Origin of the sequence: Halalkalibacterium ligniniphilum (genome assembly GCF_000334155.1) — a bacterium.
Lineage (GTDB): Bacteria > Bacillota > Bacilli > Bacillales > Bacillaceae_D > Halalkalibacterium > Halalkalibacterium ligniniphilum.
This window is the reverse complement of sequence record NZ_ANNK01000162.1, coordinates 1-44,531: the sequence shown is the minus strand read 5'-3', so window position 1 is coordinate 44,531 and position 44,531 is coordinate 1. Positions and strand designations below refer to the sequence as shown.

Sequence of the window (44,531 nt, the reverse complement as noted above, 5' to 3'; positions counted from 1 at the left end):
GAGTCGCATGTTCGGGAAAATACCAGCTAAGTGGATGGTGGTTGTCTCTGTCCTGCTTGGATCTTTCACAATGATTTTAAATAACAGCATGCTAAATCCTGCTGTGCCTCAGTTGATGAAAGTGTTTGAGGCGGATGCTATCGCAATAGGATGGGTTGTCACCATTTTTATGGTAACAATGGGAATGACGATGCCATTAACAGGCTTTCTAGGAGATCGTTTCGGAAAAAAACGTGTCTATTTAATTGGTTTAGCGCTTTTTATTGCTGGATCGGTTCTCGGATCTCTTTCATGGAATTTGAGCTCCTTGATTGCTTTTCGTGCTTTGCAAGGCATTGGTGGCGGAATCATGATGCCCCTTTCAATGGCGCTGATTTTTGAAGCTTTTCCTCGACAAGAGCGTGGGCTTGCTACAGGTATTTGGGGGGTGGCGGCGATGGTGGCCCCTGCTATTGGACCCACGCTTGGAGGGTTTATCATTGAAACGACAAGCTGGCACTATTTGTTTTGGTGCAATGTTCCGGTAGGGTTGGCAGGGTTAATTATTGCCTATTTTTACCTTCCGAAGACGATGATAAATAACCAAATTAAGCTGGACCGGTGGGGCTTTCTATTTGTTACGCTTGGCGTTGGTGCTATCTTATTAACATTTGGTCGGATGTCAGAATTGAGCCATCTTGTTGCATTGCCAAATCTTCTCTTATTTGCCTTCGGTAGCTTTTGTCTGTATGTCTTTGTCCAAATTGAAAAGCGGGTGGAACAGCCCCTTCTTGATCTAACCCTGTTTCGCGTGCCTGCTTATACATTAAGCATTTGGGTATCAGGGGTTGCGTCAATCGGCTTATTTGCAGGTGTTTTTCTTATTCCTCTTTTAATCCAGCAAGTTTTTCATTATGGGGCGATTATGACAGGCCTCGTGTTTTTACCGTCGGCGCTCCTTTCAGGGATTTTCATGTCAATTGGTGGTCGAACCTTAGACAGACGAGGGGTGAGTGGTGTTCTTACATCTGGAATGGTGATTGCTGCAGCCGGGACGCTCGCATTAGGGTTGATGAATTTGGAGACAACCCTCTTTTTCATATTTGCCATGATGGCGATACGTGGGATAGGTATAGGTTTTACTATGATGCCGGCTACGACGGTTGGAATGAACGCGATACCGGAACCAACCATTTCAAGAGGATCTGCATTAACGAATGTCTTGAGGCAAATGAGCTCGGCGTTAGGCATTGTCTTTATCTCCATATATTATGAAGTTCGGCGCGGGCAAGTATCGGCTGCAACAGGTTCTTTAGAAGCTGCAAGCTTGCAAGCAATCAATGAAGGATTTTTAATCATTGGCGTGTTAACAGCTCTCACTATACCTGCAGCATATTTGTTAGAGAAGAAATCAAAAATCGATGAAGCGAGTGGAATCAAAAAAGCATCCGGCCATTAGAAATTGGCTTGGATGTTTTTTCATGCTTTTCTCCTGAGGGGGTTGATTTTATCTTTTAGGATAGATTAAGCAATGGGAGAAAAATCTGCAACTATTACGAGCTTGTTCGATCCTAAACTTGGTATCAAAGGATGCGATTATTTAATATTGTGAAGTTTGTCACAAAGTCTACAAAATGCTGCCACGTTTCTGACAAAATGAATAGGGGTAAAGAGAGGATAGTCGTGATATCTTGTTGAATAAGGATACTTACACATGCATGTACGGTAAATTTCATTTTGTGAATATATGAGCAATATTAATTTGATCGAGAGTGGCGATGTTAGTTCCTTTCTTTTGCAGGGCAAGCCTATTACAAAGTGTAACCGGAGCTAGTGTGATGACTTTTATATTTTATGATGACCGTAAAAGAGGTGAACAGCTATGTTTGAATATGATCCGGTGATCTATAGCCGTATATTAACAGGTTTAACGCTTGGCTTTCACGTGATTTTTGCGACGATTGGTGTTGGGATTCCACTTATGATTGCTTTGGCGGAGTGGATCGGGATCAAAAGAAATGATGAGCATTATCGCCTGCTTGCAAGAAGGTGGGCACGGGGCTTTGTGATTACCGTAGCAATTGGTGTAGTAACGGGTACAGCGATTGGTCTCCAGCTTAGCTTATTGTGGCCAAGCTTTATGCAAGTGGCCGGGCATGCGATCAGCTTGCCAATGTTTATGGAAACCTTCGCCTTTTTCTTTGAAGCCATTTTTCTTGGTATTTATTTATATACATGGGACCGTTTTAAGAAAAAAATCTATCACTTTCTGCTCCTTATTCCTGTTGTGATTGGAGCGGCCGCTTCTGGCTTTTTTATTTCAACGGTCAATGCGTTTATGAATGCACCGACTGGTTTTGAAATCGTAGACGGGTTTGTTGCCAATATTAATCCGTTGGCAGCCATGTTCAATCCAGCAACGCCTACAAAAGTGGCGCACGTTTTATCGTCAGCCTATTTAACGTCAGCGTTCATCTTAGCAGCGATTGCAGCAATTGCCTTACTGAGAGGGGAAAATCACGTCTATCATAAAAAAGCATTGAATTTGACGATGACAGTAGCCGCAGTCTTTGCGATTGCTACTGCGCTTATTGGAGACTTGTCAGGAAAATACCTTGCAGAATATCAGCCTGAAAAACTTGCTGCAGCTGAATGGCATTTTGAAACATCGACAGAGGCTCCTCTCATTTTAGGTGGAGTGCTACGAGAGGACAATCAAGTCGAGTACGCTTTAGAAATTCCATATGCGTTAAGTATTCTTGCTCATGGCTCACCAGGTGCAGAGGTGATTGGGTTAGAAGAATTCCCAGAAGAAGACCTACCACCGCTCATTGTCCATTATTTCTTTGATGCAATGGTTGGTATTGGAATGTATTTAGCGGTTGTTTCTATTGTTTATGTCCTCATGTCAAGAAAACGGAGCTGGAATGAGCTTAACAAGCCACTTCTATGGGCGATTTTTGCTGGTGGACCACTTGCTATGATCGCCATTGAAATGGGATGGTTTTTTACAGAAATTGGACGCCAGCCATGGATTTTAGTCGGGTATATGCGTACGGCTGAAGGAGCGACGACGGCCAACCATGTGGACATCATGCTTTATTTGTTCATCGCTTTATATACGATTCTCGCTGTTACGTGCATCACTGTACTGCGAAAAATGTTTAAATCAAATCCAGTTGAAAAAGAACTGAAGGATCGTGGAATGGAATAGGAAACGTAGTTTTAATAGAAAGGATGGGGGTTATGGATTATGAGATCATAGGAATTACCGTACTGTGGACATTTCTTTATGGGTATTTAATTGTGGCGTCGATTGACTTTGGCGCCGGCTTCTTTAGCTATTACTCGTCCATTACAGGTAAACACCATATTATCAATAAGGTCATTGATCGGTATTTGTCACCCGTTTGGGAAGTGACCAATGTGTTTCTCGTTTTTTTCTTTATTGGTATTGTTGGTTTTTTTCCTTCAACCGCATATTATTACGGGACAGCGCTGTTGATTCCTGGGAGTATTGCGATCATACTCCTTGCGATCCGTGGCTCCTACTATGCGTTTCATAATTACGGAGCAAAGGGAAAGTCCTTCTATCAATTTTTGTATGGTGCAACCGGCTTGTTAATTCCCGCTTCGTTATCGGTTGTCTTGACGATTTCAGAAGGAGGATTTATCATCCTGCAAGGAGAGCAAGTTTTCCTTGATTACTATGCATTATTTACGAACTTTTATTCATGGGCTGTTGTGTTGCTAGCGATTGTGAGTGTTCTCTACATTTCTGCTTGCTTCCTGACGTTTTATGCAAAAAAGGCTAAGGATGAAAAGGCCTTTCATGTTTTAAGAGGGTATGCGTTGTTTTGGAGCTTTCCGACCATTTTAGCAAGTGTGCTCGTCTTTTTTGCTCTTAGTCAACATAACCCAGTTCATTTTGCAAATATGCTCGACATTGCTTGGATGTTTAGCTTATCGTTTCTCTTTTTCTTAGGTGCAGTTTATCTCATTTGGAAAAAGAAACGGCTTGGTTTAGCCTTTATTTTTGTGATGCTCCAGTTCGCAACAGCGTTTTTTGGCTACGGCGCGTCACATTTGCCTTACTTGCTTTACCCGTATTTGACAATTTACGACGGGTTTACGAATGAAGCAATGGCGATCGCATTAATCGTAGCCTTTATTGCAGGGTTTTTCTTATTGATTCCATCTCTTTATTTATTGATGCGTCTGTTTCTATTTGATAGCCAATATGCACAAGGAAAGAAATAGGAGGTGTAGACCTGCATGGATTTCTTTTTAATTATGATTGCACCTATATTGATCGTGGTATTTGCAATTCTCCTCCTTTTTTGGTGGGGCGCAAAAGGAAAAGAATTATATAAGGATGAACCGAAAGGAAGCCGTCAAGAGTGATGGCTTCCTTTTTTTACAACTAAATCGATTCTAACCATTAGGTGATTTGAATGAATACTCAAATTGGTTTGGTGCGTTGATTCAAGCAATGTGTATATTTTACAGCCTAGCTTTTAGCTTATAGATAAGGGGTACGGGAGAAACCAATGTTAAAAAGAAGGGAAAACGTTGGTTTGTGTCGAATTATAGGCATTGATTGCTTTATAATAAGTTACTATTAGTTAATTTAATCGGTAAATCATCTATTTACAAATCATCATATGTAACTTCTAGAAGCTGCATCCATCTAAGGATTATAGTAGTCAATCTAACAGCTAGAGCATGTCAAAAACAGTTAACTTCAGAACGGAATCATCCTTATCTCTTACCACCTGGAGGCAAAGATCATGTACTTTCATCCAAGAGACCGATTTTATTATAAAACCCTTAGCGAGACAGCGGATCATATTCTTCAAATAATGAGTGAGTATATAGGGGTCAACACGCTATTTATAACGTTAAATGATAGAAAGGATACATTTTTTGTCAAAGTTTTTAACCGGAAGTATGAGTTACTAAAGGAAGGAGCGGCCGTACCCTATTCAAGTGCATTATGCAGGTTTGCAGTGGAGGATGAGCATGCATCCTTTGTCGTGTCTGATCTTTCAGATCATCCATTAACGAAGGATCACTCTGTTACTTTGGGAATGAACGGCAACGGTTGCATTCTTGCCATTCCTCTCACGTATCCACATGGAGAAGTGATTGGTACAATATGTGCATTTGACAATCAGCCCTATCAGTTTAGCGATTCGCAAGTGCGGATGGTTGAACTATTCGCCAAATTAATTGCTCAGACGATCTTTCTAGATAGTTTAACAATACGTGACGAATTAACAGGTCTATATAATCGCAATTTTGTTAATGCCTTTCTTGAGCATCACATGCAAGAGAAAGATACAAAATTGGCGATTCTTTATTTGGATTTAAACCGCTTCAAGTTTATAAATGATACGTATGGTCATGTGACAGGCGATGAACTACTTAAGCTGACAGGAGACCGATTAAAAAATTTTATTGGTGAGCAGGGCATTGTTTGCCGGATGGGTGGAGATGAATTTTTAATCATCGTGCCAATTGTGGAGGACGACTTGATCCAGCAGCAAATTGAGCAGGTTGCATTTGAAATTGAGCAGGTTATTTCTACCCCTGCATTTGTTGAAGAACAAGAATTTCATCTTTCAGCAAGCATGGGAATCAGTCTCTATCCAGATCACGGAACGGATATGACATCACTATTCAAAAGTGCCGATACAGCGATGTACCGGGCGAAGAAGCTAGATATTTGTTTAGCATGGTATGAAGAAAACCATGGGAGTGAAATGACGAGACGCTCAATCATTGAAAGCGGCTTGCGAAAAGCGATTGAACGTGAGGAATTGATCGTGTATTATCAGCAGCAATATGATTTAAAAACCGAGCAGTTAATGGGGATGGAAGCACTATTACGGTGGAAGCATCCAACGCTAGGCTGGATTGCACCGAGTGAGTTTATTCCAGTGGCTGAAGAAACAGGTTTAATCGTTCCGATTGGGAAATGGGTATTAGAGGAAGTTTGCAAAAGAGCAAATCAGTGGATGGCAAACGGACATGATCCCGTTTGCTTTTCGGTGAACATTTCACTTAAACAAATAAGTTCAACTGGGTTTGTTGAAACTGTCGAACAGATGCTTAGAGAATCTGGTATAAATCCACAGCATCTCATGCTTGAAATGACGGAAACCATTTTCATGCAAGACATGGAACGAGGCATGAATGTCATACAGCAATTAAAAAGCTTAGGAGTCCAAATCGCGATTGATGATTTTGGTACAGGCTACTCATCCTTAGGTTATTTAAGCCAATTGCCGATTGATAGCTTGAAAATTGATCGAAGCTTTATTAAGGAAATTAAGCACAACCAAGGCCATCGTGCCATTGTGAAAGCAATCATCACCCTAGCAAAAGAGCTGGGAATCAAGGTTGTAGCAGAAGGAATTGAGGAAAAAGCTCAAATCGAGTATTTAAACGAAATAGGTTGTCAAATTGGACAAGGCTTTTATTACCATATGCCTGCACCTTTTGAGATGGTTTCGTAATCTGAATGAAGCAGGCTGCGTTTACAGCAGAGAGCAAGAAGGTCCTGATAGGATAGGTATAATCCAAAACTATTGAGGCCTTCTTATTTTTTGAGCAGTATGAAAAATGCAAGGTCAAGGTGAAATAACTAGTGTTTTGAGCTAAAAAAGAGTGATAAGTGGTGAAATGATGTCTATCTGTACAATGAAACAACTGAAAAAAGGAGCCTACAATGAATATAAGAGTCGTAGTCACGGAATTGATGCAGCATTTTCTCTATTACAGGGAGTGATGGAATTAGAAACTGCACTGAAACAGGGAGATAAGCTTTTAAAGGAAGCGACAGAAAGCATTGCTCGTGTCATTCATCTTACAAGGGAATATGGACATTCTAAAAGGGGCTCCAAATTTTTACAGGAGCTCTTTTTTCTGTGAAAAGGGTTAGAGATCGTGTACTAGATGAGAGAGGAAGCACCTTGGCACATCCCCCTTTAACTACATGTTGTTTAGATTTAACGTACATTGATTTCGTTCCAATCCATAAGCATTCGTGGGAAGTATTCCACATCTGACAGTCTTTCTAGAAATTCGCGAAATAATCAGTCTAAATGTACCATTTGCCGAATAAAGTTGAATGTATGAATATTTAAAAGAGGGGGCTGAGCAGGGTGTTTACGCAAAGGAAGTATTACCGGCCGTATGTTAGCCCATTTGACCCTTGTCGGAGTATTGAAGTAAAAGCCTATGAAACACCACCTAATCTTTATATGGGGTATCAACCGCACGGATTACCACAGTATAAACCGCTTGAAGCGCTTCATCGGGGAACATTATGGCCTGCTCTTTATTCGCCGTACGAAAGCCACTACCGGCAAAGGGGAGGGGATGAGGACTCATGAGCCAAAAAGTTTTACCAAAAGAGTTTTATCCATTAATGGAGCAATTGCAAGCCGTTGATTTTGTCTTAGTGGAGCTCACGCTTTATTTGGACACACATCCATATGATACGGAGGCAATTCAACAATTTAATGAGATGGCTCAGTATCGACAGCAGGTGAAGCAACAAGTGGAAAATTATTATGGACCGCTGCAACAGTATGGAAATAGCTACAGTGGGTATCCTTGGAACTGGCGCAATTCACCTTGGCCGTGGCAGCTATAAACACAAGAGGAGGCAAAAACTCATGTGGATTTATGAAAAAAAGTTGCAGTATCCAGTTAAGGTAAGCACATGTAATCCGACCCTAGCTAAATATTTAATTGAACAATACGGAGGAGCGGATGGAGAACTTTCGGCTGCACTCCGTTATCTTAACCAGCGTTACACCATTCCCGATCAAGTCATCGGGCTGTTAACAGATATCGGCACAGAAGAATTTGCACATTTGGAAATGATTGCGACGATGGTTTATAAGTTAACGAAGGATGCAACTCCCGAACAATTAAAGGAGGCAGGTCTTGGAGAGCATTATGTCAATCATGATCATGCGCTCTACTATCACAATGCTGCAGGAGTGCCATGGACTGCTTCTTATATTGCTGCAAAAGGGGACCCCATAGCTGATTTATATGAGGATATTGCGGCTGAGGAAAAAGCAAGAGCTACGTATCAATGGATCATTGATATGTCCGATGATCCGGATTTAAATGATGGCCTCAAATTTTTACGTGAGCGCGAAGTTGTGCATTCACAACGATTTCGAGAAGCGGTCGAAATGCTAAAAGAAGAACGAGACCGAAAGAAGGTTTTTTAATAAAGATAAGCATAACATGACAAAGCGGTCTAGCTTCAGGCGACAGCTTTTCGAGGTCTCTTTTCTTATGCAAGAGTCCAGTATCCAAGGTGAAAATAAAAAGTTTAATGATCAATTCAACAGGCTAAAGCTTACTATACGTAGCTTTGGTCTTTTTAGATCTATGTACAAGGGAAAAAATAAAACAAAATAAAACAAAATCCTTTACATACTTAAGGGGGGTATAGTAAAATGTGTATAGAAAGAGATGAAAGATAGCATGATATTGCATAGGAGGTTTTCAAATGGAACAGCAACAATTAAACGTTAAAGGAATGTCTTGTGGACATTGCGTCAATGCTATAGAAGGTAGCGTTGGTAAGCTGGAAGGGGTACAATCTGTAAAGGTTGATTTAAATAAGGGTCTTGTTGATGTATCCTTTGAAGCAGAGAAAGTCTCGCTTGCTCAAATTAAAGAGACCATTGAAGAACAAGGCTACGATGTTCAATAAGACGAAAGGTCGTGAATCTGACAGGTCACGACCTTTTCTTCACAAAAACTTAATACCCTATAAGGGTATTAAGTATAAGGAGGAAAAAAGATGAGTGAAAAAAAGGAAGTAACGCTCCAGATAAAAGGAATGACGTGTGCCGCTTGTGCCACTCGGATAGAGAAAGGATTACAGCGGTTAGAGGGGGTAGAGGAAGCGAATGTCAATCTTGCCCTTGAACGCTCAACCGTCAAATATAATCCTGGAGAGACAAACACAAGGGCAATGGTGGATAAGGTACAACAGTTAGGCTATGACGTCGCACTAGAGAAAGCGGAGTTTGACGTCATTGGTATGACATGTGCTGCCTGCTCCACACGAGTAGAGAAAAAGCTGAACCAACTCGATGGTGTCAAAAAAGCAACGGTCAACCTTGCTCTTGAAACAGCGACAGTTGAATATGAGCCAAATAGTGTTGCAGTTGACGATATGGAAGAAGCCATTGATAAAATCGGCTATACCTTAAAACGAAAACAAGACGGAAATGCAGAACGAGTTGATCATAGAGAAGAAGAAATTAAAAAGCAGCGGAATCGATTTATTCTCTCCGCGATATTATCATTACCCTTATTGTGGTCCATGGTCACCCACTTTGAATTCACTTCATTCATTTGGATGCCTCATTTCCTTATGGACCCATGGGTACAGCTTGCTCTTGCGACACCAGTTCAATTTTATATTGGAGCGCCATTTTACGTCGGAGCATACAAGGCATTACGAAATAAAAGCGCCAATATGGATGTCCTTGTGGCACTCGGGACATCAGCTGCCTATTTTTACAGTATCTACTTAGGCTATGAATGGTTATACGGAACAAGTGAAGCGATGATGCCTGAATTATACTTTGAGACAGCAGCGATTATCATTACCTTAATTGTCCTCGGAAAGTTTTTTGAAGCACGGGCAAAAGGAAGAACGAGTGAAGCGATTAAAAAGCTGCTAAGCCTGCAAGCAAAAACAGCACGAGTCCTTCGAAACGGCGAAGAAATTGATCTTCCCATCGAAGAAGTCGTCGTTGGTGACAACTTGCTTATTAAGCCCGGAGAAAAAATACCAGTAGATGGTATCATTCTTGAAGGGAGATCAGCCGTGGATGAATCCATGATCACAGGTGAGAGTATTCCTGTTGATAAACAAGCAGGCGATCCAGTCATTGGCGCCACAATTAATAAAAATGGTGCCATTACAGTCGAAGCAAATCGAATTGGCAAAGATACCGCTCTTGCTCAAATTGTCAAAGTGGTTGAGGAAGCGCAAGGGTCAAAGGCGAACATTCAGCGTATGGCGGATAAAGTTTCAGGGGTTTTTGTCCCGATTGTCATTGGGATTGCCATTGTCACGTTTTTCATATGGTATTTTATTGTTACACCAGGTGACCTTGGTAGTGCGTTAATTCCGACGATCTCAATTCTAGTCATTGCTTGTCCGTGTGCCTTAGGCTTAGCAACACCAACGTCGATTATGGCAGGATCTGGTCGAGCAGCTGAAATGGGAGTCCTTTATAAGGGTGGAGAGCATCTAGAAAATACCCAGTCGATTACCACCGTTGTATTGGATAAAACAGGGACGATTACAAAGGGGCAGCCATCCTTAACGGATGTCTACACCGCAGATGGCATTTCAGAAAAAACGCTGTTAACCTATGTCGGGTCTGCAGAGAAGCGTTCAGAACACCCACTTGCGATTGCATTAGTTGAGGGAGTAAAGGAAAAAGGATATGCATTATCTGACCCTGAAGAGTTTGAAGCAATACCTGGTTATGGTGTAACATCAAAAGTACAAAACACGAGTGTATTGGTAGGAACGAAGCGGCTCATGGATAGCCATTCAATTGATGTAAAAAGCGCAACCGATGTCGTCTTATCATTAGAGAATGAAGGAAAAACAGCGATGTATGTTGCCATTGATGGTCAATATGCAGGGGTTGTTGCTGTTGCCGATACGGTAAAAGAGTCCTCGAAATCGGCGATTGAGCGATTAAAGGGACTTGGTCTTGAAGTCTATATGCTGACAGGTGATAACCAGCGAACAGCTGAAGCGATTGCTAAAGAGGTTGGCATTGACAATGTAATCGCAGAGGTATTACCTGAGGAAAAAGGGGAGCAAATCAAACGTCTACAACAGCAAGGTAAAAAGGTGGCGATGGTCGGCGATGGGATTAATGATGCCCCTGCCCTTGCCATTGCCGATATCGGAATGGCCATTGGTACAGGTACCGACATTGCGATTGAGGCTGCAGACATTACCCTCATGCGTGGGGACTTAAATAGTGTTGCCGATGCTGTTATGATGAGCAAGAAGACCATGCGAAACATTAAACAAAACTTGTTTTTCGCTTTTGTTTACAATACTTCAGGGATTCCGATTGCGGCCGTTGGTCTCTTAGCGCCTTGGGTTGCAGGGGCAGCGATGGCATTTAGCTCCGTATCGGTTGTCTTAAATGCCTTGAGACTTCAACGAATCTCATTAAAAAATAACAAGTAGTGCATTTTGCAAAGAAAGGGGGAAGGTCTAATGGAGCATCATAAAACAGAAAAAACACTTGCTCACCCAAGAAGTGAAAAGGAAAAAGAGCAAATGGTAAACCGCCTCAAGCGAATTGAAGGTCAAGTGCGTGGCATCCAAAAAATGATCGAGGATGATCGCTACTGTGTCGATATTCTCGTGCAAATGTCCGCGATTGATGCAGCTTTAAAAAAGGTCAGTTTGAATCTATTAAAACGTCATACGAGCCATTGTGTCGTGGACGCTGTAAATAATGGGAAAAGCGAAGAGGCTGTCGATGAATTAATGGATGTCTTTGAGCGTTTCTCGAAGATTTAATGAAACGTTTGTTTAAATGAAAAAGGGGAAGGACTGAATACTATTGACCTTCCCCTTTTTATTATTTTTTACTTATCGTCTTTTTTGATTTGTTTGCCCATTCTATAAAACCGAACAGCAATCATCAGGTCAACGGCTGCAAGTCCGATAAAGAGATAGGTCCAAAAATTCCATCCTGCAAGATTGACGTTTTGAATCGCTAAGTAAACAAATAGGAACGAAATCAACACATAGACGACCGCCATAAAAACAGGAGATGTCCTCATAACAAGCCTCCAATAAACATGGACATTGACATTTCTTCAAGCTGTCGCTGCAGATTCATCAAATCATCGTAGAAAACAACATTGACGAGGGCCACGAACAGGTTCAGTGCTACATGGGCAACAATCGGTACAAGGATTCGCTTTGTTTTTACATATAAGAACGCAAACACAAAGCCCATTGCGGTATAAATCAACAAATGAGTAAAGTCAAAATGAACAGCGGCAAAAATAAGAGAACTTACAAAGCCGGCAATCCAAAAATTAAAACGCTTATATAAGGCACCAAAGATCACTAAACGGAAAATAATTTCCTCTAAAATCGGTCCAAGAACAGAAATGACAATGATAAAGCTTGGAACGGCCCGTGCAAATTCAACAATCGTTTCTGTGTTTTCAGAGCCTGGTTCAATACCAAACAAAGTCATTTCTAAAAAAGCAGCAATATATTGAGCCGCAAACACCATAAAAACACCAATAATCGACCAGCGAATGGCTTCTCCACGTGAGGAACGATCCCTTGTAAGATGGCGGTTACGCATATCCGGTATAAGAAGTAGTAAAACAATTGTTAAGCCGATGCTGAAGCTAATCATACTCCAAATTCCAGGAATCCGATCTTGGGAAACACCCATATTACGTAAAAGAATCATACCTGGGAAAGCAGAGAGCTGAATGAGCGCGTATGTAATTAAAATCCACCAATATCGTTTATTCAATACACTGTCTCCTTTTCATTCTTCGTCCACTTTTTGTATTTTATCATAGTTATTCAAGAAATTCAGAAGGAATGCACGCTTCATGTGACGAAAAAGAGAAAGCGAATAAAGAAGACAAGCAATGGAGATAGTAGAAAATGTTGTCGATTTTCGTCTACTTTTAAAAAAATATGCGAAGGGCTTGCAAAATTTCCTGGATGTGATTATTATAATAATTGTGTTAGCACTCAAACTTAACGAGTGCTAATAAGGAAAATTTTAAAAGCTCTAAAGGAGGGTGTTTTCCTTGTTAAAGCCATTAGGTGATCGTGTCATTATTGAGCAAGTGGAAAGTGAAGAGAAAACGGCGAGTGGGATTGTTCTGCCGGATTCTGCAAAAGAAAAGCCACAAGAAGGGAAAATCGTTGCTGTTGGTACAGGACGTGTCACAGACAACGGTGAGCGCATTGCTCTTGAAGTAAAAGAGGGTGACTCAATCATTTTCTCAAAGTATGCTGGTACAGAAGTAAAGTATGATGGTAAAGAATATTTAATCCTTCGTGAAAGCGATATTTTAGCGATTATCGGTTAATTTACGTAGGGTGATAAACCTACATAGTACACAATATTAGGAGGTAGAAATCATGGCAAAGGACATTAAGTTTAGCGAAGACGCACGCCGTGCAATGCTCCGTGGTGTGGACGCACTTGCGAACGCTGTTAAAGTGACGCTTGGACCAAAAGGACGTAACGTTGTTCTTGAAAAGAAATTTGGTTCTCCACTTATTACAAATGATGGTGTGACCATTGCAAAAGAAATCGAGCTTGAGGATGCATTCGAAAACATGGGTGCGAAGCTTGTTGCTGAAGTAGCGAGCAAAACAAACGACATCGCTGGGGACGGTACAACAACAGCGACGGTTCTTGCGCAAGCAATGATTCGTGAAGGCCTTAAAAACGTAACATCTGGTGCTAACCCAATGGTTATCCGTAAGGGGATTGAAAAAGCAACTGCAGCAGCAGTTGAAGAGCTTAAGAACATCTCAAAGCCAATCGAAGGCAAAGCATCAATTGCACAAGTTGCTTCAATTTCAGCTGCGGATGAAGAAATCGGACAAATCATTGCTGAAGCAATGGATCGCGTTGGGAATGATGGTGTTATCACAATCGAAGAGTCAAAAGGCTTCTCTACTGAGCTTGAAGTTGTAGAAGGTATGCAATTTGACCGCGGTTATGCATCTCCATACATGGTCACAGATTCTGATAAGATGGAAGCAGTGCTTGACAACCCTTATGTTCTTATCACTGACAAGAAGATTTCTAACATTCAAGAAGTTCTTCCTGTTCTTGAGCAAGTCGTTCAACAAGGTAAGCCAATCCTTATCATCGCTGAAGATGTTGAAGGAGAAGCACTTGCAACACTTGTTGTGAACAAACTACGTGGTACATTCAACGCTGTAGCTGTAAAAGCTCCAGGATTTGGTGACCGTCGTAAAGCGATGCTTGAAGACATCGCAACACTTACAGGTGGTGAAGTGATCACAGAAGATCTAGGTCTTGACCTTAAGTCTGCAAACATCACTCAACTTGGCCGCGCTGGCAAGGTTGTTGTTACGAAAGAAAACACAACCATCGTTGAAGGTGCAGGCGAAGCAGACCAAATCGCTGCTCGCGTAAACCAAATTAAAGCTCAGCTTGAAGAAACAACATCTGAGTTTGACAAGGAAAAGCTTCAAGAGCGCCTTGCTAAGCTTGCTGGTGGTGTAGCTGTTCTTAAAGTTGGTGCAGCAACTGAAACAGAATTAAAAGAACGTAAACTTCGCATTGAAGATGCGTTAAACTCTACTCGCGCTGCAGTGGAAGAAGGTATCGTAGCTGGTGGTGGTACAGCGCTCGTTAACGTTATCAAAGCAGTTGAAGCAGTTGATGCGGAGGGTGACGAAGCAACGGGTGTAAACATTGTCCTACGTGCTCTAGAAGAGCCAGTTCGACAAATTGCACACAACGCTGGTCTTGAAGGATCTGTTATCGTTGAACGCCTAAAAGGCGAACCAGTTGGCCAAGGTTTCAACGCTGCAACTGGCGAGTGGGTAAACATGGTTGAAGCTGGAATTGTCGACCCAACAAAGGTTACACGTTCTGCACTTCAACACGCAGCAAGCGTATCTGCAATGTTCCTAACAACTGAAGCTGTTATCGCTGACAAGCCAGAAGAAAACGCTGGCGGCGGCATGCCTGACATGGGCGGCATGGGCGGTATGGGTGGAATGGGCGGCATGATGTAAAATAGCCCCAAGACCTCTTGTGTATCAAGGGCTTGAGGCTATACCACCCTAAAATTGGTGCCGTTTTGGTGCCTATATGTTAAATAAACTAATTTTCGAGGCTTCTCATTAGTTCGCCGAACTTCTGGGAAGCTTCTTTTTTCATCTCTTTGGTCACATGTAAATATACATTTTTTGTTGTGTCTTCATCCTTATGTCCTAATCGTTCCATTATTTGTGGAAGACTTACTCTTATCTCTGCTAAAAGAGACGTGTGCGTGTGACTAAGAGAATGTGGAGTGAACAATTCAAGAAATGTTCGGATGTCGATTAGACACATAGTAAAAAAATATATTGCTAACGAATCGTTTCCTCCGACCGTAGCGGGATTGAAAAAGTATGCTCTTAACCAGCATCCAGCTTATACAAGGAATGAATAGCATTTGAGGTTTGTAGAGGATCTGAGAGACGAAAATGAAAAGCGCTGAATATACTTACTAGGATGCGTCCTGAAGGATAATAGCACGCTAAGACCCGAATGCGGCTGTTAGATTTTATCCGAAAGAAACGTCAACTACAGAAAATTTGTATCTATCCGTAACTTTTAATGAACCACCAACAGTGCCAACCGCAACATCGACGCTTACGACAAACACAAATCATTATCGATGACGGATTTACCGCACGAGTGTTAGCTAATGAAGATGAGTATGTCACGAATTCATTATCGGTATCTTGCAGGATGCAGGGATTACGACAATTAACATTGAGCGCTCAGACAAGCAGTTTCCTACGTGGTTATCATGGGATCCGAATGTATCGAGGTTAGAAGTCGTTCATGAGCTTCTCGCTGTCATCAACTACGAAAAACTATATGTCGATGAATACGGCTACTTTGTCAGTCGTCCATACTGTTCGCCAGCACCGCGTTCATCGGAGTATGCCTATTTTACCGATAATTGTCGGTTATTACACCAGACGCAACAGCAATAGAGGATTATTTTAATGTCCGAATGAATGGGTGGGGGAGGGGGATTGTGTAAGAACCTGATCGTGTTCCTTTAACCTACACGTATCAAAATACAAATCCTGACTGTCCAACGAGTATTCCGAATCGAGGGCGCACAATTACAAAATACATGACAAGCTCTTTTCTTCTTCCTGTCTTAATACTTAAATCCGCTATGGTATATGTTTTACGCTCAATGTCGCTTAACTTTGGTTTTTCAAAAAACATGAGAAACACCTTTTTAGCTGATTACATACGAATAAGTGTTTGTTTTTGAAGTAAAAAGAAGAGCCAATTAATGGCTCAAAAATTGTTAACTATTTAGTTGATTCGCGACATTAACTATCTCTTTGCTGTAATTCATAATTTCATTTACATTTTCTATTTTAAAAGTTGTTTTGGTCTCATCGTTTAGTTGAATGTATTTATTTGAAGTATTAAAACCTAGTCTGCAAATCCACTTTCGGATATTGTCGTCTAATAAAACATTAAAGTAACTTTTATTATCTCTGTAGAATACTCTTTCTGCATCAACTGAAGCTTTTAGGATTAACTTAACTAAAACGTATCCTTCAATTTCTTCTGGTGTTGTAACGATTTCGTTTTCTATATTCTTCTCCTCAACTTCGATTTGTTTTTCTGTTGTAGCAGCGACTTCTTTAACAGGAGACTTTTCTTCTGCTGTGGAATTTAAAGCTTTTTGCAATTTGTCATTGACTTTTTCATTTACGAATTGATTTAGCGACTTAATGACAATATTCTTAAAACCATCAATTACTTTTTTAGTTTTCATACCTTGGTAGACATCATTTAGAATAAATTTGATGAATTCTTCATTAGGATTCTCCCACTGTTTTGTTAAAAACAATTTTATTTCATTACTATATTTGAGCTCTGAGGCTGTATTAAGAACATTTACGACATCAAAGTCGTTTTTACGGAATTTTGCTAGCTCTTGGATAGTGTTATCACGTAAATTAAGGATGTTAAATATAAAGAACGGTTTTTGGTCCATTTTGTTTTGTTCATCTAAGTCTGTGAAGAACTTATATTCTATACCATTTGTTAAAATTGCAAACTTTGCTTTTGTTGTACTGAAATATCTATATAATTGCGAGTCATGCTTAGCTAGTTTTTCGTTAACAGATTTAGCTTCTATTAATATGACAGGTTCGTTATTATGGATAATTGCATAATCAATTTTTTCACCTTTTTTAATTCCCACATCTGCTACAAACTCTGGAACAAACTCTTCTGGATTAAATACGTCATAACCTAATGCCTGAATCAAAGGCATTATTAACGATGTTTTAGTTGCTTCTTCTGTTTGGATGTTATCCTTAATCTTTTCAAATCTGCTTGATAAAGCTTTAATGTTTTGTGAGAATTGTTCCATTATAAACACCCCTTGATTATTTTTTATCATTTGTGTATAAGTCATCAACCTTACATTCTAAGAGTGATGCAAGTTTAAAAAGCTTTTCGACTGTTGGGAAGGACTTACCAGTTACCCAATTTGATAGCTGTTTCTGAGAAATTTCCATTTTTTCTGCTACATATTTTCGTTTGTAGCCTTTTTCGTCTATTACCTTACCAATACAACTTTTCATAAATTATCACCAAATTACATTATTCTCTGATTTTTTCAGAAAACCTTTAGAAATATTATTGGGTTATTTATAGAAATAAAATTGTTATAAAAAACTTCTCATTAATACTAATTATCAAATACGTCAAACAAGACGTCAAAAAACAAAGGAGAGATGCGATTTGACAAAAGAATTGGCAATTTATCTACTTGGAGTAAGGACGTCTATTTGACGTCAGAGGGAAGAAAGCAGTTTGAAGCAAATATTAAGGAAGAACAAAAATTGCCCCACAATTCGTTACGATGACACTTTTAAGGAATATGTCGATCGTAATTTTTCATTAAAGATGCTATATCTAATTATTAAAGAAACCTTAATTTACCGCACTTTTTGCACCTTACGTTAAAGATATTACACACTTTCACCTTACTGGCGGCATGATGTAATTCATGCGCCTCGGCAAGAAGTGACGTGTACGTGTGTCTTAAACTATGTGGCGTTAAATCTTCATTTTGTTCTGCGATTCTAAGCAGTCTGTCATTCGGTTTCGCACATTTTTAACCACGGCGGGATAGCCGTATTGTTGTTCCATTTTTGCAAAGATAAAATCTTTGTTATAGCAATCCGCACCTAAACACTTAATTTTGAACGTTTTTGTAATCCTTCAAAGCATTTATCACCTCTTCGTCTACAATTTTTGCTTCACTATAAATTTATCTAAAAGAAGTATTAAACAAGTTAAATAGTCGTTTACATTATAAGAAAAAACAAACCTATCATGAATTAATGTTAGAAGAACGCACTGCTAGCGAATCAAGTAGAGCCTATTCAAAAACAAATGTATCCCATGGGAAGAGGTATTTCGCAGAAATTAATAAAATTGACCAGATCTTTAGTTGAGCAAGCAAAGGACGCGAAAGCTTCGTAGCCTTTTTGATTGTTAAATTATCTGACATGTTATTGTAAAATTCAGAAAAATTTTGCTATAATGAACGTAATTGTTTGTTAAATTTACCGACTAACATCCATTCGTTTTTTCAATGAATCCTCAAAGTTTTTTTCTTAGCTAATACATGGTTGAACATCACAAGAATTCACACTCAGTTACGAATATATTATTCATCTTTCTTTGCTTCTCACAAATATTCTAACCTCTTAGATTCTTTCTTACATATAAATAAACTCTCTATACTTTCATAGATTCATTTTATTTAACAAGAAGGAGTGATGTTAAATGTGATTTCTATCTATTAATATCACAATTTTCCGGTCAAAATAAAGAGGAGGAGATTGTATGCCAGAAACACTTTTTAAAATCGATCTATCAAAGCCAATGGACGAGCAAGAGGTTCCAGGCCATAATAGGTGGCATCCAGATATCCCTGCGGCCATTTCCGTAAACCCAGGAGATGTGTTTAGAATCGAGTGTAAAGATTGGACAGATGGACAAGTTTCTAACAATGATGATCCATCAGATATTCGCGATGTAAACTTAAACAGAGTCCATGTGTTGAGTGGGCCGATCTATGTAAATGGAGTGGAGCCAGGTGATCTCCTTGTTGTTGACCTACTAGACATGGGGGCTATGTCAGAGTCTGAATGGGGGTTTAATGGGATTTTTGCTAGAGAAAATGGTGGGGGATTCTTAACGGACCATTATCCTGATGCAGCAAAATCAATTTGGGATTTTCATGGTATTTATACGACTTCACGTCATATCCCAGGTATTAAGATGCCAGGAATCATTCACCCTGGTTTAATTGGTGTTGCACCATCTCATGAAATGCTTGATAAATGGAATAAGCGTGAACAAGAACTTGTCGATACAGATCCAGATCGCGTTCCAGCACTAGCAACTTTACCAAGTCCAGATTCAGCTGTTTTAGGGAATGTAAAGGGAGCTGAATTTGATCGAATTGCTAGAGAAGGAGCTAGAACGGTTCCACCTCGTGAAAATGGTGGGAATTGTGATATTAAAAACTTATCAAAAGGCTCTCGCATTTATTTCCCTGTTTTCGTGAAGGGCGCTAAGTTATCAATGGGTGATCTTCATTTTTCGCAAGGTGACGGAGAGATTTCATTTTGTGGTGGTATCGAAATGGCTGGCTGGATTGACGTCCATGTAGAGGTCATCAAAGGAGGCATGGCGAAGTATGGCATTGTTAATAATCCAGTTTTCAAACCAGGCCCAGTTGAGCCACGCTTTTCTGATTATCTCACTTTTGAAGGAATTTCAGTTCATGAATTTACTGGGAAGCAACATTACTTGGATGCACACATCGCATATCGTCGGGCTTGCTTAAATGCAATTGATTACTTGAAAACAAGAGGCTTCACTGGTGAACAAGCTTATATGCTTTTAAGTACAGCACCAGTAGAAGGTCGTCTCAGTGGAATTGTGGATATTCCGAATGCTTGTTGTACAGTAGCGATTCCAACAGAAATTTTTGATCAAGATATACGTCCTAAGTTGAAATAACGAGTTAGTTCTTAATCAAGGTTGTACTGGTACAATTAGGTTCCTCTCTTGATTTTAAACTGATACATAGGAGGAGAGAGCATATGCCTTTTTACACATTTGAATGTCCTCAAGATGGTTTCTATGAAGAATGGCATAAAAGTACGGCAACCTATAATGTGCAATCATTTTGCCCACATTGCCAACAAGCTGGAACACGTGTGTTTTTACCACCCAACCTTATTCTTTCACCAAACGCAGTGAGAAAAAGAGTTGAAGCAGGCAAGGAACCTAAAATTGTTAAAAAAGAAAACCTTGGTGGTAAACCACGTCATCAGCATCAACATCAGAAAACGCAACAACGCCCTTGGCAAATTAGCCATTAAATTTTAAAAAGAATGAAAACCCTAGGCTCGGCCTAGGGTTCTGGAAAGCTTCCAGTGAGGTATTAAAAAAACTCTTCCGTGACGCTAAACTATATTTGGTTCGCCAACCAATATATCAAGCACACGGAAGGAGTTTTTAATGTCTCAAAACACTAGCAGTTTAGCACATACAAAATGGAATTGTAAGTATCCCATCGTATTTGCACCACAAGCGATATACGGAAAGTTAAAGAAAGATTAGGTGATGTGAAAGGAAAGACGCAGAAATAATTGAAGCAACAGCTTGTAAGGATCACATACATATGTTGGTCAGTATCCCACCAAAGATAAGTGTGTCCTCTTTTGTAGGATATTTAAAAGGGAAAAGTAGTCTAATGATATGAAATATAAATATGGGGAGCGAAAATTTTGGTGCACTGGTTTTTATGTTGATACGGTAGGAAGAAATAAAAAGGTGATTGAAGAATACATTAAAAATCAAATACAAGATGATGTAGTCGCAGAACATTATGCTTATTAGTGTATGTAGATCCTTTAAGAGCAAACAACCTTAACAGAGCGACAGTTAACACAGTCACAAGAGCTTAGTTAGTTAGAACAGCAATATAATTTAATATTATTAGGACCACCATGATTTTGTCCCCCACATGACCTTCACTTTGATTTATATTGTTTTATTCCCCATGCAATTAAGCCTATACATATGATAAGAAAAAACGCAAAAGTAACAATGAACGTGCCATATGTTGATAGCATAAAAATCAATCCCCCATGAAAAAATTCCTTTCCATTAATTTCTGAAAAACATCAAAAATTTATACATGCTGCTAGCTTTTTATGTGTTGAAGGGCGAATGTGTAATCGCCAACCCAAAAGTTGACCACCCTCTTGTTACTTCGATTAAGTCTCTTTGTATTTACGATAAAAAATGTTTCTAAGGATATTAGTGCTTTTGATAATCGAGATAAACATCATGACACTGCACCTCCAATTTTTCATGGTGGAAGGTGCAGTTCATGATATTTATGGTTTCAAAATTACTTTAATATTGTTGTCCAATTTTTTATCAAAGATTTCATAGCCTTTTGCTGCATCCTCCAGTGACAGCTTATGTGTAATGATATCAGTGGGATCGAAATTTTCATTTTCAATCATCTCGTACAATTTAGGCATAAGGTGAATCACGGGTGCTTGGCCCATCTTTAAGGAAACATTACGGCTAAAAAAGTCCCCAAGTGGAAAGTTATTCGCTTCCGTTCCGTAAACACCTGTAAGCTGGACCGTACCAAATTTTCTTACAGACTCAGATGCTGTAAGAATCGGACTGATTGTCCCAAATTGATTATCGTGTTCGGAGCCAAATTTTTTATTGGGCGGCACAGTACCGTCCATCCCCACGCAGTCAATCACTACATCAGCCCCTCCGTCTGTTTCTTCATGTAAGTAAGAGCCTATTTCTTTTATTTTTTTAAAATTGTATGTTTCCACATGATTGGTACGTTTTGCATGTTCGAGACGGTGCTCTACCTGATCGACTGCAATGACTCTTTTTGCTCCCTTCAGCCAAGCAAATTTCTGTGTCATTAGGCCGATTGGTCCGCTTCCTAGTACAATAACAGTATCGCCTTTTTTCACTCCGCTATTTTCCACACTCCAGTAAGCGGTCGGAACAACATCAGATAGAAATAAGACACTTTCATCATCAAGATTACTGGATTCAGGAACTTTAAAAGAAGTGAAATCAGCGTAAGGGACTCTTAAATATTCTGCCTGACCGCCTGGATAGTTACCAAATAGTTTTGTAAAACCAAAAAGGCCTCCAGGCTCCCCGTGTGGGTTTGACTCATCACATTGGCTCTCCATTTGTTGCTGACAGTAAAAGCATTCACCACATCCGATATTAAAAGGGATCACTACTCGATCGCCTTTTTTTAGGTTGTTTACTTCTGATCCAACCTCTTCTACAATGCCCATTGGCTCATGGCCGACCACGTAGTCCTCTTCCGGAGGAATTCCCCCATGGTAGAGGTGAAGATCTGAGCCGCAAATTCCGCTTGCTGTTATTCGAATGATCATATCGCTGCTCTGCTGAATTGTCGGATCATCCACTTCTTTTACCTGCATATTCTGGTTGCCCTGATAGGTTACTGCTTTCATCATATCTCCATCCTTTCCATAAAGGGTAGTAGTCTATATCCGCACCGCGGCAAATTCAAACAATTTTTAAACCAAAGAAAGAAAAGAAAGGCAACCAGGAAACGTTTAAAAATTATATCACGTGGTATGTAGGGAGCATTAACGAATTTCGTCAAAAAGGGGAGAATCAATATGTCGAAGAACAAACCTGTAATAGGCATTAGCAGTTCTGTTGTAGACCATAACGGGATACCAAGTGTTCACCTTCATGAAAAGTACATACTTTCAGTTCAAGAAGCTGGGGGGATACCATTCGTTATTCCTTTAGGTCCAAAAGAGATGACAGAAATTTGGGTTAGCATGTGTGATGGGTTGATTTTAAGCGGGGGCGAGGATGTGGATCCCTTCTCCTATGGAAGCAATCCGGAACCTGGGCTGAGAAAAACAAAAAGGCAACGGGATACAACCGAAAATCACCTAATTGAGGCGGCATACAAAGAAGAAAAACCTATATTCGCGATTTGCAGAGGGATAGCCATGTTAAACACTGCTTTAGGAGGGACGGTTATCCAGGATATAGAAACGGCAATAGAGGAGCCTATTAAACATTATCAAAAAGCAGCAAGACCTACTCCGACTCATGACGTGACAGTATCGGAAAACAGCATGCTGTATGACCTCGTGGGAAGTTCCAACATTCAAGTGAACAGTATGCATCATCAGGCGATCGGAAAAATTGCTCCCGCTCTTCAAGCTGTTGCCCACGCACCGGATGGAGTGGTCGAAGCCGTAGAGGGAAAAGAAAGTCAAAAGCCGATGATCATTGGTGTGCAATGGCACCCGGAAGAGATGGCATTAGAGAATGAGACGATGCTGAGGATTTTCGAAAGGTTTGTAAGGGAATGCAAGTCAGAGTTTTGAATACGTCCTGTGCAGAAACTCTACAGACCTTTAGGTAAACAATTACATTAGATTACGTACAGCTCTGTTGTTATAAATGAAACATTCAATATTCATTTTAGTCATTATGCCTTTGGGGATAGTCAGGGCAGAATACCAAACAACATGCTTATACAAAAAAGGCACGCTAATTCAACGCGTGTCTCTTTTGATCCAGTTTTATTGTAGCCGCATTATTCCCAAATCTTTCAAATGCTTGCACTATGTATGAGTAATAAAATAGCGCGCAGACATTTAATTGAATGCGGTCTCTGCCCTCTCCTCTATAAGCTTCACTTAGATTTATACTGTTTCCGCGCCCATGCAATTAAGCTTATACATCTAATGAGAAAAAAGGCAAAGGTGCCAATGAACGTTCCGTAGGTTGAAAGCATGAAATGTATCCTCCCAAAAATTCTTTCCATTCATCTCTGAAAAACCTTCAAAGTTTATACATGAGCTAAACCATTTATTAAAGGCGTTTTGGCTGGTATGCATTAAGAATGCCTCTTTATGAATATCCAACTAAAAAACCGTTTAGAAAAATTTTGTAATGTAACCTTTCTCATTTTCAAGTAAACTTAAAATAAACAGAATGAAGCCACTTTTCTTAATATTTCTTAAATAAAAACAATCTTTTTATTGAAAGGAACAATAGCCATGATTGATGTGAATTGCCTGATTCCCTCTCATTTGATATGGGAAGCAAGAAAACGGATCTATCAAGTCGTGCAACGGACTCCTTTAATAAAGTCACATTACTTATCAAGTTTGGTAAATGGAAATGTTTATTTAAAGCTTGAAAACACGCATCCCATTTCAGCATTTAAAATTAGAGGTGCTGCAAATAAAATTTTAGGATTACCGTTTGATGAGCAACAAAAAGGGGTGACGACGTTCTCAACAGGCAATCATGGGCTGGCTGTAGCCTATATTGCGAAGCAGCTTGGAATGAAGGCAGTTATTTGCATGTCACCGCGGGTACCGAAGGCAAAGATTGACCGGATTAATGAATTAGGTGCAAAAATTGAGATTTACGGGAAGTCTCAGGATGATGCGAAGGTGCGGTGTGAACAGTTACGAGATGAAGAAGGATTGACCATTATCCCTCCTTTTGATGATAAAGCGATTATTTGTGGCCAAGCAACGATCGGCACAGAGCTAATCGAGGATTTACCAACGATTGATACAGCGATCGTTCCGTTATCAGGTGGAGGACTGCTAGCAGGGATTGGTCTTGCTTTAAAAAGCTATAATAATGCGATTGATATTGTTGGAACCTCAATGGAACGAGGGGCCGTGATGCATGAAAGCTTAAAGGCTGGAAAACCAATTGAATTGGAAGAAGAGGAAACGTTAGCGGACAGTCTTCTTGGAGGAATTGGTCTTAGCAATCAGTATACCTTCCCTTTAGTGAGAGCAATGATCGATCAGACCGAACTTGTTTCCGAGGAAGCGATTTTGAACGCAATGGGCTTATTGATCGATAAGCATCGTTTGATTGTAGAAGGAGCCGCAGCTACAGGAGTCGCTGCACTATTAAAAGAAAAACAAAAGTACGAGAAGAAAAATGTTGTCATTATTATAAGTGGCAGCAATGTCGATATCACCGTTGTTTATGATGTGATGAAAGCATATTTAAATCAGAATCGTATGGTTTAACATGGTAAGGAGGTAGAATAAAAAACAATGCAGGTTACAATGGCAGACATCATGAACTTAGAAATTTTACAGGAGGCAACCGTTCGGGCAGCTGAACAATACTTAAGTGAACGAGATGTAGAATGGCTTTCGATTACAGAGGCACCTGTGGAAAATTTTGTGCGAAAAAATGAATTGGTTTTGACAACAGGAATTGGCTGTGACCATGACATGGACGTATTTAAGCAATTTGTCCATGATGTCGTCGAATCGGGGGCATCAGGACTAGCGATTGCCACAGGAAGATTTATTTTTGATATTCCATATGAAATTTTGGAAATTGCTGAAAAAAACGGCTTTCCGATAATCGAATTGCCTTGGGAACTGAGGTTTGCAGATATTTCCCATCAAGTGATGCAGGAGCTGACAAAAAAACAACAGTATGACTTAGGTGAATCAAAGAAAATCCAAGAGCAATTATTAAATCTAATCTTAAATGGTGAAGGTCTAACAGAGGTTGCGAAATTTGTTTCCAAAAAAATTAACCAACCGATCATTATTACGGATAAGCATTGTATGATAAAAGGAATCCATCCTGTCTCCCGATCCTTAAGTGATAAGTGGGGAGCCCTTGTTGAATCAAGTGTCCTACCTCTTATGGAGGATGAAGCAACGTTTTCTCGCGATCCTCTACAGATGAAGGTGCAGACTGTCGAGCATAGTGGGCAGCCTGTCATTCAGCTTCCAATTATTAAAAGCTATAATCGCATCCAAGGGTATTTATATGTATTACCAAAAAATAAACGAACAGACCTAGACGATCTCTTAAATCGGTATGTAAGCAATATTTTAGAGCATGCGGTCACAACGGCTGCCTTTTGGTTTCTCCGGGAAAATGCGATTGAAGAGACGGAGGTAAGACTTCGAGATGACTTCGTTACAAGACTCGCATTAGAGCCGATTGAATCATGGGAAAGGGTTGTTCGAAGAGGAAAAGTATTAGGCTATAACATTGAGTTGCCTTTTGTTTGCATCGTTGCAACATTAGAAAAAATGGAAGTCTATTATCATAAAGTGAAAAATGTGCAAGGCTCCTATCAGGAGTGGCTTCAAAGCATGGTTCATTATATTGAAGAAGAGCTTATTCATTCAGCACAATCTCTCCAAAGACAACTTATGGTAACCAATAAAAACGAAGAATTAATTTTATTTTTAGAAACAACAAGTGGCGACTCCTCTTATGATTCGGTCAATGACTTTCTAGACCTAGTTGATCGGCGGCTCACGAATCTCCTTCCTGATCTTAACATCCTTTGGGCAATTGGCAGCCAGCATGAGCGGCCGAATCAATTTTACAAAAGCTATAAGGAAGCAAAGCTTTCTCTCTACATTGGCAAGAAAAAGGGAGCGCTGCATCGTCGAATTCATTATTACGATACAACGTTTGAACGTGCGATTTTGTCCCTTATGAAAAATGATGAAATGATTGATATTGTCTCGGCTACTATTTATCCGCTCGTACAATATGATGAGAAAAAGGAAAACGATCTGATTAAGACGTTTAATGTATTTTTTAATCATCAATGCAATGTAAGCAAGACGGCAAGAGCGTTAAACCTTCACCGACAAACGCTTCTTTACCGGCTCCGAAAAATAGAAAGCCTGACAGGGCTATCTCTTAACAATTCGGATCATCTCTTTTTGTTAACATTAAGCTTAAAGGTTTGGTCCATTGGCCTTGCCAATGACAAGAAGGGATAGACAAAACAGAAACATACAAGGACGGTTTGCTCTTCCTAAAAGGAAGGAAACGCTTAGTCTATGCGAGCAAATTATCCCTTTTCCACAGAAACACCTACTACCCGTTTGGATGCGTTGTAGTAGGTGTTTTTAGCTGAAAAATAAAGGAGGGATCTGTCAGCTTCATTTGAAATTGGGCCCAGGAAGGGAAATGGCCTTTTAGAAGGTGTCTAGCGAAAGCTGAGTATTTCTCGGAAACATTATCTAACAGGGTGCCAGCAAAATTGATGAAAAAAAGAAAAAAACTTCATACATTTTTGAGAATATATTTTCTTTTCATAAGCCATTAAGATAAAGGTATAAAGTTGTTATTACATGCAGAGGGGAAATGCATTATGAGTAACTTTTCTCATGCAGAATATAAGCAAAGGCTCATGAGAACAAAAGAGCGGATGGCGAAGGAAGGAATCGACGTTTTGCTCGTAACAGACCCTGCAAATATGTGTTATCTATCAGGATATGATGGCTGGTCGTTTTACGTACATCAAATGCTCATTGTGATCATTGATGAAGAGCAGCCGCTGTGGATTGGTAGAGGAATGGACGCAAATGTTGCGAAGGTTACAAGCTGGCTCTATCATGACAACATTATCCCGTATTCAGATGATTATGTTCAATCAACAACCAAACACCCGATGGATTTTGTTGCCAATATCTTAACTGAGATCGGTCAGGGAAAGCGTTCAATTGGGGTTGAAATGGACAATTATTATTTTACTGCAAAATGCTATATACAGCTTCAAAAGGGGTTGCCTAATGCAAGCTTCCAAGACAGTACCAATCTCGTAAACTGGGTTCGAATCATTAAGTCCGATGCAGAAATTGAATATATGAGAAGAGCGGCAAGAATTGTAGAACATGCGATGCAAGTGGGGGTTAACTCCATTGCAAGCGGAGTTCGTGAATGTGATGTCGCAGCAAAGATTTACGAAACGCAAATTTCTGGTACGAAAGAGTTTGGAGGTGACTATCCAGCTATCGTTCCCCTTATGCCAGCTGGTAAAAAGACGTCAACACCTCATATGACATGGAGTGAAGACAAATATGAAAAAGGCATGACTGCCATTCTTGAACTGGCAGGCTGCTACAAACGATACCATAGTCCGATGGCACGAACTGTGCATCTAGGGAAACCAACGGACAAAGTCAAAGATTTAGCAGAAACAGTGATTGAAGGAATAAATGCAGCCATCGACATGATTAAACCAGGGATTGCCTGTGAAGAGGTAGAGGCTGTTTGGCGGAAAACAATTGAAAAGCGAGGCTTTAAAAAAGACTCAAGAATTGGGTATTCCATGGGATTGAATTATCCACCAGATTGGGGCGAGCATACGGCGAGCCTACGCCAAGGGGACAAAACGATTTTGCAGCCGAACATGACGTTTCACTTGATTCCGGGTGTTTGGTATGACGACTTTGGCGTTGAATTAAGCGAAGCATTTAGAGTGACGGAAACAGGCTGTGAAGTGCTGGCTAACTTTCCGAGAGAGCTTTTCGTGAAAGAAGAAATCGATCCAATCGAGCCGCTATTCTTTAACAAAAATGTAGGTGCGTAGGATGAAAATATTCACGGAAAATGAGATCAAACAGTTTGTTGAAGTGAATCTTGAATCAATTGAAGCGGTGGAAAAGGGCTTTTACGAATTTGGAAAAGGGAACACTGTGACGCCTCCCATTTTACGTGTAGATGTTGAAGAGCATCATGGCGAAGTGGATGTCAAAACGGCTTATGTAAAAGGCTACAACATGTTTTGCATTAAAGTGTCATCTGGTTTTTTTAACAATGCGAGTCTTGGTCTTCCATCGGGGAGCGGAATGATGCTGTTAATTAGCGCCAAAACAGGAGTCCCTCAAGCGATTTTTCTAGACAATGGCTATTTAACCGATGTGAGAACGGCTGCTGCAGGAGCGATTGCGGCAAAGTATTTAGCAAAAGAAACGGTGAAAAATGTTGTCGTGATTGGCGCAGGGACTCAGGCTGAGCACCAGCTCACGGCCTTGAGTAAGGTCCGCTCCATTGAACAGGTTCATATTTACTCAAGAAAGATTGAAAATTCAAAAAGGTTAGCAGAGAAGATAAACAAAACGTTAGGGATCGAACCATTTCCAGTCGAGTCATTAAAGGAATCGGTTGCGCTGGCTGATGTGATAATTACTGCAACTCCTTCAAGAGAGCCGGTTTTAAAAGGTGAATGGTTAAAAAAAGGGACTCATGTAACGGCAATGGGATCAGATGCTGAACATAAAAGAGAGCTAGATCTCGAAGTGCTAAAAAAAGCAAGCCTTGTCGTTTGCGATGTGAAAGAGCAAGCTTTTCGCTTAGGGGAACTCCATCATGCTAAAAGTCTTTCAAAGGAATCGGTTGTGGAACTTGGGGAGCTTGTTGTACAAAAACAAAACGGTCGAGCGAATGATGAGGAAATAACAGTTTGTGACTTAACAGGAACTGGTGTCCAAGATACGATGATTGCGTTATACGCCTATCAAAAGCTTACGGAGGCAGGACTTGGTACAACGGTTTAAGATCATTAAGTGAAAAATTTTGGGAGATTAAGGTAGGGGGAATCGAACATGACAAAAAATTTTGAGCAGGCAAAAATCGATACAAAGTCCGTTTGGGCAGGAGAGAAGGATTATTTAGTCCATGGAGCAACACAGGTTCCTGTCATTCCAAGTGTGGCTTTTGGCTATGATGACATGGATGAGTGGTATGATGTTGCGATTGGGAAAAAGAAAGGCCATATTTATGGTCGAAACACAAATCCAACGGTGCAAGCATTTGAAGATAAGCTAAAAATCCTTGAAGGTGCTGAGGCTGTAACAAGCTTTTCCACAGGGATGGCGGCTATTAGCAACACGCTCTATACCTTCCTAGTACCTGGCGATCGCATTGTATCTATTAAAGATACGTACGGTGGAACAAATAAAATTTTTACAGAGTTTCTTCCACGTATGGGTGTAGAAGTGGAGTTATGTGAAACAGGGAGCCATGAAGCAATTGCAGAAGCGGTTCAAAAAGGTTGCAAAATTTTATATTTAGAAACACCAACAAACCCAACTGTAAAAATAACGGATATTGAAAAAATGGCAAAAGTGGGAAAGGATCTTGGGGCGCTTGTAATTGTCGATAATACATTCGCCACGCCAATTAACCAAAACCCTCTACAGCTAGGTGTTGATTTAGTTATTCATAGTGCGACGAAGTTTTTAGGCGGACACGCAGATGCATTAGGTGGCGTCGTATGCGGAAAAGATCCTGAGCTGATCGAGAAAATTTACCACTACCGTGAAATCAATGGGGCAACGATGGATCCTTGGGCTGCGTATCTCATTTTAAGAGGCATGAAAACCCTCCATTTACGGATTGAGCGTCAAGCAAGCAATGCAATGAAGCTGGCAAACTACCTTCAAACAGAAGAAATGGTGGAAGCTGTCTTTTATCCAGGCTTAGAGACCCACCCAAATCATGACATTGCGAAAAAACAAATGCGTGGATTTGGCGGTATGCTTAGCTTTGCTGTAAAAGGCGGAGTTGATACGGTACGTGAGTTATTACCAAAGCTACAATTTGCGCACAGAGCAGCCAATTTAGGTGCGGTTGAAACAACGGTTGGACCGGCAAGAACGACAAGCCATGTGGAATGTACACCAGAAGAACGGGCTGCCATGGGCATTCCTGAAGGATTAATCCGCGTGTCTTGTGGCATCGAGGACGGAGAAGACATCATTTCAGACTTCAAGCAAGCATTCGCAAGCTTGCGTACAGCGGTACGTTCATAATAAGTGCTTGAAATCGACAACATTGTTGTGGTAGGTGAACACAAGAAATGGAAGAACACTTTATCAAACAAAAAGCAGAAGCATTGTCACAACAATTAATTGAATGGCGCCGACATTTGCATGCAAATCCAGAACTAAGCTTTCAAGAGATCAAAACAGCCGAATTCCTCGCAAGCAAGCTAAGTGAAATAGAAGGAATGCAGGTGGAGGTAGGTATAGGGAAAACAGGAGTTGTCGGTACCTTGTCCGCAGGGGAAGGACCAACGATTGCCATTAGAGCCGATATTGATGCACTGCCAATCACTGAGGAAAATGAAGTGGACTATTGTTCAAAAAACGAAGGGGTTATGCATGCTTGTGGTCATGATGCCCATCCTACCATTGGATTGGGTGTAGCAACCTTAGTTGCAGATTTAATGAAACAACAAGTGATGACAAAAGGAACGGTGAAATTTATTTTTCAGCCTGCAGAAGAAAGCACGGATGAAAAAGGACTTTCAGGTGCACCTTATATGATTTTGGATGGGGTGCTTGAAGGAGTCGATGCGGTTTTAGCGTTGCACATGTGTCCATGGCTGCCAGTAGGTGGCATACAAGTCAATAACGGTTATAGCATGGCAAATGTCGATGTGTTTCAAGCGAAAATTACAGGAACGGGAGGACATGGCGCTTATCCACAATTGGGAACCGACCCGATTTGGATGCTTGGGCTTGTCCTCCAAGCCATACACGGCATTGTGGCAAGAAAGGTTTCTCCGTTAGAGCCGACTGTGATCAGCATCGGACAAGTTCATGCAGGTACGGCGAGCAACATTATCCCAACTGAAGTCGTAATTAAAGGGACGATGCGCAGCTATTCGAACCAAAACCGTGAACATATTGCAGCAGAGCTTGAACGAGCGATTTCGATTGTCGATAATCTTGGCGGCAGCTATGAGCTGACGATCACGAAAGGAGAGCCCTCGTTAAAAAACGACCCAATCGTGAACGGTTGGATTCTTCATACAGTTAAAGATCTGTATCCGTCCTTCGAAATTGTCCATGAACCATTTGGTTTGGGTGGAGAGGATTTTGGCTATATGAGTCAGATCGTCCCAAGTGCGATGTTTTTTCTTGGTTGTGCGCTGTCGGACGGTATCAAGCGAGATCTTCATACACCAACGTTTAATCTTGATGAACGTTGCCTTCCGATCGGTGTAGCGATTCTTACAGAAACCGTTCGCCGTTATGTACAAGGTGAAGTTAAGCTTTTACGAGACACAACGATGAATTGGAGGGAAAGAATCCTTGAGCCATAAGCTTGCATTATTAGGGTTTGGAACTGTTGGGCAAGGGCTTGCAGAAATTTTAGTTAAAAAAGAACATGAACTTATGGAACAGGTTCATTTTAAAGGGGAAATTGTCGCCATCTCCGATATGATGAAAGGTTCATTGTATCATCCAGAAGGGTTAAATATCGAAAAAGCACTGGAAATTGTAAACGAAACAGGGAAGCTGGATGCCTACCCTGATACACCTGGATTGATTCGAGGCTTAGATAGTTTTCAAACGATCACTGAAACCAATGCTCAGACGATTGTGGAAGTGACCTTTACCGATGTGAAAACCGGACAGCCGGCGATTGATCATTGCAAGACTGCCTTTCAAGCAGGTAAAAATGTGGTCATGAGCAATAAAGGGCCGGTAGCATTAGCTTACGAAGAGCTATCAACATTAGCAGCGAAAAACGGAGTGAGCTGGGGATTTGAAGGGACGGTGATGAGTGGAACACCAGCTCTGAGAATGCCTCTTGCAACTCTTGCAGGAAATGAAATCTTTGAGATCAGCGGAATTTTAAATGGAACGACAAATTTTATTCTTTCAAAAATGGAGCAGGGCTCTTCTTACGAGGAAGCTTTGCAGGAAGCACAACAACGAGGCTATGCAGAAGCGGACCCTACAAGTGATGTTGAAGGGTATGACGCACGCTATAAAATCGTGATTTTGGCTAATCTTTTAATGAGTGCAAAGATAAAAGTAGAGGATGTTTTATGTAACGGTATTACCGGTTTGACTCGTGTAGAAATGGAGGAAGCGAAGAAGGAAGGTTACCGCTGGAAGCTCATTGCCAGAGCGAAAAAAGTCAAAGGCAATGTTGTGGCAACGGTCAAGCTAGAAAAGCTTAAGCAATCAGATCCCCTTGCCTCCATCGAAGGGGCCATAAATGCAGTCACATATGAATGTGATTTAGCCGGTCCAATAACCCTTTGCGGACCTGGTGCAGGAAAAATCGAAACGGGCTATTCCTTATTAATTGATTTGATTAACATTGAACGCGGTTACCTAGCAGTGTCAGAGAAAAAAGGGTCAATCAGGCTTTCAAATAATTAAATAAAAGAAATTATCGAAGGAGTTGAAAGAATCTAATCGAAAGGTGGTCATGAAGCATGATTAATATGGAAACGGTAGGAATGAGTATGTTTTTAGCAGGGCAATGGGTAAAGCGTCATGAAGTGATTGACGTGCGGAATCCTCAAGATCATTCGCTTATTACGACTGTGCCTTCTGCAACCGAAGAAGATATGCTATATGCCATTGACCAGGCAAAGGCTGGGTTTAAAATAGCTTCGAAAATGCCTGTTCATGAACGGATCGCGATTTTAAATAAAGCGGCTGATTATATTGAAGCTCGTCTTGAAGATTATGCCACCATTATTGCAAAAGAAGGCAGCAAAACGATACGGGAAGCGCGAAAAGAGGCAGGTAGATGTGTACAGACTCTTCGTATTAGTGCCGAAGAAGCAAGAAGAATAACAGGAGAAACGATTTCCTTTGATCAATCTCCTGGAAGTGAAAATCGTCAGGGCTACTATTATCGTTTTCCGATAGGTGTCATTGGTGCAATAACCCCCTTTAATGACCCATTAAACCTTGTTGCTCATAAAGTTGGTCCTGCGATTGCTTCAGGGAATGCAATCATTGTTAAGCCAGCTACTGTTACACCGTTAAGTGCATTGAAGCTTGCTGAAGCATTCGACGCAGCTGGGCTACCACCATCGATTTTATCGGTTGTGACCGGACATGGATCAGCAATTGGAGATACGCTCGTCACGCATCCAAGTGTACGTATGATTTCATTTACAGGTGGATTAGAAGCAGGCTTAAGCATTTCCAGAAAAGCTGGCTTGAAAAAATTAAGCATGGAATTAGGGGCCAATTCACCGGTGATTGTGTTGAAGGATGCAAATGTAAATGAAGCAGTGGAAGCAAATGTTTCTGGAGCATTTTGGGCAGCGGGTCAAAATTGTTTAGGAGTGCAACGTATTTACATTGAGAAAGAGATCTATGAGGAATTTTCCAATCGATTTGTAACGAAGACCATGAATTATCGCGTAGGTGACAAGCTAGCTGAAGACACTGATATGGGGCCGCTTATTTCTGAAAAAGAAGCTATAAGGATCGAGACTTGGGTCAAAGAAGCCCTTTCTGCAGGCGCTAAGTTACGGTGCGGAGGGAAACGTGACGGCGCTTATTATGAGCCGACCGTTTTAACAGATGTTCCTGACGATTGTACGATTGCAAATGAGGAGATATTTGGTCCAGTTGTCCTTCTTTATCCCGTTTCTTCTCTGGATGAAGCAATTGAAAAAGCAAACGAAAAGAACTTTGGACTTCAAGCAGGTATTTTCACAAATAACCTCCAGCATGCATTTCAAGCAAGTCAAGAGCTTGACGTAGGTGGAGTGATGATTAATGATAGCAGTGACTACCGGATTGACGGTATGCCATTTGGAGGTGTTAAAGCATCAGGACTTGGAAGAGAAGGGATTCAGTTTGCCATACACGAAATGACCGATCCGAAAGTCGTGTGCTTTAAGTTGAACAAAATGTAACAATGCTAAACCACCTATTATTTTGGGTGGTTTTTTGTGTGAGAGCTTAAATATAATGCTAAGTACCCCTATAAATGTGCATGAATAAAAAAGGGAACTGTAAAAATATCACTCACCACAACCATTTAAAAATAATAGAAAGATTCAAATAAATATTTAAACACAGATGATGACAAGGTATCGTATATTTAAATGAAGAAAATAAAAATTTAAATAAGACGGGTCAAAATTAGAAGTATTGGGAAAGGGAGTGCGTTTTATTTTGGACCTACAGTAGTCATAAATCAGCACAATAATATGACAGCGCTTTTAAAATGAACTTTGGCGCGTGGTAAGCTTGTACATAACTAAGGAAAAGCTGTAATTAAGACTGGTAGTTTTTTATCATTTATATAAAATAAGGTCGTTTTTAATGAAAGGGGTTATATAGCGTGTCTACAAAATTACAAACATTAATTGATTGGCTCCCAATTATTAAAGAAACCTATCCTGAAGATGCTTGTCTTTGTGTGATCGACACGGAAGAAGTCCTTGCTTTTCTACCTGGAGAAATTATCAATTTAAAAGTGAAAGTCGGTACAAAAATAAGTGAGCTGAAAGGGACGATTATCTACGAAGCGTTAATACAAGAGCAGAGAGTCCGAGGTGAAGTGGGTCCAGAAAAATATGGGGTCGCCTATATTTCCACTGGGACACCAATCTATGAGAATGGTAAAGTTATTGGAGCGTTTTCTGCAATTATTTCAAATCAAAAAATGGACGCTTTTCGTCAAGGTGCACAAAACCTTACAGCGGTTGTAGAAGAAATGACGGCAACGACCGAAGAAGCGAAGGTCGTTACACAAAATACACATGAACGTCTACAAAAACTCTCTCAAGAATCAGAAAAGGTAAGAGGAGAAATTTTAAAGGTCCAAGAAGTGCTCAACTCGATCAATATGATGTCCGTACAATCAAATATTTTAGGGATTAATGCTTCGATTGAAGCAGCAAGAGCGGGTGAGCTTGGAAAAGGATTTTCCGTTGTGGCTAAAGAGATTCAAAAAATGTCTACAGGTAGCAAGGAAGCGACAGCTAACATCCAAAAGCAGCTAGATCTAGTGAAAAGGGATATTGAGTATATGAATGAATGGATCCAAGAAGTATCCAAAAATACAGAAGCTCATGCAGAGAGCATGAATGAGTTTCATTCTGCCTTTTCGCAAATTTCAGAGACGACCGCGATGCTGCATGAACAAATTGCTCTTAAGCATTAATAAAATGATCTGAATGTACTAGAAGTCCTGTACGCCGAAAAAGGTGATACGGGATTTTTTGTCACGATTCATTGACGCGATTTAAATGAGAGGGGAAATGCTAGAAACGGGCCAAGCTGTCAGCAAAAGTAATCAGTTAAAGGAGAGGTGTCATGAGAATCACTGATTTTATAGAAGCTCATGTTCCTAAATTGCAGATAACAGAAAAAATGACGGAGGCAATACAAATACTAGAAAGATCGAAATTGTATTCTCTCCCAGTTGTAGATAACGATAGGTTTATTGGAATGTTTGATAAAAAATGTACGGATCATCCTGCTAACCATCTTCAGGAGGTCGTTCGCACAGACATTGAAGCGATTGTCAGTGATACTACGATCCAAGAAATCCCTTATCTTCATTACCCTGTGCTCCCGGTAACTGATCGTTCAGGCAAGTATATTGGTTGTATTTACTCAAATTTAGTCATCCAAAAGCTTTTAGAACAACAACAATTATTATCCTCGATTATTGAAAATTCAAACGATGGAATCCTTGTTATCAATAAACACGGTATGATTGAGTTAACGAATGAAGCGTTTGTTAAATTAAGTGGGATTTCGAAAGAGCAATACTTAGGGAAAAACATTCGAGAAATTATTAAGATGGGGATATTTAAAAAATCATCGGTTACCTTACGGGCATTGAAAGAGGAACGCCTCCTCTCTGATTTCCAAAAGCTTCAGAACGGCATTGATGTTTTGGTTAAAGCAACACCGATGTTTGATGAAGATCACCGTTTAGTTCGTGTATTAGCGAATATCCATGATATAACAGAGCTGATTCAATCCAAAAAAGAATTAGAAAAAACTCAAATATTATCTGAAAAATATCAGCGGAAAATTCAAGAGTTAATCGAAGGAACGAACCATGCAGGAACGGTTATTGTTAGCACGCAAATGAAGGAAATTATGCATCTAGTCGAACAAATTGCAGATACAGATTCAACAGTATTTATTAGTGGTGAATCAGGCGCGGGAAAAGAAATTATATCGAGAGAAATTCATTACAAAAGCAAAAGGGCAAAGGAGGCTTTTATTAAGGTCAATTGTGGAGCGATCCCGCCGGAATTGTTAGAATCAGAACTTTTCGGTCATGAAGCTGGAGCGTTTACTGGAGCAAAGAAAGGTGGAAAACCGGGATTATTTGAATTAGCCGATAAAGGCACACTTTTTTTAGATGAGATAGGGGAACTCCCTTTTCATATGCAGGCAAAGCTCTTGCGCTTTTTACAAGACCGCATCCTAACCCGTGTTGGTGGTATACGTGAAGTGGAAGTCGATGTCCGTATTATTACTGCAACCAATCGTGATGTAGAAAAAATGGTCGTAAAGGGGGAGTTTCGTGAAGATTTATACTATCGCTTAAATGTGATTCCGATTCATCTGCCGCCTTTGCGAGAGCGCAAGGAAGAAATTATTCCTTTGACGATTCATTTTTTAAATAAATTTAATCAAAAATATGATAAGAAAAAATATATTTCTACACCAGCTTTGGATTTATTACAACATTACTCATGGAAGGGGAATATTCGAGAGCTTTCTAATTTAATCGAAAGGTTAGTTTTGACGGTAAGGAGTGATGAAATTTATTTAGAGAACTTACCGAAAAACATTTTAGAGGAAAATCATAAAATGAAAGAAACTCAAAACAAAGAAAAATCCTTATCGATTGAAAAAGAAGACGCTTCCTCTGGAAATCTTTTCGAGGCAATGGAGAAAAAATTAATTCTTACGTATTTAGAAGAGCAAGGCAGTATCCGAAGGGCAGCGAAAGCACTTGGTGTTTCCCATACAACATTAATGAGAAAGATGAAAAAACATGAGATGAGCTTTGCTATTCGTGTGAAGAAATAAAAATCCCAATCACTTAACAGGATTATGATTATTTCTGTTTACATACGATGACAATGTGGAACTGCAGCCGTTCCGCTGGAATGACATACGTTCCGATTAAGGTCTTTATCAACCATTTACCCTCTTTATGAACTGGATAATTGTTGGCACGATTCTTGCAATATATTCAGTGAAACCATTTTGGGAGGGATATTAAATGAGTAAAATTTCAGAAGAAAGAGTAAATTATGAAAAAGTCGACCGAGAGTTAGAAAGAATACAAGATTTAAATCAAGTCGATCACAGAGAGGCAGATGAGCTTGCCATGTCTCTATATCGGATGGCGATTCGTTTTGGTACATGGGACCCTTATGAAATTGACCTCACCGAAGACAAAAAGCATTTTCAAGAAATGGATGAACAGAAAAGAAATTACCTGATTCATTTTTGCAATGGATTTTATGACGCAGAGGAAAATGTTGCCATTCAATTTTGTCCATGGATTATGGTCGCACCAACCACCTGGCAGCAAGCATTTTTAAGTACACAGCTCGTCGAGGAGTTTAAGCATACAGAGTTTTTCAAAAGATATTTCGAAGAGGTTTTCGAGATGGATCGTCAACCAAAATCGGTGAAAAACTATGTTCATGAAAGCTTAAGCGAACGAGGCCGGCAATTGATTCAAGCGATCGATGAAGGTCCTGTAGCGAGAGAGGCAGCAATGGTAGAAGGAATGGCACAATACCAAGGAATTATAGAAGGTGTTCAAGCAATGGTTGGCTATGATGTGTTTGAAGCCGTTTGGGGACAGTATGGTTTATTACCTGGCTTACAAGAAGGATTTAAAAACATTAAGCGTGATGAAGGACGTCATGTAGGCTTTGGTCTTCGTTCCTTAAAACGTTTTGCTAAAAAGCCAGAACATGCAGACCGGATCAAAAAGGTATATGAAGAGTTCCTGCCAGGCATGCTGCAACGTTACGATCAACAAATTATTGTGAATGGAAAAGAAATTGATACACCAAAAGAGGTGCAAGGAAAAGAAAGAATTGAAAAAATGATCGAACGTAGAATTAAAGATATTTTAGGTAAGGATGTAGAGCTGCAGCTTAGTTAATCAATAAAAATAAAGGAAAGAAGTAATGAGCATCGCCTTAAAAAGGGGGAAGCAGTTACTTCTTTTTTTTTTGGATATAGATATCTTAGCTTACGTCGTTTATCATGAGATTCTTTACACTTATCCTATTAACGATTTTTTCACACAACCACGCACGTCGGAACTCTCCATCTGTGATTGCCTGCAAACCTACTTCTTTTTGTTTTTCAACAATGCGGGTAATTTCTTCGTCTTCGATTTTCCGCAAGGCTTATGCTGTCATTTCTCCTGTTGCTTTTTGTACTCTCGCATCTTTAATTCGCTGTGTTCTTAATAAACTACCTAACTGGTCTGCTCGATGGTTTTTTGATCATTTTTTCTCTCCCATATGCGTGATATTTCGCTTTATTGTTAATTTAAATCAAATAAAATAAAATATTCTGATATTAATAGCCGGATTGTCTAATGTTGACGGGGAAGAGTCAGCTCATTTTTTCAAACAAAATCGTATGGCGCATCGATCGCTATCTAAACGTATTTAATATTTTATGTGGGAAAATTCTGAAAATTATGTAACGTAATCTCACAAAATTCAACATGATTTTTTTTGGACGCCCTATAATGAGCAGTAACAATAAACTATTACTTCTAGCAAAGGAAAGGGGTCATTACATTGGTTACTGAAAAAATCACAGAAACAATCTTAGCTGCAAAAAAGGAAAAAGCTTTGACATTCGAAGACATTGGTCAAAAGCTTGGACGAGACAAAACCTGGGCAGCTGCGGCGATTATGGGACAGGCATCGATGAGCAAAGAAGAGGCAGAGATTCTTGGAGACATGCTTGGGCTAGACGACACGATTATAAGTGCTTTACAAGACTATAAATTCAAGGGATCTTTAGATACAAGCGTGCCTGTTGATCCGCTTATTTATCGATTTCATGAAATCAATCAAGTCTATGGGACAACGTTAAAAGCAGTCATTCAAGAAATGTTTGGTGACGGCATTATGAGTGCGATTGATTTCAAGATGGATATTCAAAAGAAAGAAGATCCGAATGGAGATAGAGTCATTGTGACGTTCGACGGGAAGTTCTTGCCTTATAAAAAATGGTGATATACATCCACGTCTATTAAAACAGCAAAGGTGGAGAATCATGAAAGAAAAAAATGTAGAACACGAGCATGATCATAATCATGATTGCTCTTTACACGGATGTAATCATGAGCATCAATATATCGATGAGCCAATCAAAAATGCGAATCAGCTAAATCAATATCGTACAGACTTAAAAGATCTTGGAATTATGAATGCAATGAAGTATAGTCGTCCCGTTACAAGAAGAAGCTTTGTGAAAACAGCTGCTTTAGGAATAGGTGTGCTTGCCAGTAGTGGATTGCTATCAACATTGACGGGGTGTTTCTCTGAGCCCTCTTCATCAAGTGGGTCGTCGATTACCCTTGCCGATGTTGAAAAGCCGCAATTAAAAATAGGATTTGTTCCCATTACTTGTGCTACCCCAATTATTATGGCAGATCCGATGGGCTTTTATGAAAAGCATGGTCTAGAAGTTACGATTCAAAAGTACGGTGGCTGGGCTGATATCCGTGATGCATTTATTACAGGAGAAATTGATGCGGCTCATTTATTGTCACCAATGACCATTTCAATGTCCCTAGGACTAGGTTCTGCAACCGTACCGACACGGTTAGCGGCAATTGAAAACATCAATGGTCAGGCTATTACCTTAGCAAACAAACATAAGGATACGGTTAAAGAAATCTCAGACTTAAAAGGAATGGCATTTGGCGTACCATTTGATTATTCGATTCACAATTTACTTTTACGTCATTATTTATCTGAAGGAGGCTTAGACCCAGATAATGATGTCGACATTCGGATTACACGTCCACCTGATATGGTTGCCAACCTTGCGTCTGGAAACTTAGATGGGTATTTGGGACCTGAGCCATTTAATCAACGGGCTGTTCATGAAGGCTTTGGCTATATTTTTGCCTTAACCAAAGATCTTTGGGCAAATCATCCATGCTGTGCATTTGGTGTAAAACAAGAATTTATTGACCAATATCCAAAAACCTATCATGCACTTCTTAGCTCGATTGTGGATGCGACAAATTACAGCAGCGAGTCAGCAAATCGAGCGGATATTGCAACGGCGATCTCACCAAATCAATATTTAAATCAACCAGAAGAAGTTGTAAAACAAGTGCTTACTGGAAAGTTCCCTGATGGATTAGGGAATACGTTAAATGACCCGACTCGAGTAGACTTTGATCCTTATCCATGGAAAAGCTTTGCTGCGTGGATTTTAACACAAATGATCCGTTGGGATTATATTACACCGGCGCAAGCTGAGGGTCTCGATATTAAAAAGGTAGCCGATGAAATTTTCTTGACAGAAGATGTGAGAAATATTGCGAATGAATTAGGCATTTCTGCACCGACAGATGAATACAAAATTGAACAAATTATGGGCAAAGATTTTAATGCGGAAGATATGAATAATTTGAGAGAATGGATGATTCGATAATATGTTGGGAGGAAAATGAAACATGCAAACAAGTAGTACAAAAAAACCAAATGTATTGTCACCGTCAGCCAATCTACAAGAAAAGATGGAAACGAGTAAACGTGAGCTTTCCGTTAACGCAAAAGCATTTTTAGTGTTTTTAGCAATATTAGGTGTTGCCCTTCTCGTGTGGGAATCCTTTGTTCGATTGGGCATTGCATCAACGCTTGTACCAGCACCTTCTCAAGTTGTCGTTCGTGGAGTGGAGTTGTTAAGCAACCCTTTTTATAACATGGGTGTCAATGATGTTGGGATTGGCATACAGCTTTTGTCAAGTTTGCAAAGGGTTGTCGTAGGGTTTGCGATTGCTGCCATTGTTGCCGTTCCCCTTGGTTTTTTAATTGGTACATCAGAGGTTGCATCAAAGGCAATTGACCCATTTATTCAAATCTTAAAACCTGTTTCTCCATTAGCATGGCTTCCAATTGGCTTAGCGGTTTTACAAGATTCACAAAGTACCGCGATTTTTGTTATCTTTATCTGTTGTATTTGGCCGATCCTTGTGAATACGATTTTTGGTGTGAGAACGATTCCAAAGACGTATCTAAATGTAGCCAAAACGCTTGAAACGAAGAAGGGAATGTTTGTAAGAAAGGTATTGCTACCTGCTTCGTTACCGAACATCGTTACAGGGTTAAGAATTAGCTTAGGGGTAGCCTGGTTAGTTATTATTGCCGCCGAGATGCTCATTGGTGGTAGAGGAATTGGTTATTTTGTTTGGAATGAATGGAACAACCTTGATATTTCTAGCATTATTGTTGCCATTATTCTGATTGGTTTGATTGGAACAGCTCTCGATAGAATTTTAGCGTATGTTGAAAGGAGAGTTAGCTATGAAAACTAATGGCTTTGTAGAGATCGCTCGTGTGAAAAAAACGTTTAAGACAAGGGGTAAAGTTTTTGAAGCGTTGGATGAAATCAATTTACAATTTAACGAAGGTGAGTTTATTTCATTAATTGGCCCAAGTGGTTGTGGGAAGAGCACGCTATTAAATATGATTGCAGGTATTGAGTCGTGCGAAGTTGGAACGATTAAATTAGATGGCCAGGTCATTAAAAAACCAGGTGTGGAACGAGGAATGGTGTTCCAAAACCACGCATTGTTCCCGTGGATGACTGTCTATGAAAACATTATGTTTGCCCTTGATTGTGTAAAAGAAGGAGCAACAAAAGAAGAAAAAGATGAGATTGCAATGAAGTATTTAGAGCTTGTTAAGCTGACGGGGGCAAAGGATAAAAAGCCAAGGGAAATTTCAGGTGGCATGAAGCAACGGGTTGGGATTGCCCGTGCGTTCGTTAATAACCCGAAGGTGCTACTTCTTGATGAACCGTTTGGAGCGCTTGATGCTCTGACACGTGGGAGCCTACAAGATGAGCTCGAACGGATTTGGGAAGAAGAGCAAAAAACGGTTGTGATGGTCACACATGATGTTGAAGAGGCCATTTTATTGTCTGATCGTATTGTTGTGATGAGCCACGGACCTAAAGCAAATATCCGTGCTGTCATTAGCGTTGACATTCCAAGACCGAGACAAAAATCGGACATTATGGATAATCAAGAATTTATCAAATTAAGAAAGCAACTAACCAATATGCTATCTCAAGAATCGATTGCCTAAAAACGATAATGAACGGTTGTCTACAGAAAGGTGTGTAGTGAATGAGCAATATTGGAATTCCAGGGTTAATTTTAATTTTAATCATCGCACTTGTCATTTTCGGACCGAAGAAGTTACCTGAAATCGGGAATGCTTTTGGTCGAACACTATCGGAATTTAAAAAAGGAACGAAAGAATTAACAGGGAATTTTGAAGATGATTTTAAAGAGGATGATCAGAAAAAATCGCTTAGTAGAGACTAGCTTTTAGCGATGTTAAGGAGAGGGGAAAATGGAGAAAACGTTATCGATGCCAGTTATTGACCATCTAGAAGAACTAAGAAAAAGAATCATTCTTTCTGGTGCTTCGTTTGTTTTCTTTTTTCTAGTATCCTTTATTTTTGTTAATGATATTTATCAATTTTTAATAAAGGATATTGAACAGAAGCTAACGATATTAAGCCCAGGGGATGTGCTTTGGGCTTACATGTCGATTGCGGCAATATCGGCAGTAACCTTTTCATTACCTGTCATCGGCTATCAGGTGTGGAAGTATCTCTCTCCAGCTTTAAGCCCGGAGGAAAGAGCCTCAACCATTATCTACATTCCATTTTTCTTACTTCTCTTTTTATTAGGTTTAAGTTTTGGATTTTTTGTTCTCTTTCCAGTCGTAATGGATTTTCTATTAGCCATCTCAAGTGAGCAATTTGAAACGATGTTTACGGTTGACCGTTATTTTCGTTTTATGTTTTATATGACGGTACCATTGGCCTTTCTTTTTCAATTACCAGCCATTATATTATTTTTGACAAGACTAGGGATCATTAATCCGAACCAACTGGTCAAAGCAAGAAAGTACGCTTATTTTGTTTTAATTGTCCTCTCGGTATTAATCACTCCTGCAGACTTTCTGTCGGATCTAATGGTGATGATCCCGTTACTTATGCTCTATGAGCTTAGTGTAACACTGTCAAGATTTGTTTACAGGAAAAATAAGGAGAAGTAAAATAAAGATAGCCATTGTGATCTCAATGTCACATGGCTATCTTTTTGGCAAATAACGAGAAAGCTTTTAACAAGGGAGAGTGAACAATGAGTTATTTAATCAATCAATTAACGTTTGTTCGCAACAACACCGTAAAGGCAGTAAAGGGGACGAGTGAGGAGCTTGCGGACATTGTCCCTACTGGATTTAATAACAGCTTAAGATGGAATCTAGGGCATATTTATCTCGTGCATGAAAGGTTTGCCTTTTCTTTTATTGAAGAAGATAGTCAGCTTTCAGAGGACTTTGTCAAATGGTTTAGCCCCGGAACAAAGCCGGCGGACTGGGATTCTGCGCCGCCGAATGTGGAAACGTTAGTAACGATGCTCGAAGAACAAATTGAGCGTATTGAACGCCTATTAAGTGAACGCTTAGAAGAAAAGGTGAAAGAACCTTATACAACCTCCTCTGGACTTAGATTAAGCTCAGTTGAAGAATTTCTTAGCTTTTGCTTATATCATGAAGGCATGCATTTTGATGCAATTAAAACGATTAAACGCTTAGTGAAGGTTGAAGGATAGTCGAAAAAAACAAATGAAAAAAAGGCCGGGACAAAAGAGTTTTTATTGATGAGAAATTTGAACGTCATGATCGTTTCTGAATAGCAATCGCTTCGGAAATATATTTCGCTTTCCGCGGGCGGCTGGTGA

At 40.0% G+C, this 44,531-nt stretch carries 41 protein-coding genes and 3 pseudogenes; 37 read left to right on the top strand and 7 right to left on the bottom strand.

Annotated elements, in window-relative coordinates; all coding sequences use genetic code 11:
* Nucleotides 1-7: 7 nt before the first annotated feature.
* The 12 genes from BLT_RS0119820 to BLT_RS0119765 all read left to right on the top strand — a co-directional run bounded on the left by BLT_RS0119820 (nt 8) and on the right by BLT_RS0119765 (nt 11,587).
* On the top strand, nt 8-1,438 hold the full coding sequence (locus BLT_RS0119820; protein WP_035426113.1) for an MDR family MFS transporter: 1,431 nt from the start codon (nt 8-10) through the stop codon (nt 1,436-1,438).
* A gap of 423 nt (nt 1,439-1,861) precedes the next feature.
* A complete protein-coding gene (locus BLT_RS0119815; protein WP_017729445.1) occupies nt 1,862-3,193 on the top strand; it encodes a cytochrome ubiquinol oxidase subunit I in 1,332 nt (443 codons plus the stop codon).
* Between the two features lie 32 nt (nt 3,194-3,225).
* The gene (locus tag BLT_RS0119810; protein ID WP_017729444.1) at nt 3,226-4,239 is read left to right on the top strand and encodes a cytochrome d ubiquinol oxidase subunit II; all 1,014 of its coding nucleotides are present in this window, start codon (nt 3,226-3,228) and stop codon (nt 4,237-4,239) included.
* Between the two features lie 15 nt (nt 4,240-4,254).
* Nucleotides 4,255-4,383 carry a cytochrome bd oxidase small subunit CydS gene (cydS, locus tag BLT_RS24790; protein WP_017729443.1) on the top strand — a complete coding sequence of 43 codons (129 nt, stop codon included), beginning with the start codon at nt 4,255-4,257 and terminating at the stop codon, nt 4,381-4,383.
* A gap of 386 nt (nt 4,384-4,769) precedes the next feature.
* Nucleotides 4,770-6,500 carry a bifunctional diguanylate cyclase/phosphodiesterase gene (locus tag BLT_RS22490; protein ID WP_017729442.1) on the top strand — a complete coding sequence of 577 codons (1,731 nt, stop codon included), beginning with the start codon at nt 4,770-4,772 and terminating at the stop codon, nt 6,498-6,500.
* Nucleotides 6,501-6,669: 169 nt separating this feature from the next.
* Nucleotides 6,670-6,915, top strand: a complete 246-nt coding sequence (locus BLT_RS0119795; protein ID WP_017729441.1) for a glycerate kinase — start codon at nt 6,670-6,672, stop codon at nt 6,913-6,915.
* Between the two features lie 233 nt (nt 6,916-7,148).
* Nucleotides 7,149-7,379: a spore coat associated protein CotJA gene (locus tag BLT_RS0119790; RefSeq protein WP_017729440.1), complete on the top strand. Its 231-nt coding sequence runs from the start codon at nt 7,149-7,151 to the stop codon at nt 7,377-7,379.
* The gene (locus tag BLT_RS0119785) at nt 7,376-7,642 is read left to right on the top strand and encodes a spore coat protein CotJB (RefSeq protein ID WP_017729439.1); all 267 of its coding nucleotides are present in this window, start codon (nt 7,376-7,378) and stop codon (nt 7,640-7,642) included. Before BLT_RS0119790 ends, BLT_RS0119785 begins: the two co-directional genes overlap by 4 nt.
* A gap of 22 nt (nt 7,643-7,664) precedes the next feature.
* A complete protein-coding gene (gene cotJC / locus BLT_RS0119780) occupies nt 7,665-8,234 on the top strand; it encodes a spore coat protein CotJC (RefSeq protein WP_017729438.1) in 570 nt (189 codons plus the stop codon).
* Nucleotides 8,235-8,518: 284 nt separating this feature from the next.
* Nucleotides 8,519-8,725 carry a copper chaperone CopZ gene (gene copZ / locus BLT_RS0119775; RefSeq protein WP_017729437.1) on the top strand — a complete coding sequence of 69 codons (207 nt, stop codon included), beginning with the start codon at nt 8,519-8,521 and terminating at the stop codon, nt 8,723-8,725.
* A 90-nt stretch (nt 8,726-8,815) separates the two neighbouring features.
* A complete protein-coding gene (locus BLT_RS0119770; protein WP_017729436.1) occupies nt 8,816-11,248 on the top strand; it encodes a heavy metal translocating P-type ATPase in 2,433 nt (810 codons plus the stop codon).
* Between the two features lie 30 nt (nt 11,249-11,278).
* Nucleotides 11,279-11,587 (top strand): metal-sensing transcriptional repressor, encoded by a 309-nt coding sequence (locus BLT_RS0119765; RefSeq protein WP_017729435.1) that lies wholly within the window; start codon nt 11,279-11,281, stop codon nt 11,585-11,587.
* Nucleotides 11,588-11,655: 68 nt separating this feature from the next.
* Here the strand turns inward: BLT_RS0119765 and BLT_RS0119760 are convergent, their stop codons facing one another.
* Together BLT_RS0119760 and BLT_RS0119755 are read right to left on the bottom strand one after the other, a co-directional pair.
* Nucleotides 11,656-11,853, bottom strand: a complete 198-nt coding sequence (locus BLT_RS0119760) for a YdiK family protein (RefSeq protein ID WP_017729434.1) — start codon at nt 11,851-11,853, stop codon at nt 11,656-11,658.
* A complete protein-coding gene (locus BLT_RS0119755; protein ID WP_017729433.1) occupies nt 11,850-12,569 on the bottom strand; it encodes a CPBP family intramembrane glutamic endopeptidase in 720 nt (239 codons plus the stop codon). The genes BLT_RS0119760 and BLT_RS0119755 overlap by 4 nt, the downstream gene beginning before the upstream one ends.
* 286 nt (nt 12,570-12,855) lie before the next feature.
* On the opposite strand from BLT_RS0119755, the gene groES reads away from it, so the two are divergent.
* Both groES and groL read left to right on the top strand, forming a co-directional pair.
* Nucleotides 12,856-13,140 (top strand): co-chaperone GroES, encoded by a 285-nt coding sequence (gene groES, locus BLT_RS0119745; RefSeq protein WP_017729431.1) that lies wholly within the window; start codon nt 12,856-12,858, stop codon nt 13,138-13,140.
* Nucleotides 13,141-13,192: 52 nt separating this feature from the next.
* Entirely contained in the window at nt 13,193-14,833 is a 1,641-nt protein-coding gene (gene groL / locus BLT_RS0119740; RefSeq protein WP_017729430.1) for a chaperonin GroEL, read from the top strand.
* A gap of 88 nt (nt 14,834-14,921) precedes the next feature.
* Here the strand turns inward: groL and BLT_RS0119735 are convergent.
* A pseudogene (locus BLT_RS0119735) lies at nt 14,922-15,113 on the bottom strand (tyrosine-type recombinase/integrase); the annotation flags it as partial.
* Nucleotides 15,114-15,547: 434 nt separating this feature from the next.
* Here BLT_RS0119735 and BLT_RS23880 point away from each other — a divergent pair.
* Nucleotides 15,548-15,805 (top strand): hypothetical protein, encoded by a 258-nt coding sequence (locus BLT_RS23880; protein ID WP_152414414.1) that lies wholly within the window; start codon nt 15,548-15,550, stop codon nt 15,803-15,805.
* A gap of 329 nt (nt 15,806-16,134) precedes the next feature.
* Here BLT_RS23880 and BLT_RS0119725 read toward each other — a convergent pair whose 3' ends face one another.
* Both BLT_RS0119725 and BLT_RS0119720 read right to left on the bottom strand, forming a co-directional pair.
* On the bottom strand, nt 16,135-17,217 hold the full coding sequence (locus BLT_RS0119725; RefSeq protein ID WP_017729427.1) for a type I restriction endonuclease: 1,083 nt from the start codon (nt 17,215-17,217) through the stop codon (nt 16,135-16,137).
* A 16-nt stretch (nt 17,218-17,233) separates the two neighbouring features.
* Nucleotides 17,234-17,431, bottom strand: a complete 198-nt coding sequence (locus BLT_RS0119720; RefSeq protein ID WP_017729426.1) for a helix-turn-helix transcriptional regulator — start codon at nt 17,429-17,431, stop codon at nt 17,234-17,236.
* Between the two features lie 1,273 nt (nt 17,432-18,704).
* Here BLT_RS0119720 and fmdA point away from each other — a divergent pair.
* From fmdA to tnpA, 3 genes and pseudogenes are all read left to right on the top strand, one after another.
* Entirely contained in the window at nt 18,705-19,889 is a 1,185-nt protein-coding gene (gene fmdA / locus BLT_RS0119715) for a formamidase (protein WP_017729425.1), read from the top strand.
* Between the two features lie 83 nt (nt 19,890-19,972).
* On the top strand, nt 19,973-20,254 hold the full coding sequence (locus BLT_RS0119710; protein WP_017729424.1) for a zinc ribbon domain-containing protein: 282 nt from the start codon (nt 19,973-19,975) through the stop codon (nt 20,252-20,254).
* Between the two features lie 139 nt (nt 20,255-20,393).
* A pseudogene (gene tnpA / locus BLT_RS22485) lies at nt 20,394-20,842 on the top strand (IS200/IS605 family transposase).
* Nucleotides 20,843-21,277: 435 nt separating this feature from the next.
* Here tnpA and BLT_RS0119700 read toward each other — a convergent pair.
* A complete protein-coding gene (locus BLT_RS0119700; RefSeq protein ID WP_017729422.1) occupies nt 21,278-22,411 on the bottom strand; it encodes a zinc-dependent alcohol dehydrogenase in 1,134 nt (377 codons plus the stop codon).
* Nucleotides 22,412-22,582: 171 nt separating this feature from the next.
* Here BLT_RS0119700 and BLT_RS0119695 point away from each other — a divergent pair, with 171 nt between their 5' ends.
* From BLT_RS0119695 to BLT_RS0119640, 12 genes are all read left to right on the top strand, one after another.
* Entirely contained in the window at nt 22,583-23,311 is a 729-nt protein-coding gene (locus tag BLT_RS0119695; protein WP_017729421.1) for a gamma-glutamyl-gamma-aminobutyrate hydrolase family protein, read from the top strand.
* 678 nt (nt 23,312-23,989) lie between these two features.
* Nucleotides 23,990-24,991, top strand: a complete 1,002-nt coding sequence (gene eutB, locus BLT_RS0119690) for a hydroxyectoine utilization dehydratase EutB (protein WP_017729419.1) — start codon at nt 23,990-23,992, stop codon at nt 24,989-24,991.
* A gap of 27 nt (nt 24,992-25,018) precedes the next feature.
* On the top strand, nt 25,019-26,731 hold the full coding sequence (locus BLT_RS0119685) for a PucR family transcriptional regulator (RefSeq protein ID WP_017729418.1): 1,713 nt from the start codon (nt 25,019-25,021) through the stop codon (nt 26,729-26,731).
* 374 nt (nt 26,732-27,105) lie between these two features.
* Nucleotides 27,106-28,326, top strand: coding sequence for a M24 family metallopeptidase (locus tag BLT_RS0119680; RefSeq protein WP_017729417.1), 1,221 nt, complete (start codon nt 27,106-27,108; stop codon nt 28,324-28,326).
* 1 nt (nt 28,327) lies between these two features.
* On the top strand, nt 28,328-29,293 hold the full coding sequence (locus BLT_RS0119675) for a cyclodeaminase (RefSeq protein WP_017729416.1): 966 nt from the start codon (nt 28,328-28,330) through the stop codon (nt 29,291-29,293).
* A 48-nt stretch (nt 29,294-29,341) separates the two neighbouring features.
* Nucleotides 29,342-30,550, top strand: coding sequence for a cystathionine gamma-synthase family protein (locus BLT_RS0119670; protein WP_017729415.1), 1,209 nt, complete (start codon nt 29,342-29,344; stop codon nt 30,548-30,550).
* A gap of 47 nt (nt 30,551-30,597) precedes the next feature.
* Nucleotides 30,598-31,848, top strand: a complete 1,251-nt coding sequence (locus tag BLT_RS0119665; RefSeq protein WP_017729414.1) for a M20 metallopeptidase family protein — start codon at nt 30,598-30,600, stop codon at nt 31,846-31,848.
* Nucleotides 31,838-32,920 carry a homoserine dehydrogenase gene (locus tag BLT_RS0119660; protein ID WP_017729413.1) on the top strand — a complete coding sequence of 361 codons (1,083 nt, stop codon included), beginning with the start codon at nt 31,838-31,840 and terminating at the stop codon, nt 32,918-32,920. Before BLT_RS0119665 ends, BLT_RS0119660 begins: the two co-directional genes overlap by 11 nt.
* Before the next feature lie 56 nt (nt 32,921-32,976).
* A complete protein-coding gene (locus BLT_RS0119655; protein WP_017729412.1) occupies nt 32,977-34,422 on the top strand; it encodes an aldehyde dehydrogenase family protein in 1,446 nt (481 codons plus the stop codon).
* Between the two features lie 431 nt (nt 34,423-34,853).
* On the top strand, nt 34,854-35,678 hold the full coding sequence (locus BLT_RS22480) for a methyl-accepting chemotaxis protein (RefSeq protein WP_017729411.1): 825 nt from the start codon (nt 34,854-34,856) through the stop codon (nt 35,676-35,678).
* Between the two features lie 152 nt (nt 35,679-35,830).
* Entirely contained in the window at nt 35,831-37,573 is a 1,743-nt protein-coding gene (locus BLT_RS22475) for a sigma 54-interacting transcriptional regulator (protein ID WP_017729410.1), read from the top strand.
* 196 nt (nt 37,574-37,769) lie between these two features.
* Nucleotides 37,770-38,669 carry a R2-like ligand-binding oxidase gene (locus BLT_RS0119640; RefSeq protein WP_017729409.1) on the top strand — a complete coding sequence of 300 codons (900 nt, stop codon included), beginning with the start codon at nt 37,770-37,772 and terminating at the stop codon, nt 38,667-38,669.
* Nucleotides 38,670-38,817: 148 nt separating this feature from the next.
* Here BLT_RS0119640 and BLT_RS24625 read toward each other — a convergent pair.
* Nucleotides 38,818-39,006: pseudogene (locus BLT_RS24625) on the bottom strand (5-methyltetrahydropteroyltriglutamate--homocysteine S-methyltransferase); the annotation flags it as partial.
* A 315-nt stretch (nt 39,007-39,321) separates the two neighbouring features.
* Here BLT_RS24625 and cynS point away from each other — a divergent pair.
* The 7 genes from cynS to BLT_RS0119600 all read left to right on the top strand — a co-directional run bounded on the left by cynS (nt 39,322) and on the right by BLT_RS0119600 (nt 44,402).
* Entirely contained in the window at nt 39,322-39,765 is a 444-nt protein-coding gene (cynS, locus tag BLT_RS0119630) for a cyanase (RefSeq protein WP_017729407.1), read from the top strand.
* 40 nt (nt 39,766-39,805) lie between these two features.
* The gene (locus BLT_RS22470) at nt 39,806-41,200 is read left to right on the top strand and encodes a CmpA/NrtA family ABC transporter substrate-binding protein (protein ID WP_017729406.1); all 1,395 of its coding nucleotides are present in this window, start codon (nt 39,806-39,808) and stop codon (nt 41,198-41,200) included.
* Between the two features lie 22 nt (nt 41,201-41,222).
* Nucleotides 41,223-42,083 carry a nitrate ABC transporter permease gene (gene ntrB, locus BLT_RS0119620; protein ID WP_017729405.1) on the top strand — a complete coding sequence of 287 codons (861 nt, stop codon included), beginning with the start codon at nt 41,223-41,225 and terminating at the stop codon, nt 42,081-42,083.
* A complete protein-coding gene (locus BLT_RS0119615; RefSeq protein ID WP_017729404.1) occupies nt 42,073-42,858 on the top strand; it encodes an ABC transporter ATP-binding protein in 786 nt (261 codons plus the stop codon). The genes ntrB and BLT_RS0119615 overlap by 11 nt, the downstream gene beginning before the upstream one ends.
* A gap of 41 nt (nt 42,859-42,899) precedes the next feature.
* Entirely contained in the window at nt 42,900-43,100 is a 201-nt protein-coding gene (gene tatA, locus BLT_RS0119610; protein WP_017729403.1) for a twin-arginine translocase TatA/TatE family subunit, read from the top strand.
* Between the two features lie 28 nt (nt 43,101-43,128).
* Nucleotides 43,129-43,842 (top strand): twin-arginine translocase subunit TatC, encoded by a 714-nt coding sequence (tatC, locus tag BLT_RS0119605; RefSeq protein ID WP_017729402.1) that lies wholly within the window; start codon nt 43,129-43,131, stop codon nt 43,840-43,842.
* A gap of 86 nt (nt 43,843-43,928) precedes the next feature.
* Nucleotides 43,929-44,402, top strand: coding sequence for a DinB family protein (locus tag BLT_RS0119600; protein ID WP_017729400.1), 474 nt, complete (start codon nt 43,929-43,931; stop codon nt 44,400-44,402).
* Nucleotides 44,403-44,531: the final 129 nt, after the last annotated feature.

What these genes read in the sequence shown, in the direction of transcription:
- BLT_RS0119665 (WP_017729414.1), top strand. Translation starts at nt 30,598, where the DNA reads ATGGAAGAACACTTTATCAAACAAAAAGCAGAAGCATTGTCACAACAA.
- ntrB (WP_017729405.1), top strand. Translation starts at nt 41,223, where the DNA reads ATGCAAACAAGTAGTACAAAAAAACCAAATGTATTGTCACCGTCAGCC.
- BLT_RS0119600 (WP_017729400.1), top strand. Translation starts at nt 43,929, where the DNA reads ATGAGTTATTTAATCAATCAATTAACGTTTGTTCGCAACAACACCGTA.
- BLT_RS22470 (WP_017729406.1), top strand. Translation starts at nt 39,806, where the DNA reads ATGAAAGAAAAAAATGTAGAACACGAGCATGATCATAATCATGATTGC.
- BLT_RS22490 (WP_017729442.1), top strand. Translation starts at nt 4,770, where the DNA reads ATGTACTTTCATCCAAGAGACCGATTTTATTATAAAACCCTTAGCGAG.
- BLT_RS0119725 (WP_017729427.1), bottom strand. Translation starts at nt 17,217, where the DNA reads ATGGAACAATTCTCACAAAACATTAAAGCTTTATCAAGCAGATTTGAA.
- BLT_RS0119695 (WP_017729421.1), top strand. Translation starts at nt 22,583, where the DNA reads ATGTCGAAGAACAAACCTGTAATAGGCATTAGCAGTTCTGTTGTAGAC.
- BLT_RS0119770 (WP_017729436.1), top strand. Translation starts at nt 8,816, where the DNA reads ATGAGTGAAAAAAAGGAAGTAACGCTCCAGATAAAAGGAATGACGTGT.
- eutB (WP_017729419.1), top strand. Translation starts at nt 23,990, where the DNA reads ATGATTGATGTGAATTGCCTGATTCCCTCTCATTTGATATGGGAAGCA.
- BLT_RS0119615 (WP_017729404.1), top strand. Translation starts at nt 42,073, where the DNA reads ATGAAAACTAATGGCTTTGTAGAGATCGCTCGTGTGAAAAAAACGTTT.
- BLT_RS0119655 (WP_017729412.1), top strand. Translation starts at nt 32,977, where the DNA reads ATGATTAATATGGAAACGGTAGGAATGAGTATGTTTTTAGCAGGGCAA.
- groL (WP_017729430.1), top strand. Translation starts at nt 13,193, where the DNA reads ATGGCAAAGGACATTAAGTTTAGCGAAGACGCACGCCGTGCAATGCTC.
- BLT_RS0119810 (WP_017729444.1), top strand. Translation starts at nt 3,226, where the DNA reads ATGGATTATGAGATCATAGGAATTACCGTACTGTGGACATTTCTTTAT.
- fmdA (WP_017729425.1), top strand. Translation starts at nt 18,705, where the DNA reads ATGCCAGAAACACTTTTTAAAATCGATCTATCAAAGCCAATGGACGAG.
- BLT_RS0119640 (WP_017729409.1), top strand. Translation starts at nt 37,770, where the DNA reads ATGAGTAAAATTTCAGAAGAAAGAGTAAATTATGAAAAAGTCGACCGA.
- BLT_RS0119765 (WP_017729435.1), top strand. Translation starts at nt 11,279, where the DNA reads ATGGAGCATCATAAAACAGAAAAAACACTTGCTCACCCAAGAAGTGAA.
- cydS (WP_017729443.1), top strand. Translation starts at nt 4,255, where the DNA reads ATGGATTTCTTTTTAATTATGATTGCACCTATATTGATCGTGGTATTT.
- tatA (WP_017729403.1), top strand. Translation starts at nt 42,900, where the DNA reads ATGAGCAATATTGGAATTCCAGGGTTAATTTTAATTTTAATCATCGCA.
- BLT_RS0119685 (WP_017729418.1), top strand. Translation starts at nt 25,019, where the DNA reads ATGCAGGTTACAATGGCAGACATCATGAACTTAGAAATTTTACAGGAG.
- cotJC (WP_017729438.1), top strand. Translation starts at nt 7,665, where the DNA reads ATGTGGATTTATGAAAAAAAGTTGCAGTATCCAGTTAAGGTAAGCACA.
- BLT_RS0119785 (WP_017729439.1), top strand. Translation starts at nt 7,376, where the DNA reads ATGAGCCAAAAAGTTTTACCAAAAGAGTTTTATCCATTAATGGAGCAA.
- BLT_RS0119815 (WP_017729445.1), top strand. Translation starts at nt 1,862, where the DNA reads ATGTTTGAATATGATCCGGTGATCTATAGCCGTATATTAACAGGTTTA.
- BLT_RS0119675 (WP_017729416.1), top strand. Translation starts at nt 28,328, where the DNA reads ATGAAAATATTCACGGAAAATGAGATCAAACAGTTTGTTGAAGTGAAT.
- BLT_RS0119680 (WP_017729417.1), top strand. Translation starts at nt 27,106, where the DNA reads ATGAGTAACTTTTCTCATGCAGAATATAAGCAAAGGCTCATGAGAACA.
- BLT_RS0119710 (WP_017729424.1), top strand. Translation starts at nt 19,973, where the DNA reads ATGCCTTTTTACACATTTGAATGTCCTCAAGATGGTTTCTATGAAGAA.
- copZ (WP_017729437.1), top strand. Translation starts at nt 8,519, where the DNA reads ATGGAACAGCAACAATTAAACGTTAAAGGAATGTCTTGTGGACATTGC.
- BLT_RS0119720 (WP_017729426.1), bottom strand. Translation starts at nt 17,431, where the DNA reads ATGAAAAGTTGTATTGGTAAGGTAATAGACGAAAAAGGCTACAAACGA.
- BLT_RS0119760 (WP_017729434.1), bottom strand. Translation starts at nt 11,853, where the DNA reads ATGAGGACATCTCCTGTTTTTATGGCGGTCGTCTATGTGTTGATTTCG.
- BLT_RS0119795 (WP_017729441.1), top strand. Translation starts at nt 6,670, where the DNA reads ATGTCTATCTGTACAATGAAACAACTGAAAAAAGGAGCCTACAATGAA.
- BLT_RS22475 (WP_017729410.1), top strand. Translation starts at nt 35,831, where the DNA reads ATGAGAATCACTGATTTTATAGAAGCTCATGTTCCTAAATTGCAGATA.
- BLT_RS0119820 (WP_035426113.1), top strand. Translation starts at nt 8, where the DNA reads ATGTTCGGGAAAATACCAGCTAAGTGGATGGTGGTTGTCTCTGTCCTG.
- tatC (WP_017729402.1), top strand. Translation starts at nt 43,129, where the DNA reads ATGGAGAAAACGTTATCGATGCCAGTTATTGACCATCTAGAAGAACTA.
- BLT_RS0119700 (WP_017729422.1), bottom strand. Translation starts at nt 22,411, where the DNA reads ATGAAAGCAGTAACCTATCAGGGCAACCAGAATATGCAGGTAAAAGAA.
- BLT_RS0119670 (WP_017729415.1), top strand. Translation starts at nt 29,342, where the DNA reads ATGACAAAAAATTTTGAGCAGGCAAAAATCGATACAAAGTCCGTTTGG.